Raw genomic sequence first — 57,671 nt, forward strand, 5'->3', positions numbered from 1 at the left:
CTCAGAAAAACGGAAATTTATATGTAACAGTAAAAAATGGTGGAGATAAAATAGTAACACAATATGGAACACCTCTATTAGATGAAAATCAATTAAACCCAGAGCGCCTTTCTGTAAAAGTACCTCGCGATTATGTAGCAAAAGTAGGAGATACTTTCACTGGAGATATAACAGGGGTAGTCGGATATGATTACGGTTCGTTCCGCATTTCGCCAATAACAGAACTGCCAGCTGTAGTGGATGGTGGATTTAAGCAAGTAGGGGCAAATATTCAGCCTCGTCTTGATAAGTTAACGGTTGCTACATATAACATTGAAAACTTCTCGGCGAATAAAAAAGAAACAACAGATGAAAAGGTAAAAGCGTTAGCGTATTCTATTAAATACAATTTAAAAATGCCAGATATTATCGGTGTAGAGGAAATGCAAGATAATAACGGATCAATTAATGACGGTACAACAGATGCGTCATTAAGCGCAAAACGTATCATTGATGCAGTTCTAGAAATTCGCGGGCCAAAGTATGAGTATGTAGAAATCGCTCCAAACAATAATCAAGACGGAGGAGCACCAGGAGCGAATATTCGCGTCGGTTTCTTCTATAATCCATCACGCGTGAAATTAGCGACGGTACCGAAGTTACTTGATAAAAATGTCGTTCGTATTGGAGACGAAAATCCATTATTTGAAAGTACACGTAAACCGTTAGCGGCAGAATTTACGTTCCAAGGACAAAACATTGTTGTCGTTGCAAATCACTTAAACTCAAAAATAGGAGATGCAACGCCATTTGGAAAAGTGCAGCCGCTCGTATTAAAAAGTGAAGACAAACGAATTCAGTTAGCGCAAGAAGTAAATCATTTCGTACAAGGAATTCAGAAAAAGAATACGAATGCACCAGTTGTCGTGTTAGGTGATATGAACGATTTCGAATTCTCTAAACCACTAAAAACACTAGAGGGAACAATCTTAAAAGATATGTTAAACACAGTACCGAAAGAGAATCGTTACACGTACATTCACGAAGGAAATGCGCAAGTGTTAGATCATATTTTAGTAACAAACAACATCGCACCGCACACAATTGTAGATCCAGTGCACTTAAACTCAAACATAATGAAAGAGCACGGACGTGTAAGTGACCACGACCCAGTACTTGCTCAAATTGATTTGAAGAAGGCTTCTTAAAGTGGGGAACGCTTAGGTGACTAAGCGTTCTTTTTTTGCATCGTTATAGAATAGTATAAAGAGATGATTCCTTTTTTTGTAATCTAATGATAAAATTGATTGAATATTTAGTTTTTAACGAGGGGGACAACAATGCAGTTACAAATAAATGGAAAGGTAATGAATCAGTTTGCAATTTTTTTTAGTACGATCATCATGCTTCAGTTTGTAGCTGATATAACAGGACTTACAAGCAATCTAGATATTACGTATAACTTAATACATACAGCAGCTTCTTATATAACATTTAGTTTGGCGGTTATTTTCACTTTAATAGGTGCAAGAAGAGAATTAAGTAAATATGCAATTGTTTCATTATGTTTAGTTGTAGGTATTAAAGCGATTTATTTTGTAGCGGTCGTTATTTTATGGGGGTTGGCTGGTACACCGTAAGTGAATAGTAAATAAACCCTAATTTCCAATATAGTAAGGAAATTAGGGTTTTATTATACTTGAAACGCTTTTCTACACCGCTCTCTTTTTTGCAGTCTTCTTTTATATTTTTTTCTATCCCGCTTTACTCCTTGTATATACATAAGTAAGCTAACGAAAAGGAAGAAAGCACATTGCGTCATTAAAATATATGGTGACATGCCTTGCAATGGTTGTTTCGGATCATATAAATGAAAAGGTGCTCCGCCTATTGAAGGAAGTATTGTATTTAGCAGGACGTACGGAATGGAGGCGGCTGCAAATGGAAAGAGAATTGCCATATAGTCTTTTTGTGACCATACAGATGCAGCAAGTCCTAAAAGGGCCATTAAACCTGCAAATAAAAAATTAATTCCGATATATACAGTAATGTAAGTGAGAGGCGCATCAAAATATAGGTTTGCGAACATTCCATCAGCATTTATGATGCCTGACCCAACCGTAGGTGTTCCGTCTGGAATGGTTAATTTGCAAAATAATAACGATAAGATGAATGGAAGTATATAAAGAAATCCTCCGCAAAAAAACGTAACGATATATTTCGCTACGGAATAAGGAAATATAGAAATCCCCTTACTCACAAACGGTTTAAAACCATCGGACTTATCCGAATTGTAACTTGTACTAAAGGGGAAACTCGCAATAACTGGCATTAATAATAAATAAACATCCATTTCATTGTCGCGAAATCCAATCCATTTTAAATCTGTTGATATAGGACCATTTGCTGCGTCTCCTAAATAACGAATTACATAATAATAGTGATAAATGCAAATAAGAACGAATCCACTAAGCATCATAATGAAAGAAATACGACTACAAAAAGCTTGCTTTATATTTAAACGAAGTGCACGCATCATGAATGAAAAAGCCTCCACTGTTTTGATAAACTTTTCTATTTTCTATATTACTATTAATTGTAAAGATTTTCTTGTTTTTTTATTTGATTATTTAAAAAAGAGGAATTTTGTTGTTGTGAAGTAAGGTTAGCTGGAATTAATTTTTTCTAAAATATGGTTGACAATTAAGTATTACATTTGTAATCTTAATTGTAGATTACGAATGTAATACTTAGGAGTGAAACATACGATGACAAATCAATTACCTAAAATATCTGAAGCAGAATTAGAAATTATGAAAGTACTTTGGTCGAATTCTCCACAAACAGCGAATGAAATTATAGAAGAACTGGAAGATACAATGGACTGGAAACCAAAAACAATCCGCACATTAATTAATCGATTAGTACAAAAGGAAGCCGTTTCTTACCATCAAGATAAAGGGCGAATGTATGCTTATTATCCGTTAGTATCACAAGATAATTATTTGCAAGTGGAAACGAAATCTTTACTAAAGCGTTTTTGCGGTGCAGCGTTTAAACCATTACTTGTTAATTTCTTAAAAGAGGAGAAATTATCTTCAGAAGATATTAATGAATTAAAACGCATTTTAGATGAGAAGACAGAGGAGAATAAGAGGAAGGATCGATAAAAATGATAAACACGCTTATAAATGTATACCTTCCTCATTTTTTTGATTGGCTTATAGAAACGTCACTTATGGCTAGCATATTAGTTGGATTTATTTTATGTATAAAAGTTCTATTTAGAAATAAATTAACCCCCCGGTGGCAATATATGCTGTGGATCGTATTAATGATAAGACTCCTTTTACCGTGGTCGCCAGATAGCTCTTATAGCATTTACTCATTACTTTCCTATCGTTCTAGTGTATCGGAAGTGATTCCAAAAAATATGCCGGCTACTGAGAATATAGTGAACATAGAAAGCGACCGTAAAGTGGAATTGGAATCAAATCCTAAAATGGTGACAAAAACTAGCGAACCGGAAGTAGAAGTCAGTTTGGAAAAACAGACTACATTTTCTTTATACAAACTTGCTTTGTATGTTTGGCTAGCTGGGGTAATCATATTAGCAACCATCACGTTTCTTACAAATAGACGGTTATATTCGTACATAAAGAAACAACCCGATATTACAGATGAACAGGCCATTACAGTGTTTAATCGCTGTAAGCAGTCTATGAAAATGAAGAAGGCAGTTTCGTTACGTCTAGCGGGAAAGATTGCGAGCCCAACTGTGTTTAGTTTCTTTCGTCCGAAAGTATTACTATCAAAAAAACATATGAAAGTATTAAATGAGCAACAATTACAATATGTCTTTTACCATGAGTTAGCTCATATTAAGAGAAACGATGTAGCTGTAAATTGGATTATGTACAGTTTAATCCTATTAAATTGGTTCAATCCGATTCTTTGGTACGCCTATTTTTGTATGCGAGAAGATCAAGAATTAGCCTGTGATGCATATGCACTTACTTTTATAGATAAAGAGGAACAAATTGCATACGGTCATACAATTATTACCCTTTTAGAACACTATTCCTATCAAGTACCAAGCCTAGCAAATTTAAGTAGAAATAAACGAACACTAAAAAGGAGAATCATTATGATTAAAAAATTCCAAAAGAAATCGTATCGTCTTTCTTTACTTGGGATTATTGCTATAGCAACTATAGCAGGCGGATTTTTATTAAATGCAAGGATAACTGAGGGAGATGAAAGACAGAAAGAAAAAGTTGTAGAAAAAAAGCAATCTAAAGCGGCATTTGAAAAAGCGATAGAAACAGTATTAGGTACACCAGAGAATGCAAGTAGAGAATGGGGGATGTCAATAACGTCATATAAAAAGAATACAGATTTTTTGTATTTGGCAGAAAAGAATTTTACAAAAGAAGAATTTGAGCAGTATGTTCGATTATTTAAGGAAGCGCAAGAAATTCATAAAAAAGCAATGGTTAAGAAAAATGTGCCTGAGAATTATGATGGAGATACAAAGGAATATAAACCTGAACGCTTGAAGAAAGCTGATCAAGAAAGATTAGCTACTATTGAGAAGACATTAAAGCCGCTTGGAGATAAGCTGGAGAAGTCTTTAACATATACTATAGAAGAAGCAAAAGAACATGTACCGTATCAAATTAAGCAGCCGACTTATATACCAGAAGGTTATGAGCTAAAGAGAGAATGGGCTGACTCATATTTTGGAAGAGATGTAGAATTAGTTATTAAATCAGAATATACAAAAGGGAAATATGGTTTTACGATTTATCAGTCAAGGATGTATATGGATGGTAATGTTAATGGTGGTAAGGATCCACTACACTATATGATGCCTGGAGAAGAGAATTTAGAAAGTTATAGTTTAGACGGGAAAGGAATGGTCTATAATAAATCTTCTCATGGAGAGGGGAAGTTAAGAGGCCTTAAAATGTTTGTACCAGCACAAGGTAAGAATAGTGATTATCAAATTGTCATAGTGAATGATATTTTTACAAGAGATACAAAGATATACGAAGAGATAATCGATGATGAGCTAACTAAGAAAGAAATGGAGAAAATATTACTTTCTATGTCAAAATAATAGACAGTGTTCTTAAACCGTTGGTTTTAAGAACACTGTCTATTTTATTAAATTTCTAGTGGGATCTAGTCAGCAATTATTTACGAATATATTCTAGCTTTCCATACAAGTATACTTTTTGATAAACTATGGACAGTATGATATAACTTGACTGGAATTTTTTTATATTGGAAATAATAAAAAGAGAACTTGTATAGAATGTAAGCGTGTGGTAATATCAAAGATGTACCAATTGACTATATTATCCAATTGGTCATTTTTGGAGGTGATGATGTGGCAATAGATCGAAAACGTTCTATTATTGAGGCTGCAACAAAGTCTTTTTCAGCGTTCGGTTATAAAGCAACAACGATGGATCAAGTAGCGAAGTTAGCGAATGTAGGAAAAGGAACGATTTATACTTTTTTCAAAAATAAAGAAGAGCTATTTGGTGAAATTATTTCTAATTTAATTACAGAAATGAAGCAAGTTGCAGAAAGTGCAATTCGTTCAGATGTTTCATTTTTTGAAAATGTACATAGAGCATTATATAGCATCTTGGAATTTAGAAAAGAACATCAGCTCATGATTAAATTAATTCAAGAAGAGCGCGATATGGGAACGAAAGAAGTACAAGAAGTTATGCAACAAGTTGATGTGGAAATCGTTTCTGTTATTCAATCGTATTTAAAGATTGCGATTGAAAAAGGTGAAATTAGCAAATGTGATCCAGAAATTACAGCATTTATTATGCTTCGTCTATACGTATCGCTTATTTTTGATTGGGAAAAAAATCACGAACCGCTAGAAAAAGGAAAAATTGCAGAATTATTTGAACTTTATTTATTAAAAGGATTGTCAAATTAAGATAATCCTTTTATTATTATAAAATATGACTAAATGAACAAAACGGTCATATATTTAATTTAAGGAGGGAAAATAATTTCATATTGAGTAAAAGTTGCATAGTATAAATTCGGGGATAAGGCATATGTATGAATAAATATAGCCTTTTTATTTGGGTAAAAATGACTAAATGAACATTTTAGTCATTTGAAAGAGGGGGAGTAAAGATGAAATGGAATCAGTTACTTCGGAAAGAGTTTACTGAAATTATAAAAAGTAAAAAAATATTAATTCCAATTATCGCGGTTTTATTCGTACCAATTTTATATGCAGGTATGTTTTTATGGGCTTTTTGGGATCCATATAAACAGTTAGATGATTTACCAGTTGCGGTAGTCAATTTAGATAAAGGTGCAGTATTTGATGGGAAACCAATTGAGGTCGGAAAAGGGCTCGTTGATAACTTAAAAGATAATACAAGTTTCAAATGGGAATTTGTAAGTGAAAAAGAAGCGAAAAAAGGAATGGAAGGTAGAAAGTATTACATATTAGTGCGCATTCCAGATGACTTCTCAAGTAACGCTACAACATTATTAAAAGATGATCCAAAACCATTAAACTTAGAATACATTCCAAACGAAAGTTTAAACTTCCTATCTTCACAAATTGGCGGAACAGCCATTGAAAAAATTAAAGGTGAAGTATCAAGCACGTTAACGAAAACATATGCAGAGAAAATGTTTGATTCCATTAAAGACGTCTCAAAAGGACTAGCAGATGGGGCGGAAGGAGCAAGTAAACTACATGACGGATCAAGTGAACTGCATGATGGTTCGAATAAAGTGACGGATGGCCTTCATACACTTCAAGGGAAATCTGGGGAGATGAAGGATGGAGTTGGGAAACTAGCAGATGGGTCAGGAAAAGTAACAAGTGGTTTAAATACGCTAAATAGCAAAACAGGTGAAATGCAGATAGGTATAAGGAAATTAGTAGACGGATCCGGAAAAGTAACAGACGGTTTACATGTATTAAATAGCAATGCAGGTATCGGAAAATTAATAGATGGATCCGGAAAAGTAACGAACGGTTTAAATACGTTAAATAGTAAAACAAGTGAGATGCAAACAGGTGTTGGAAAATTAGTAGATGGGTCCGGAAAAGTAACAGACGGTTTAAATACGTTAAATAACAAAACGGGTGAAATGCAAAAAGGAATTGATGAATTGCGTGATGGATCTGAGAAAGTGACCGGTGGTTTGAACAAACTAGTAAGTAAATCCGATGAATTGAAAACAGGAACAACGGATCTATCAAATGGTATGGAACAACTGGTTGGGGGACAAACCCAATTAGAGGGAGCTTCTCAAAAAATTGAAAAGGGTTTGGAAGATTTAGATCGTGCAGTAAAAAATTCTGCTGAAGGTTTAAAGGAAATGCAGTCGAAAGGCCCTTCTATATTGAATACAGTAAATGAGAAAATAAATGGAGCTGGGGCGAATGTAAAGCAGTTAAATGAACTTACGCAATCAACAGCGGGAGATGCAAAAAATGCAGCACAAGATGTAGCGAATTTACAAAAGCAAATCGAGAGTTTACCAAAAGAATATCAAGAGCAGTTACAACCATTCATAACAAGTGCTATAACAAGTACAGCGACAGTTCAGCAAAAAGCTGCTGGAGTAGCAGGTGGAACAAATAAATTAAATGAAGAAGTAAAACAATTAAAAAGCGAAATAAATCAAAAAACAGGTGATTCACAAAACAAGCTTTCGAATACAGAAAAATTGGACTCTTTAACAGATAGTATTGAGAAATTAGTCGGTGTACAAAAGGTGTTTATTGGGAATTTTCACGAGTTTGGTAAGAAATTAAATGGAGCAAAAGAAGGCGCAAATAAATTTAAAAACGAATCCGGTCAATTAATTGATGCGATAAATCAATTAGCAGATGGCTCCGGTAAAGTAACAGGTGGCCTAGACACATTATCTGCAGGAGCAAATCAAATGGCAGGTGGTGTCAATCAATTAGCAGATGGCTCAAGGCAAGTAACAGGTGGTTTAGGTACATTATCTGCAGGAGCGAACCAAATGGCAGGTGGTGTCAATCAATTAGCAGATGGCTCAAGGCAAGTAACAGGCGGTTTAGGTACACTATCTGTAGGCGTAACGAAATTAGCGGACGGCTCAAGCCAAGTAACAGGTGGTTTAGGTACATTATCTGCAGGAGCGGGCCAAATGTCAGGCGGAATAACGCAATTAGCTAATGGCTCCGGTAAAGTAACAACAGGCTTAGGCACATTATCAACCGGCTCAACACAGCTAATCGACGGAGTAAATAAACTAGCAGATGGATCAGGAAAAGTAACGGATGGCCTCGTGAAAGTAAACGATGGTTCAGGCGAACTTGCTGAGAAACTTGGCGAAGGAGCAGAGAAAACTGGTGAAGTAAAAGGAACAGATAAAACGTATGATATGTTTGCGAGTCCTGTAAAAGTGAAGACGGAGAAAATGGCGGAAGTTCCTAACTACGGAACTGGATTTACACCGTATTTCTTATCACTCGGTTTATTTGTTGGGGCACTACTATTATCTATCGTATATCCATTACGTGATACAGTTGGTGTTCCGAAATCAGGATTTAGTTGGTTTATTAGTAAATTCGGCGTGTTACTATCAGTTGGCATTATTCAAGCGGTAGTAGCAGATATTATATTGCTATTTGGATTAGGTGTAGAAGTACAAAGTATTCCGTATTTCATACTCTTTAGCATCGTTACAAGTTTAGCGTTTATCGCATTAATTCAATGTTTAGTAACAGCATTTGGTGATGCAGGCCGTTTCATTGCCATCATCACATTAATTATTCAGCTTACAACAAGTGCTGGAACATTCCCACTAGAATTGATTCCGAAGCTTTTACAACCATTCAATGCTTGGTTACCAATGACATACTCTGTATCAGGATTAAAAGCAGTCGTATCAAGCGGAGACTTTAACTTCATGTGGCAAAACATAGGAATACTCATGATCTTTATCGTTGTGTTATCAATTGGAACAATCGCTTCATTAACGTGGATGCATAAACGACAGTTTAAAAATATTGCTGAAAATCAATCGGTTGAAGCATAGAAAAAAGCACCTTTTCGGTGCTTTTTTATTTTAATAGAGGGCATCTTTTCCTTAGTTCATCTATAAATCTTTCTAAAAGCTATAGAAACAAAAGAAAAGGAATTACAACAATTTACAGAGAAACATAGGGTAGAGGAGTTGATATGATGAAAGGTAATCTTACTTATTATTTTATCGTAAATCCGCTAATAATCTTTCTTGTTTATGCCCTTTCACCTATATTGTTTGATAAAGAAGTATATACAAGTATGAAAGATGCATTTGGAATACTTACGTTCTACTATGTGTTAATGGGTGGATATTACTTTATTGATATTTTAAGTGAAAAGATAAAGAAAAAAAGTGATGGAGGATAAAAAATGACTGAAAGTGAAATGAAATTCTGTGATACGACCATTCGTAACTTTTTCGATAAAGAGGATCGTTTAAAATCGATTCCAGGTCAAAAGAAGAAAAAACTAGTATTGTTAGAGCATTTAATTAGCAAGTTAAATGCTGAAAATCAATATACAGAAAAAGAAATTAATACATTTATAAAACAATATCATGATGATTTTTGTACAATTAGACGTGAATTTATTGTACAGGGGTTTATGGATAGAGAGGATAATATGTACCGTATAAACGGGAGAGAAGTTTGGACGAAGTGGGAGGAGTTAAAATAATGAATCAGCGAGGGGATCCCCGCTGATTATAAGCCTGTGCTAGTCTTGCTGTTTCTTTGTAGTAAGTCTATGAACGCTTCAACATTCGAACTTGTAATGTATCCAAGCGTTATATATTCATCTTCATAGTAAAATATTATTTTTTTGTCAAAGATTCTTCTCTTCGTTTCTATGGATAGAATTTTTTCATAATCAAATTCGGCAATGAATGTGTTTTTATATTGGCTAAAAAAGAGAAGTCTTTGATTAGTAGCAAGTAACATGCCAGGATACGGGACTTTATGCGTAATCATATAGCCAGTAAGTGAACATTTTAAAGTAGATAAAACCTTTTCTTCTTTATGTAATAGTTGTTTTGCAGCTGTTAAGATTGGATTCATTGCATACATTCCTTTTATTTTGATGTATGAATATTGTATCAAGAGTAAAAAGATTCTCAATATGCAATATTGCATATTGGACGTTTTATAGTTTTAATATTATTTTTAAAAAGAAAAAGTACGAGGTGATTCAATGATACGGTTAGTAAAAGAGACTGATGCAGAAGCAATTATGGATATTAGAAAAGAAATCATATTATCGGAAACTACTACAAAATTTTTTATAGTATCTCCAAAGAAATTACAAAATGATACGAATGCAGAAAGAGAAAAGATACGGAAAATTAATGAGAAAGGCAATCTTTACATAGTTTATGAAGTAGATAAAAAAGTGGTTGGCTTTTTACTTTTCAATCGATATGAATTAGACCGCTTACGACATGCAGGTACAATGGGAATGGGAATTAAAGAGGCGTACTGTAATCAAGGCATTGGTACGAAGTTAATTGAATTTCTTATTCGTTGGGCTAAAGAGCAGAAAGGTTTAGAGAAAATTTGCTTAGGCGTAGTTTCTATTAATGATAGGGCGATTAAGGTGTATAAACGTATGGGATTTGTAGAGGAAGGCAGACAAAGAAAGCAAATAAAGTATGAAGATGGATCATATGGAGATGACGTATTGATGGGGTTTTATATTGAATAAAGGATATATGGTATTAAGAAAAGGAATGTACCTAACGTAAATTTCTAAAAGCAGTATATTGCTCCTGCATTAACAGACTTTTTCCTATGTATAATATTAATATAGTAAAATCATAACAACCGATATTGCAGTTTCCAATAATATACTATATAATCAATTTAAGAAAACGTTTTCATTCAAAGGGGGAGAATTTCGTGTCGACTATAGAGGACGTGGCGAAATTAGCGGGGTTATCAAGGACAACGGTTTCTAGGGTGATTAATAATCATCCATATGTTTCAGATGAGAAGAAAAAAAGGGTTCAATTAGCAATGAAGCATTTAGGCTTCGTTCCTAATTCTGCGGCGAGAAGGCTTCGTAAACAAAAAACGGAAACAATTGCGGTGCTAGTTCCAAGGATTACAAATCCTTTCTTCAGTAGATTTATTGAAGCAATCGAGATTGCTGCTTCTGAACATAAATATAAACTGATTATTTGTCAAACAAGATATTTACCGGAAAAAGAGATGGAGTATTTACAATTATTATCTACGAAACAAGTAGATGGGATTATTCTATGTTCACTAGAAAATCCGTGGGAAGATGTAGAGCCATACTTACAGCACGGTCCAATCGTGTTGTGTAATGAATATATTGAGGAAGCAAATATTCCAACAGTGAAGTTTGATCATGCGCAAGGAGCATACATAGCTGCGAAGCATGTGTTAGATCAAGGATATCGTAATCTTATTTTTTGCCGTGGTAACGAAACCAAAGTCGTTAGCCAGCAGCGAAAAATGGGCTTTTTACGTGCAATAACTGAGAAGAGCCGCCAAGTAGAAGCGATTGACTTTCTTGAAAACGCTTTCTCTTGGGAAGATGGAAAACGAATATTCCATGAAGTATTAAAGGACAAAAAAAATCCTACCGCGATTTTGGCAGGAGGCGATGAGGTAGCGGCTGGAATTATCTCAGAGGCGAAACGCCATAACTGGAGCATTCCAGATGATCTTGCTGTTATCGGTTTTGATAATCAAATATTATCGCAGATTACAGAACCAGGTATTACGACAATTGAACAGCCAATTGATGAAATGGCCCGAAAAGTTGTCGACCTAATGATGGATAAAATCCATACGAAAAATTATCGAAAAAAAGAATTGTATGAGTTTGAACTGGAGCTCTTGGTGAAAGGTTCAACGATGAAGGATAAGATGTTATTAGCCTAGTAGACTATGTCTGCTAGGTTTTTTTATGTTCACAAACTACTATTCTTCGTGAACGCAATCGTCACATTTGTTATGGTATGCTTCGTGCTGCTCATCAATTTCTTTCCCGCAGTGTGCGCAAGTTTTCGTCGGTAAATTTCTGAAAAACTCCATTGGTTGATCGATCATGTCAATCCCTCCATTTCCATTTCTTACTATCATTGTATTAGTACAAAAAATAAAAGTCAACAACTGTTTTATAACAAAATTGAAAATTAATGAAAAAGTTTAGGAAATGGATTATAGTTAACAATGTAGGATGTAAGTAAAACATGCATTTCTACTCGGTTTTAGAAAGGATGGATACATATGAAAATGACTGTTGTCGGCTTTTGGGGCGGCTTTCCAGAAGCGGGAGAAGCAACGTCGGGGTATTTGTTTGAACACGATGGTTTTCGTTTACTTGTAGACTGTGGTAGTGGTGTACTAGCACAGCTTCAAAAATATATAACACCATCTCATATAGATGCAGTTGTACTGTCACACTATCATCATGATCATGTTGCGGATATCGGGGTATTGCAATATGCGAGATTAATTATGAGCGGGGCGAAGGGGCAACTACCGGAATTACCAATATACGGCCATACCTTTGACGAGAATGGATTCCATTCTTTAACGCATGAACCACATACGAAAGGAATCGCGTACAATCCAGAAGAAACACTTCAAGTTGGACCGTTCTCGATTTCATTCTTAAAAACTGTTCATCCTGTTACATGCTTTGCGATGCGTATTACAGCTGGAGATGATGCTGTAGTATACAGCGCTGATTCAAGTTATATTCCTGAATTCATTCCATTCACGAAAGATGCTGATCTTTTCATTTGTGAGTGTAATATGTATGCACATCAAGAGGCTGCAAAAGCAGGGCATATGAATAGTACAGAAGTAGCAAGTATTGCGAAAGATGCAAATGTAAAAGAACTTTTATTAACGCACTTACCGCATACAGGCAACCCAGCTGATTTAGTAACAGAAGCAAAACAAATTTTCAGTGGCCATATTACGCTAGCGCATAGTGGCTACGTATGGAACTCATGAGGTGATACGATGTTATTTATTGATAATAAAGGAATTACAGACCCTAGAATAAACTTAGCAATTGAAGAATATTGTGTGAAGAATTTAGATATTAACGAAACATATTTACTGTTTTACATTAATGAGCCTTCGATAATCATTGGTAAAAACCAAAACACAGTAGAAGAAATTAATGCAGATTACGTAAAAGAAAAAGGTATTCATGTCGTTCGTCGTCTATCAGGTGGAGGCGCAGTATATCATGATTTAGGAAACTTAAACTTCAGTTTTATTACGAAAGATGATGGAGACAGTTTCAGCAACTTCAAAAAATTCACAGAGCCTGTAACGAAAGCGCTTAGTAAATTAGGTGTAAATGCAGAACTAAGTGGTCGTAACGACATTTTAGCTGAAGGTAGAAAAATTTCAGGTAACGCGCAGTTCTCAACGAAAGGTCGTATGTTCAGTCACGGTACGTTACTATTTGACTCTGAAATCGATCACGTCGTATCAGCATTAAAAGTAAAAATGGATAAGATTCAATCAAAAGGTATTAAATCAATCCGTAGCCGCGTTGCGAACATTACAGAGTTCCTAAACGAAGAAATGACGACAGAAGAGTTTAGACAACTTCTTCTAGAAACAATTTTCGAAGGAGAAACAGAAATCCCAACGTATGAATTAACAGAAGAGGATTGGAAAGAGATCCACAAACTTTCTGAAGAACGCTACCAAAATTGGGATTGGAACTACGGAAAATCACCGAAGTTCAACTTACAACATTCACACCGCTTCCCAGTTGGACAAGTTGACGTTCGTCTTGAGGTGAAAAAAGGAACAGTAACAGAATGCAAAATTTACGGTGACTTCTTCGGTTCACTAGATGTGCATGATATCGAAGAGCGTCTAACAGGCGTTCAATTCGATAAAGATGCATTCACTGTAGCTTTAGAAGGCGTAGATATCGCACGCTACTTCGGTAACATTACAACAGAAGATTTCTTACATTTATTCTTCTAAAAATGAGGGAGGCTGCCATAATGGGTAGCCTCTTTCTTTTTGTGTAGATTGTCAGATTTTGTCGGTAAGTCGATATAACTGGAAAATCGCTGATATAAATGGAGTTGCGCTGATATATTTGAAAAATCGCCGATATAAATGGAGTTGCGCTGATATATTTGAAAAATCGCCGATATAAATCGAGCTGCACTGATATAACTGAAAAATTGCTCATATAATTTCATTTACCACAAAACATAAAATCACAGGACATTTGCCTCTTATAAAGGAATATATATATTCAAAAGGAGGAGAATCGAAATGAAAAGGGTAATGTACGTTGTATTATTACTCAGCTTCGTCGTCGGAATGACAGCGTGTTGCAGTGGATTGCCCTCAAGTCGTACAATTTTGTCTATCGGAAAACCAGCGGAGGATAATGTTATATATTTTACGCATACAGATAACAAACGAAAGATACATGATATACAAGACATGTTTCAAAATAAGAAGTGGAAAAGAAATGAAACATTCAGCACTGTTAATAAAACACCAGATGTCGTCTTATCAATAGATGAAGACAACAAAGGGTTACCGGCATTATATGTTACCGTGTATTTTCATGAAAATGGAGCGGACGTTTTGAATTTGTATGGGGAGTATACGAGCTTAAATAAAGAGGAACTTGAAAATCTTAGAAAAAAGATGAGTGCATATTATCCTAAAATGATTTTTGGTCTAGTGTTATAAATTACTTGTAAATAAAATCCCCTTATTTTTCCAAAGTAAACTAAGAGAAGGTGATCTGTCTATATGCAGTTAATAGAATATCACTTGCCACTTTAATTTTCTTTTAATATAATTAATTTAGAATTTTTAAATATTCTAAATTTTATAAAGGTGGGGTTTTTATGAATCTCGTTCAATCTTTGGCTGAAACGGCAATAAAGAAGGGGGAAAAACCGGCTTATATATTTATGGATCAGTCGGTCTCATATGACCAATTAAACAAAATGGTCACAAGGTTTTCTAGCAATTTAGCAGAAATGGGCATTGGAAAAGGGGACAATGTCGCATTAGTTGTCGGGAACTCACCACATTTTTTGGTCGGTTTATACGGAACAATGAAAGCCGGAGCAACTGTTATTCCAGTTAATCCAATTTATACAGCAGACGAAATGCATTATATTTTACAAAATGGAGATGTAAAAACAATCATCGTACTCGACGTCCTTCTACCTGTTATACAATCTCTTACAACAAGACTTCCTTCATTAGAAAACATCATCATATGTGAAACCTCATCAGATTTTAACCATACAGAAACCGAAAAAATGAAAACGTTTACTAGTTTTGTGGGGACTGGAGATACAACTTACGAAGGTCCTGAACTAGATGAAGAAGATGTAGCGGTTATTCTATACACTTCGGGCACAACTGGAAAACCGAAAGGCGCTATGTTAACACATAAAAATTTATATAGTAATGCGAACGATGTGGCGTCGTATTTACAATATACGGCTGATGACCGCGTTGTTGCGGCACTGCCTATGTTCCATGTATTCTGTTTAACAGTTGCGGTAAATGCACCGATTGTGAACGGGGCAACGATTTTAATGTTACCGAAATTTAGTCCGAAAGAAGTATTCCGTATTTGTCGCACGTACGAACCAACGATCTTTGCTGGCGTACCGACGATGTACAATTATTTATATTTATTTGAAGAAGCAAGTGCAGAAGATGTGAAGACGCTTCGCCTTTGTATTTCCGGTGGTGCATCGATGCCTGTTGCTCTTCTGCAAAACTTTGAAAAACGTTTTAACGTTATTGTTTCAGAAGGATACGGTTTATCAGAAGCATCACCAGTTACTTGTTTCAATCCGCTAGATCGTCCTCGTAAACCAGGATCAATTGGCACAAATATTTGGCATGTAGAAAATAAAATTGTAAATGAACTTGGGGAAGAAGTACCTGTCGGCGCAGTCGGCGAATTAATCGTTCGCGGACCTAACGTTATGAAAGGATACTATAATGCACCAGAAGATACAGCTGCGACATTGAAAGACGGCTGGCTATATACAGGTGACTTGGCGAAAATGGATGAAGAAGGTTACTTCTATATCGTGGATCGTAAAAAAGATATCGTCTTAGTTGGCGGTTATAACGTATACCCTCGTGAAGTAGAAGAAGTATTATATACGCACGAATCAGTAGCGGAAGTTGTCGTAATCGGTGTTCCTGATGAAAACTTAGGAGAAGCTGTGCGAGCGTACGTCGTTTTGAAGCAAGCAAACGTAACAGAAGAAGAGCTAATGCATTACTGCACGTTACATTTAGCGAAATATAAAGTGCCGAAAAGCATTGAGTTTTTAATAGAATTACCGAAGAATACGACGGGTAAGTTGTTAAGAAGAGCATTGAGAGAGAAAGCGATGCAAGTGTAATGAAGAAAAGGTCTCCTAAAAGATATTTTAGGAGACCTTTTCTTTGTTTATCGTAATAACTTTTTCTCATATGAAATGTAGTAGGAAATTTGTATATATAATAGCGGAGCGTGTTCAACTATTTGATATGAGTAGTAATGAAGATATTCTTCCTACTTTCTTACATAAAATTTTTAATTTTGGATATTTGTATCATATGTTTCTGCAACAAACACAAAGTCTACATGCTCTTTATCAATAAAAATACTTGTTTTAGATGGAAGACCTGTTATGGTAGAAACAATATCAACCTCAACAAGGTCAAATCCTACACGATAAGCATCTTCAATTTCAATTCCACCAGTTAGAAAATGCAATCCATCCCCAAATGACTTAAATACAAATACATTTTCTTTCAAACTTTTATTATCCATTTCAATCCATTCTTCGTTAATATAAATCTTAAATGTCGTGCACTTTGGAACACACTCGATGTGATGTATCCCTTTATAACTATTAAGCGAAAACATATAGGTATGAGTTTCTTTAAAGTTAATATCTATCCCGTATTTAAAAGCAAAGGTTTTATATACCATTTCATAAAACAATGGCATTACAATATCATCCCATGCGTCATAGGCAAAAGCATAAATTGGTATTAGATGAGGATATAAACTTACAATCGCTTTTTGAAAATTAAGTAAGATGGTTGTATCTGTAATTTCTTTTAAAGAATCATCTATTTCATGATCATAATCTTTCGAAATTCTGTTATCAATCATATGAAAAACTCCTTACATAGTCTTCTATATACTACGTTTTTCCGCATCATCAGTTTGTGCCTTCTTCAACTAAATTGCAAGTTTAACCGATGATTCCAAAAAAGCCCTTGTCTTATTTTATCAATTGTTAAATGTGTTTATCTTTAAACTTCAATACGAAGATTAAACATGAAGGTGCGGGCGGAAAAGTAACAGAAACAAACTTTGTATACGACCCGATTAACCAATTATTAAATGAAGCACTACCAAACGGAACAAGTAAATCTTATACATATGATGGATTTGGAAACCGTACAAGTGTGAAAGTTGTAGAGAATGGAAAAGAAACAAAGTCTATAGCGGCAACGTTTAATGAAGGAAATCAACTTGTCAAATTCGGAAACGAATCGTTAACGTATGATGCGAATGGAAATCGTACATCTGATGGAAAGTACAAGTATACATGGAATGAAAATGACCAACTTGTAGCGATTACAAAACAAGGTGAGAGCAATGCATTCGCAACGTATAAATATGATGAAAATAATCGTCGTATTGAAAAGAGTGTAAATGGTCAAGTAACACGCTACTTCTATGATGGAGACAGCATTAACCCATTATATGAGACAGATGGTAGTGGAAATGTTCTTCGTCAATATGTATATTCCACAAGTGGTACACGCTTAGCTATAAAATCAAAAGGGCAAACGTTATACTACTACTACAATCCTCGTGGTGATGTTATTGCGATGACAGATCAAAGTAGAGAAGTTGTAGCAACGTATGAAGATGCGTGGGTAATGTTTTGAAAAGTGATACGAAAGGTATTTTAATAAATATTATATCGCTATATTAATAATATATAATACGATTCCTTTATTACAAAGAACAGAGAATTAGGCACATAAAAAAATCTTTTCCATAACATGAAAAGAACGAAAGAATTTTGTTATTTAAATAAAAACCGAGCCACCCTCTAAATGGCGGTTCGGTTTTCTTTATCTATTTTTTCTCTACCAATTTCTTATTCTTCCAATCTAGTGTGAACAATTTATTAAATGTTTTTTGATCAACGTCTTTTACGTTGTTTCCAACCCAGTTTGCAGTTCCGAATGTGTAGCCTGGACGAAGTTGGTAGTCGTCGGCGTGTTTTGTATAAGCGACCTGTAAGTTAGATTGATCTGTATTTTTTTCAGAGATAACAACAGCGATCATACCAGGAGAGAAACCGCTATTTGTTAATGCTGGAAGTTGCTCCATCGGTATTAAATTACCTTTTGCATCAGATTCATATAGGTATGTGCGAGAGTACATGAACAGTTGGTTTCCATATAAAGAATGATAAGAATCACGTGTGTAAATACCCCAGTTTTGATTGTTATATCCGTTAAAGAATACGTTCCACTTTACGTTTTTGTTCGTTTGGTCAATTAAATTTGTTTTATAACTAGTTTGTTTATAGCTTACAGAGTCAGACCAAGTGACTTGACCAGTTGCACCAGCTTCACCACTAGGGCCATTAGGCGTTACAGAAGCTTTAACAGAGCCACCAAGTTGATAAGATACGCTAGATGTTACAGTCGTTTCTTCTACAGCATTTGTAGGTGCTACGTTAAAGAAACGAGCGCTGTTATCTTGAAGGTTAAATGCAACATCATATTGTGAAGGATAACGTAATGTTGCACTAGCGCCAGGGATTGGGTAGTTATCAATAGGTGCATCACTTATAGTAGGATTTGCTTTTAGAAAACTACCAGTTGTATTAATAACGGCAATCTGTTTATCAGCGCTTGGGTCATCGATAAAAGTTACCTTTAAAGACATTGTCATATTATCAGCTTGATCATTATTAAATGTATTATAGCTCGTATGTGTTTTTGCATTTTGCCCGATATCTGTTACAACTTGTGACGTCGTTTGAGCGTAAGTAGCAGGTGTTGAAAGAGTTAAAGCGCCACTAGCAAAAACAGCGGATAATGCTAAACATTTTAAGGATGTTTTAGAACGTTTCATACAATCACTTCCTTTTATCTTTGTCGATATATGTCGTATTACATTTATATCGTAACATGAAAATAAAACGGAATGGATGGTTATGCATAATTGCATAGATGAGTTTTGAAGGATAAAGATAATAGAATTTCATCCAACACTTAAGACTCCAAAATGCCCATTACAGCCGTTCTTAAAAATTTTAAGACGATATGTTTATCAATGTTTTTATTGTGAAGATTGAAGTGCTTAATATTTACGTTATAAGTGCATAACAAGTTATAATAGAAGAAATCAATAAGGAGGCTGGCTGTGAAGAATCTTCGTTATCTCAATATATTTACCATATTAATTATATACACACTACTTATGTTTTACATCGGCTGGAACGGATGGGTTTGGCTTCATGCGGTATTTGGCTGGGAATCTTGGGGGTATTATGCTTTCATAGTTGCATTTATTTCATATGCGTACATTCTCGTGCAAGTGTTTAAGTTTTTGCCATTTCTGCGAACGATAGGTTCGATTTGGTTTGCGGTTATACAATATGCGCTTATGCTGTTGCCATTAGCTAATATTATGGTCTTTCTTTTACAGTTTTCAGTAGAGAAAGAAGCGGCAATTATTTGGACAGGGGCGGCTGTGATAGCTGCATTTATCTTTATCTTTGCGTATGGAGTATTTAATGCGTATAGCCCGGTGGTAAGAAAGTACGAGGTGCACATACCGAAAAAGGTAGAGGGGCGTAAAAGTTTACGCATTGCGATGGCTTCTGATATGCATTTCGGTAAACTGTCTGGCGTTTCGCATTTAAAAAGACTTGTTCGTCATGTAAATGAAATGGAGCCCGATATTATTTTGCTACCAGGTGATATTATCGATGATCATCCAGGTGTGTTCATTCAAAAGAATATGGGACCAATCATGAAACAAATGAAAGCACCATTAGGCGTATATGGCGTATTAGGAAACCATGAATACTACGGTAGAGCGGTTCCAGAGTTTTTACAAGAGATGGATAAGATTGATATTCGTATTCTTTTAGATGAAGTAATTACAATTGAAGATGACTTTTATCTCGTTGGAAGAAGAGATAAAACAGAGCGAGATCGTCAAAGCTTTGAACAATTAATGAGTACGGTAGATAAATCGATGCCTGTTATCGCAATGGATCACCAGCCATTTGAGTTGAAACAAGCAGCAGCGGCAGGTGTAGATTTATTATTATCCGGTCATACACACCGCGGACAAATGGCGCCCAATCATATTGTAACGAGAAGAATGTACGAGCTAGACTGGGGATACGCACAAAAAGGCGCGTTCCACGCAATTGTTTCTTCTGGATTTGGATTTTGGGGACCACCGCTTAGACTTGGAAGTAGGTCGGAGATTGTGCAGGTAGAAGTTACATTTGAATAGGGGTTATGAAATAGAGAGCTGATGGCTCTCTATTTTTTTAAATAAAAACAAATAACAATAAATATTTATGTTGGTGTTAATTTCATAAAAGAGATAAGATTATAAGACTCGATTAAAATAAAGGGGGATTGTAAGTGATCATATCAGATGTACTATACGGAGAATTTGAAGTGGATCAAGTAGTAGAAGAATTAATTTCAAGTAAGTCTATGCAAAGACTAAAGGGAATTCATCAAGCAGGCGCAAGTTACTTAATGAACGAGAAATGGAATGTAACGCGCTTTGATCATTCAGTTGGTGTTATGTTGTTAGTGAAAAAACTAGGTGGTTCAGTAGAAGAACAGATCGCTAGTTTACTGCATGACGTATCGCATACTGCTTTTTCCCACGTGATTGATTACGTTTTTCATAATGAAGATGAAAGTTACCATGAAGAGATATTTAGTTCTGTTGTGAAAAACTCAGAAATTCCAGCGATCCTTGCGAAGTATGGTTATAACTATGAAGATATTTTGTTAGATGATTCGAAGTGGACGTTACTGGAAAGGTCAGCGCCAGAATTATGCGCAGACAGAGTGGATTATACATTACGAGATATGTATACATATGGGTATGTTTCTTTAGAAGAAGTTCACATTTTTTTAGAAGATGTCATCGCTGTAGATGGGAAAATGGTTGTTCAAAGTGTCGAAATGGCAGAATGGTTTACAGAAACGTATTACAAAGAAGTAATTGATTTCTTTAGGAAACCAATGAATATTTACGGAAATGATATGTTAGCGAAAACGTTAAAGTTATCTCTTCATAAAAAGGTTATTCATGCAGATGATTTTCTTCTTGAAGATGATGAGCTTATTTCGAAATTGCAGCAATGTAATGATTCAGAAGTACATGCTTTATTAAGAAAAGTTCATCCGAATGTAAAAGTAAAAGAAGATAGAAACGATTATGATTTGTATCAGAAAAATAAAGTGCGTCTTATTGATCCACCGTTACTTCGTGAAGGGAAAATCGTTCAGTCGTCTGTTGTGTCAGAAAACATAAGACAGATGAGTGATATTGCTTATGAAAAAGCGGTGAGAGGGATGTATGTGAAAGTGATTTCGGATTAAAAAAGAAGTAGCGCATCGTTTTTAGAGCGCTACTTCTTTTTTATTAATAATCAAACCAATTCCAAATCTCAATATCTCCAAGAGTCGCATAACGTACGTGCGGGGAGTTTTGTAATTTTAATAACTCTTTCGATGGGCCAGTAATAACAACTCCGTATACTTTTACACCGTTATCCTTTACATATTGATAACGTTTATCTAAGTTTAGTTCGTTCTCAGAAAGCGCTGCTATTTTGCTTACCGTTTTTTTATGAATAGAAAGGACGCGCATCATTTCGGTTACTTTGTCTTCTTGCGTTTTCTGCCCGTCAGTTTCATTATCGAGGAATCTTACATGTTCTGGAAACCCTATAGCTTCTCCGCCATGTAGGATATAGTCATCTACATTTTTTCTTTCTTGTCCTGTATCTAAAGCGTACCATACAGGAGTTGGAGGGAGTTCTTGTGCCTCAAATATGCTATATAAAAGCGGTTCTAATTCTTTTAAAGTGTAAGCTTTATCAAAAGAAATTGCTACTTCTGCAACGGTTCCATCATGTACTTTTGCAAGTGTATCCCATACTTTTTTTGATGAATCCTTTAAATAATCACCCTGCTCTGTTTTTGGATGAACAAAGAAGAGTTTTGGTTGATAGAACGGATTCATCCAAGTTTGCTTCGTGATATCTACAGATGATAAGAAGCTTTTTGTTTCTATTGTACCAAGTGGCATTTCTTTTTTACCGACGGTTCTTACTAAATCAAATTGGCTATTTGTACGGAAAAAAGCTTCTACACTTGTTCCGCCTCCCATAACGCGGCTATTTGGGATAGTTGCTTCAAGTGCCAGCGAAGGAACCTCTCTAATTTCTTTTAGCCTTTTATCATTATTAGCTTGAAAATAAAAGGCTGATAATACCCCGCCGATTATATAGATAACGATGCAAATTGATAATATAAAACCAAACGTTTGTAAACGATGTTTCCACTTAATTCTCCAAAAAGGAATTTTAAGATCTTTTGGAGGTAACTTTTTCTTAATTGGTTCTGTTTTTGTTAACAGCTCATCTAAGTAAGCTTCACAAGCTTCACATGACTCAATATGATTTTCTAGCTGCTCTTGTTCATTACGGGTGAGTGTTCCTTGTTCATATTTCTCCCATAGTTTTTTAAATTCTGTACAACCCATCTGTATCACTCCTTTATGCTTTTTATTTCTTTTCGTCCCCTGTGTAATTCAATTTTCACTTTCGCTAATGAGAGACCAGTCATTTCTGCTATTTCCTTATAGGAGAATCCATAGTAATCTCGTAGTAGCAGGGCATTTCGTCTTTCGAGCGGAAGAACGGATAAACTTTCTAACCAACTAGCAATCTCAAACTTTACGAAATATGCATGTTCTGTACTTGGCACGTTTGGTAAATGGAATTCTGCAACTTCTGTTGTTTTATATTTCTTTTCTTTACGATACCAATCGATAAAGGCATTGTAGGCAATTGAAAATAACCACGGCCTAATTTCTTCTCCTTTATAATAGTCAATATGGACGAGCATTCGGTAAAAGGTTTCTTGCATGAGATCTTCCGCATAGTGGGAATCTCCGGTTAGGGAGAGAAGATAGCGAAATAAATCTTGCATATGCTCTGAGTAAATTTCTTCTAATGATTGTTTGCGTTTCACTACATTTCCCTCCCTTCATACATAACAACGAAATACATATAAAAAAGTTACAATTTTTTATGGAATTATAGTAAAAAACGTCAAGAATTGGATTGTGTTCTCTTTTATCATAATACATATAAGGCGGGTGAACAGAGATGGAAAGCTATGAAACACAAATTCAAAGGTCAATTGATTATATTGAGGAAGATGTAATGGAAAAACAGACGCTGCGTAATTTAGCACGTATTGCAGGTTTTTCTGAGTCGCATTTTCATCGTGTATTTCAGGCATTAGTAGGTGATACAGTAATGGAGTATGTTCGAAAGCGGAGGTTAGCCCGGGCAGCTTATCAACTTTCTCATACGGATGAAAAAGTTATTGATATCGCATTTGAGCATGGCTTTCAATCTCACGAAACGTTCACGAGAGCCTTTAAGAAATTATTTCAAATGACACCGAGTGAATATCGAAAACAAGAAATTGAAACACCGATGTATTACAGCGTGAATGTAAAGCAAAGAAAATTAAATCCGTATTTAGGAGGCATACAAATGGAATATCGTATTGTAAATAAACCAGAATTTTTAATGGCAGGTTATGAACTGAAGACGACAAGTAAAGAAGGGAAAAACCATCAAGACATCCCAGCATTTTGGCAAGAATATTTACAAAAAGATCTTGGAACAACGATTCCGAATCGTAAAGATACGAGCCAATGGGTAGAGCTTGGATTATGTACTGATTTTAATTTAGAAACAGGGGACTTCACTTATATTATTGGAATGGAAGTTACAGACTTTGAAAATGTACCAAATGAAATTGCAAAGCGTACTTTCCCTGCAGCAACATATGCAGTATTTACAACGCCGAAAGTTCCTTATGAAGAAATGGTATCGTCTATTCACCAAACTTGGAATGCAGTATTCTCAGAATGGTTCCCACATTCAGGATATGAACATTGCGGAGTTACAGAGTTTGAACTGTACGATGAGCGTTGCCACGAAGATAAGAGTGAGTTTGCACAAGTAGAGCTTTGGATACCGGTGAAGAAAAAATAATAGGGTAAGAGCGAATCATTGGGAGATGGTTCGCTTTTTCATAAAAGGGGAAATGGGAAAATGTTCAAAAAACTAGAATGTGTATCTATACATACGAAAGATATAGAAAGATCAGTTTCTTTCTATAAAGAAATGGGAATGAAGCAAAACTGGATGATAGAAAGAGAACTAGAAGAAGGGAGTATTTGGACGTTAATAGGATTGAAATTTCCAGATGAGAAAAGTTCGGAGTTAGTAATAAGCAATCATCCGGATATTAATTTTACGGAAGTTGAAGTATTAGTAGAAGATGTACAACAAACGTATGAGAGTTTAAAAGATAATAAAGATGTAAAGTGGATTCGCGAAGCATTTCCAACAGAATCAGGACATGTTGCAGTAATGGAAGCACCTGATGAGAATGTGTTTGTGTTAGTAGGGAAATAGTTGAAATATGGCGTGACCTTTCATAGTGAGTTATGAAGGGTTATTTTTACTTTGTATAGTAGGGAGGTAGGTTAGTATTGTCGGTTTTTGCCGGTAAGTCGATATATTTCGGAAATCGCTGATATAATTCGAGTTGCGCCGATATATTCAAAAAATCGCCGATATAATTTCATATACCGCTAAAACACCTCAAAAAAACGATCCACATAATTTCAATTACCATAAAATTCTCCCAGAAAAGAAAAAAGACGCCACATAGCGTCTTTCCTACGAACGAAACGGAAATACAAGAATAATCGTCGTTCCTTTTCCGAGTGCACTATCAACGGAAATTGTCCCGTTATGAGCATGAACGAGCTGTTTTGTAATGGCTAGGCCAAGTCCAGTTCCGATGTTGCTTTCTTCTGTGTTTGTTCCGCGGTAATATCGTTCAAATAGAAGTTCTTTCGTTTTTTCATCCATTCCTTTTCCATCATCTGAAATGGAGAGTGTAAAGGAATTAGCGTTTTGTGATAGTTTTACGATGACATTAGTCGTTTCGTTATTATGTTTTACAGCATTTACGAGTAAGTTTTCGATAATACGCTGAAACCATTTTTCTTCAATGAAATATTGAATTTTATTTGAGCTCGGTACGAATTCAATATTTTGATTTTGGAGTGTTGGATTGTTAATAAATTGCAATAATACTTTTTGAACGAACTGATTGATTTCAACGTTTACGTGCTGTGCAGGAAGGCTATTATTTTTTAATTGATACGTTAAGCTTAAATCATCAATTAATGTCGTCATATATTGAGATTTCTCTTTCATAACACTACCAAATTGCTGAATATCACGATCAGTCCAGTTATATTGATTCGATTCAAGTAATAATGCGTAGCCATATATAGAGCTAAGTGGTGTTTTTAAATCATGCGTTAGACCAGTAATCCATTCTTCTCGTGTTTGCTGGAGTACTTGCCTCATCGCATCATTTTTTTTGAGTGTAATAGAAAGGTGTTCTAGTGAACTTGTCACATCTCTAAACAAACGGAATGACCATTTTTCTTTACCAGATCGCCGGAACCTGACAGGTTTTCCTTTTTTACTAATAGGTTCTTCATACTTTCCACCAGCGATATTTTTAAGCCAGCGCATCGCATGTAATAACGGTTTCCCGAATTTATTACCGTACCAAATAGAAAGAATGACTAAATAAACAAATACGATAAGAAGGATTAATCCGCATCCGATGAGAAACTTCTTAGTAAATACATCTTCCATTTCATCATCTGGATAGTAGTGCTCATTTTTTGCAGTTACAACGAGAAGGTTGCCACTATTTGCATCGTAAAAGCTAGACGTGTTTTCTTTATGATTCCACGGTTCTGTTTCATTAAGGGCAATTTGTATTGCTGAAAATGTTTTTTTCTTTCCAGTTGGATAGGAAAAAACCTCTTCGCCATTTTGATTAAATATTTGAAGTGCTGCTTTTTCTTTAGACAGTAACTGTTTTTCTTGATCTGTTAATGTGAACGAATCCATCGTTAAAGAGGAATGATCCTTTTGAATTGCTGTCAGTAACGCATTGCTTTTTAACATACCACCATAAATAACAAGTACTTTCTTTTCTTCTAATTCAATTTCCCAATATGTAAATTTATAATTACTTTCGATATGATGTTGTATGTATGCGACTAAAGATGTCTTCGTATAAGCATTCGGAACATCATTTGGTGTATTAAAGTGGTAGAGGATTTTTCCGTTTTCATCTACAACTTGGAGCCAATCATTTTTCTCTTTTATTAAATCTTGCACTTCAGATTGTAATGAAATATGCCCATCTTCTGAAGAGATGTATCTTGAAATTGTAAAACTATCAGAATCTGGAATATTAGGTTCGTATAAAGTACTAGTAAGAAGAAAAATTAAATAAGTAAAAGCAGCAACTACAGCGATAAGTAATGTAACTAAAACAAAAACGTGTTGCATGATAAATTGAATAATAAGTCGTTTATTAAAATTCATATCGTCACCCTACTTTGTAACGAACTTATAACCAAGCCCGCGAACGGTTTTTATATATTCTGGTTTACTTGGATCGTGTTCAATTTTTTCACGTAGTTTTCGAATGTGGACCATAACAGTGTTGTCATCGCCATTATAGGCAGGTGCTCCCCAAACTTTTTCATATATTTCCTCTTTCGAAAATACGTAGTTTGGATTCTCGCAAAAGAAGAGTAGTAGTTGAAAGAGTTGAGCGGAACATTCGACAATATGCCCATCTACTGTTAGTTCTGCAGAGTGCTGATCAATTTCAAATCTTCCAAATGAAATCGAGTGTGATTTTTGCTCGTGTGGAACGGTTTGTTTCATATGTCTCCGAAGCTGTGCTTTCATGCGTGCTACTACTTCTAATGGATTAAAGGGCTTCGTAATATAATCATCCGCACCGTATGAAAATCCAGATATTTTATCTAAATCAGATGCTTTTGCTGATAGGAAGAAAATGGGACAATCTGTTTGTTGGCGAATGATTGGACAAATATCAAAACCAGATTGTCCAGGAAGCATTACATCTAAAATAATTAAATCGTAATTGTTTTCCTTAGTTAGAGATAAAGCTATTTCAGCTGATGTTGCAGTTGTAATATGAGAAAAACCTTCTTTTTCAAGAATGGTAGTTAGTAATTGTAAAATTGCAGTTTCATCATCAACGAGTAAAATATTTGCTTGGTACATAAACATCCCTCCTAATTTTCTCGAATATCATATCATCCTTTTGTAACTTATGGAATTTTTAAGGGAATTTTAAGGTTTTCTTTCGCAAAAAATTAAGAATCAAATGATATGATAAAAGTAACATAGGGGAGGAGATGAGTGTGAATCCGTTTCAAGTGATGCGAGCTAGATATTTTTTAATTGTATTTGCACTATTAATTTTAATAGCGAGAAGTAGTGGCGATTTGCTAACAAGTATATTTCATATACAAAATTCTTCTTTTATAAATACCCTTATATTCTATATCCTTCCGATGGTATGGATTTTTTATGAGTATAGAAAGCATCACATTTCATTTTCATTGTTTATTAATAAAAATGAAACATTTAACTTGGTGCAAGTTTTATACATTACGGTTATGTTATGCATGTTTAGTTACGGGTATCTTATTTTGTATATGTATAGTTTTGCATGGATTACACCGGACTTTATTATGAATGCCCTGCATGAACCGATTGTAGATAGTACTGGGGGATATGTATCTCAAGTCATTAGGGTCGTATTCATCGCACCAGTTATTGGGGAATTTGTTTTTCGCGGATTTTTACTTCAACGTTTTGCCACAAAATGGGGAACGAGCATAGCGACCATCGTTGTAGCAATATTGTTTGCGTTGTTACATGTTGATTTCCTCGGTGCAGCCATATTCAGCATCGTATTGTCGATTGTATATATTCGTACGAAAAGTTTACTCATGCCAATTGCAATACATATGTTAAACAATGCATTTGTAATAGGTGCGTCTTTTCTAATAAGTAGAGAAAAAATTATGAGTTTTGCCGATTTCTCAAATTATACGACATTCTTTCCTGGACTTATTATTTTTATAACAGGATTAAACTTAGTACTTATCTTTTTATTTGTTAATCGCAAGTATTGGAGTAAAGAAGTGCCAGTTATATATGCAGAGCAGGAAAAGAGCTTTTCAGATGTAGTCGGGAGTAAATAAGATGAAGAAGACGGTTGAAAAAATATTAAAAGATATTATAGATGCTACGTCTATCACAGATATGTGTGATAAAAGCTTTTGTCATTGGCTTCAACCTGTAGTAGATACGATTGTGTTTCCAGAGTATTACTTATTTTCTAGTACTCATTTAAAAGAAAATATTATTTCTCTTCTTGTTGTGTTCGGGGTTTTACTAATATTTGGTCTAATTGTAGAAGAAATGATGAAGCGCATCTTCAGAAAGAATGAAGAGAAGTATATGTGGATTCATAAAGTATTCGAGAAAGTAATGGTGGCTTTCCTTTTGTTTTATGGTATAAAAACAATCATTTACTTTATAGCTTTGAAACATCATTAATTCGAAATTTGAAAGGGATGTATAAAATCATATGAATGAAACGATATCATCAAATAAGTTTTTTTATTTGATTTTGCTTAGTCTAGTGTTAATAACGACAGTGAATGTTATTTTGCGCTGGGAGGAAGCTTACTTTTTCATGTATTTAGCGCTCCATTTGTTGGGGATTTTATGTATAAGTGGTGGAGTCGTTACTGAAAAAAAGAGTGAAGAAAGCGTTAACTATATGTGTGTGATCGGTCTTGTTTTACTTTTAGCTGTACAGGGTATTATGAAATATAGTTCTTTCTCTTTACAAGATTTTAGTTTATTAATAGATGTACTTCCTTAAAGAGGCTCTTTATGTTATCTAAACAGTAAGTAGGATACGTGTTGGTTTGTAAGTGTGATCCTTATTACGGATTGTGAACCGAAGAAAGTGTTTAAAGATAGGTAAAACTCTTCTTATGTAGAAGAGTTTTTTTATGTAAATAAAAAGATCCAGAGCAATTCACATAATAAGCTTGTTCTAATTTAGCGTGTACGAACTTACAATAATAATAGACAGGCAGCATAGAGGAGGGAATAGCGTGAGGAAGGTTATCGGTTGGTCGCTTTTTTTGTACGTTGGATTTGCGTTACTTATATATTGGTATTTATTTGGATGGAATCATGAACTTATTCCGGACATGTATAAAGGAACGAGTGCAGATCCAGAAACGTTTATGAGTGCTAGAGAGCTTACGCTAAGCCAAGATTATTCGCGCGTGAAAAATTTACTATACTTTTTAGCGACGCCTCTTGAATGGATTATTTTATTATTTGTACTTGTGCTAGGTATTTCAAGAAAGTTTGAGAAATGGTCGAGGGAAACGACTAAAATAAGTGTTTTGCAAGTTGCGATTTATTTCTTTTATTTATCATTATTGACAACAGTACTTGCCTTACCGATGCAATGGATTGGCCGGAAAGTGTCCGTTGATTACGGCATTTCAACACAAAGTACACAAAGCTGGATAAAAGATCATGTTATCGGTTTTTGGGAAAGTTATGCGACTATGTTAATCGTAGTTACCGTTCTATTATGGCTTATCCGTAAATTTTCGAAGAGATGGTGGCTAGCAGGATGGGCGCTCTCTGTTCCATTTACAATCTTTTTAACATTCATACAGCCTGTCGTTATTGATCCACTGTATAACGACTTCTCGACGCTGAAAAATAAAGAATTAGAAACGAAAATTTTAGCGATAGCAGACAAAGCGGACATTCCTGCTAAACACGTATATGAAGTAAATATGTCAGAAAAAACGAATGCATTAAATGCTTACGTAACAGGAATTGGCCCTAACGCCCGTATTGTAATGTGGGATACAACACTTAAGCAGTTAAAAGATAAAGAGATTTTATTTATAATGGCCCATGAAATGGGGCATTATGTTATGAAACATATATATTTTGGCGTTGCAAGTTATGTGTTGCTATCGTTTATAGGTATGTTTTTAATTAGTCGTATTATAAATATGTGTATTCGCAAATGGGGAGATACATTGCAAATTTCAAAAGTGGCATGTTTCTCCATTTTACCTTTATTTTTCTTAATTTCTTCTATACTCTCTTTTGCAGCACAACCAGCAACAAACTACGTTTCACGTATAGAAGAAAGAGCCGCAGATCAATATGCTTTAAATATGACGAAGGACGGGAAATCTGGTGTGAAAACTTTTCAATATTTATCAAAAACAAGTTTAAGCCAAGTAAATCCGCCTGCGTTAGTGAAATTTTTCTTATACACGCACCCACCAATTTTTGAAAGAATTCATACGTTTGAACAATATGAGAAACAAAGCAAAAAGGAGTAGCATGATAGCTACTTCTTTTTTTATAGAGATATAAGTTTCATATTGGGAATATTTATCATTGCTTTTTATTGTGATTTTGTAAATAATAAGCTATAAAATTCTAAAAATCTATATATAAAGGAATAAAGGTGAAAAAATGTATTTTTTACAAAATTTAAAAGTGAAATATAAATTATTGTCGCTTATTTCATTAGCAGTTTTAGGTATGGTAATTATAAGCAGTGTAGCAATTAGTTCTATTAATAAGATTAAGCATGATACAGAGGTTGTAGTAGATGATTATCAATATTCTGCAATTTTATTAGAAGGAATGCTTCGCACACAAAATTCACTAGAATATAATTTATTAGAATTAATTACGGCATCACAAAATGAAGTAGCAAATAAAGAGGGAATAATTAATAATATTGAAAAGGATCTTAAAAAATATGATTCTTTATTAAAAGAATATGATGATGGTTTTAATTTAAGTAAGCAAGAGGATGAACTGTTTCAGAAGATGAAGAAATCTTTACCAAGTTATAAAGATACATATAAAAAAATATTTGAAAAGGCGAAGGCAACAAACGAGCCACAAATGGTACATGAATTTCAGAAGGAATTAAAACCGAAGGGAATAGAGTTAGCTGGTTATGCAGTGGATCTAGAATCGTATGTTTCAAACTTAGCTGATCAAGTATTTAAAGATTCTCAAAAAATGATTGATCGATCCGTTATTACCTTTATCATTCTTGTAGTAGTTACTACAATCGTTATATGTATAGTAAGTTATATTATTAGCAAGCTTATAGTTGCTCCTTTACAAACGGTTAGTCGTATGATGGAAAAAGCGAAAGAAGGAGATTTAACCGTACATGGTGATTATACTGCTAAGGATGAATTAGGTGTATTAGTAAGTAATTTTAACGAGATGATTGCAGGGCTAAGAACAAATATGCAAGAAGTAGAGAATAATATTCAGCTTTTATTCCAACATGCAGACGGAGTAGTATCTGCATCAGAAGTATCTAGTAGTGCAGCGAAGAAAATCACTATGGATATTGAAGAAGTTGCAAATGGTGCAGAAAGTCAAATGCAAGCAATGGAACAAACTGCGGGTGCGATGGAAGAGTTGACACAAGGAATGCAGAGTATAGTCAATACATCATCCTCTGTAAATGAATTATCTGCTCAATCAGCATTAGATGCAGAGAGTGGTAACAAATTAATGAAACAAATGATTCAACAGATGGATACAATCCAAAATTCGGTACATAGCGGTGTGAAACAAGTAGAGACTATGAAAGAACAATCAGAAGAAATTGTTAAAATCATTGATGTTATGCAAGGTATTACCTCCCAGATTAACTTATTAGCATTAAACGCCGCAATTGAGGCTGCACGTGCTGGTGAAAGTGGTAGAGGATTTGCAATTGTGGCAGATGAAGTGCGGAAATTAGCAGAACAATCTAGTGATTCTGCAAAACAAATTGAGAATCTTATTACTCAAGTTATGGGAACAACGAACCATACGGTACATATGATGGGGAAAGTAGATAATGAGGTACAGGCAGGTACACAAGTAGTAATGCATACAGAAAAAGTATTTGGAACAATTACAGAAAAAGTACAGCAAGTATCTGAGCAAATTCAAACGGTATCTATGTCTACAGATGAAATTGCAGCGAGTAGTGAGGAAATCTCGGCTTCTGCAGAAGACATGGCTCAAATTTCCCAAAGATCATCTGACCGAACTGATAGGGTAAAAGAGTCTATTCAACAGCAAGAAAAATCTGTTCAAGAGATTTCGGTTTCAATTGAACATATGCATAACGCAGCAGGAAAATTAAAACAAATAGTTGCCCAATTTACTCTTCAAAAGTAGTAGCATATTTGAGTGTTAATAAAGATAAAAAAATCATCCTCTTTTAAGAAAAAAGGATGATTTTTTTATCCCGTTATTTGCTGGGCAGTAAGACCCCCACCTCAAAATTCAGCGAAAAATGCTACCCTTGAAATATAAACTATCAATATAGTAGCCTCCATTAGGTATCTCCTTTAGGTGCCAATAAAGGGAAGTTATAAAGTGAAAAGGAGTTTATAAAGAAATTGTAGAATGTTTTAGTATATAACACCTTAGATGTAACAACTTCCTTTTTGAAAAAGAAAGAAGGAGGCATAAAGCAGAAAGGTAGTGGAAATATTTCTTCTAGAAGATTTGCATTTTATCTTACATTCACCAAAAAATAGTACTCCTGAAACAATGAAGTTCATTTTATTTGAATGAAATAGGGAGAGAGGTTAATGAAGAAAAAAATATTGGGTGTAATGATGATTGCGACAATGGCAGTAGGTATATTTGCAGGGGCGAATGTGACACCTGTAAAAGCGGAAGAGTATCCACAAATGATTGTGTTTGAAGATGTTCCATACGGATTTTGGGCATATGATGCTATTATGGATTTAGCGTATCATAAAATTATATTAGGGTATGGAAACGGGAAGTATGGTGTTGGCGATCTTATAACACGTGAACAAGTAGCTGGGACTATTTACAGAACACTTGAGATAAAAGAAGAAGGGCCAGTAGCGAATCCATATAAAGATGTTTCTGATAGTACAACCACTTTTAAAAAGGAAATTTTAGCGTTAACAAAACGTGGGGTTTTTACAGGGGATGGCCAAGGGGATTTTAGGCCGAAAGCACCAATCTCTAGAGCGGAAATGGCTGTCATTTTAAAACGAGCATTTAATTTTGAAACGAAACAAAAACATACATTTAAAGATATTCCAAAAGGTCACTGGGCAGAAGATGCAATTAGTGCGTTACAATCTAATAATGTTGTGAGAGGAACTGGGAATGGCATGTATGAATTAAATCGCCCTGTACCTAGAGAACAATATGCTCAGTTTATTAATAATGCGATTATTAATTATCATTTGAAAGAGGATTGGAAGTAGAGTGAAATATGAAAGCACAAATAGAAATAGTTGTGCTTTTTTGTTTGTTTAAAAAGAATTATTATTCGTATTTATGTATTTTTATGGTTATACACAAGCTTTATAATCAACCCGATGAAAAAGACATGATGTGTAATATGATTCACAAAACCGTCACGAAATGTGTCGAAAAATATATTGTCTCTATACCATTTATTCTGTATATTTTTAAAAAAACATATGCATATTGGGGAGATAATTGGATGAGCAAAAAATTATTAAAAACAGCTACAGCATTAACAATTATGGGTGGGGTGTTATTCTCAGCAGAGAGTGATAGTGTAAAAGCGGAAAGTGCACCGTTGCAAAAAACAAATACAATTGTATTTCAAGATGTACCAAAAGGACATTGGGCATATGAGGCAATTCATGAATTAGCGGAGCAAGAAATCATTTTGGGATATGGTGATGGAATATTCGGTTTTGGGGATAATGTAACACGTGAGCAAGTTGCAGCTTTAATTTACCGTGTGTTTGATATGGAAGAACAAGATGAATATGAAAACCCATATGGAGATATCGATGAAAATTCAACAAGCTTTATCGAGGAGATATTGGCTTTAACGGAAATCGGAATTTTCCAGGGAGACGAGAATGGAAACTTTAGACCGAAGGCAACGTTATCGCGTGCGGAAATGGCACAAGTTCTTACGAATGCTTTTGACTTACAGGCAAAAGGATCTCATAACTTTAATGATGTTTCAGCAAATTCATGGGCAACGAATGCAATTAGTGCAGTACAAACAAATGGTATTACAATGGGAATCGGAGAAGGTAAATTCGGTCCGTCTATGAAGGTAACGAGAGAACAATACGCACAGTTTTTACATAGAGCAATATTGCATGATATGGAACAAGGGCAGTAATAAAGTTTAACTAGTCAAAGTGAAATTTAAAAATAATACAAAAAGGTCGTTGTTGTATAACAGCGGCCTTTTTTTTATAAAATAAAGCGCGAAAGAATGACGTTTTGAAAAAAAATGAAATGAATTTTCAAAAAAAACTTCCTTTTCTGAAGATTTGTTATATAATATAAAACATGAAATCAAATCTGTTATAAAACAGTTTAAGAAGGGGATGCTAATATGTCGACGCAAACTTCACGGGTTACACTCGTTGGAGAAATGTTACCAGCGTACAACGAAATATTGACACCTGAGGTGCTTAGTTTTTTGAAGGAACTACATGAGAATTTTAATGAGCGCCGCATAGAACTTTTACAAAAACGTGTAGAAAAACAAAAGAGAATTGATGCAGGGGAGTTTCCGAAGTTTCTAGAAGAAACAAAACACATACGTGAAGCGGATTGGACAATTGCCAAGCTGCCAAAAGACTTAGAGGATCGTCGCGTAGAGATTACTGGACCGGTAGATAGAAAGATGGTCATTAACGCTTTAAATTCAGGAGCGCATCTTTTTATGGCGGATTTTGAAGATTCGAATGCACCAACTTGGGAAAACGCAGTTGAAGGTCAAATCAATTTACGAGATGCAGTAAAGGGAACGATTTCACATGAAAATGATAAAGGGAAAGAATATAGATTAAATGAGAAAACAGCTGTACTCATTGTACGTCCAAGAGGATGGCATTTAGAGGAAAAGCATATGCAAGTTGATGGGAAAAATATGTCGGGTAGTTTAGTAGATTTCGGCTTGTACTTTTTCCATAATGCGAAAGCTCTTTTAGCGAAAGGGAGCGGCCCATACTTTTACTTACCGAAAATGGAAAGTTATTTAGAAGCGAGATTATGGAATGATGTATTCGTATTTGCTCAAAAATATATCGGCATTCCAAATGGAACGATTAAAGCAACTGTGTTACTGGAAACGATTCACGCTTCGTTTGAAATGGATGAAATTTTGTATGAGCTAAAAGATCATTCTGCTGGCTTAAACTGCGGAAGATGGGATTATATTTTTAGCTTTTTAAAGAGTTTCCGTAATCATAATAAATTCTTACTACCAGATAGAGCACAAGTCACGATGACGGCGCCATTTATGCGTTCGTATTCTTTGAAAGTAATTCAAACATGTCACCGCCGTAATGCACCAGCAATTGGAGGAATGGCGGCACAAATTCCGATTAAAAATAATCCAGAAGCAAATGAAGCAGCTTTTGAAAAAGTGCGTGCTGATAAGGAACGCGAAGCTTTAGACGGTCATGACGGGACTTGGGTTGCCCACCCTGGACTTGTACCGGTTGCAATGGAAGTGTTTAATCACATTATGAAAACACCAAATCAAATTTTTAGAAAACGTGAAGAAATATGTGTAACAGAAAACGATTTACTAGAGGTACCGGTGGGAACGATTACAGAAGAGGGCCTTCGCATGAATATTAGCGTAGGTATTCAATATATTGCATCTTGGTTAAGCGGACGGGGAGCAGCACCCATTTATAACTTAATGGAAGATGCGGCAACAGCTGAAATTTCAAGAGCACAAGTATGGCAATGGATTCGTCATGAAGGTGGAAAACTAAATGATGGTCGTAATATTACGCTTGAATTAATGGAAGAGTTAAAAGAAGAAGAATTAGCAAAAATAGAAAGAGAGATTGGTAAGGAAGCCTTTAAGAAAGGGAGATTCCAAGAGGCGACAACGTTGTTTACAAATCTCGTTCGGAATGATGAATTCGTACCATTTTTAACATTACCGGGTTATGAAATTTTATAAAAAATGAAAAGGGGATGGAACAAATGAAAAACGAAAGAATCGAGAAGTTACAAGAAAGCTGGGAATTAGATGAGCGTTGGAAAGGGATCACACGTCCATATTCGGCAGAAGATGTAATTCGCCTGCGCGGGTCAATTGATATTGAACATACATTAGCGCGTCGCGGTGCTGAGAAGCTTTGGACATCGCTTCATACAGAAGACTATATTAACGCACTTGGCGCATTAACAGGAAACCAAGCGATGCAACAAGTAAAAGCTGGGTTAAAAGCGATTTACTTAAGTGGTTGGCAAGTAGCAGCTGATGCAAACCTTTCTGGGCATATGTATCCAGACCAAAGTTTATATCCAGCGAACAGCGTACCTGCTGTAGTAAAACGAATTAATCAAACGCTTCAACGTGCGGATCAAATTCAGCATATGGAAGGAAGCGATGATACAGACTATTTCGTACCGATTGTAGCAGATGCAGAAGCTGGATTTGGTGGGCAATTAAATGTATTCGAACTGATGAAAGGTATGATTGAAGCAGGTGCATCAGGTGTGCATTTTGAAGATCAATTATCTTCAGAGAAAAAATGTGGCCATTTAGGCGGAAAAGTACTACTACCAACGCAAACAGCAGTACGCAATTTAATTTCTGCACGCCTTGCAGCAGATGTAATGGGAGTGCCGACAATTATCGTTGCAAGAACAGATGCGGATGCAGCTGATTTAATTATGAGCGATATCGATCCTGTTGATAAAGCATTTATTACAGGAGAAAGAACACCAGAAGGGTTTTACCGTACGAATGCAGGTCTTGATCAAGCAATTGCGCGCGGTTTAGCGTATGCACCGTATGCAGACCTCGTTTGGTGTGAAACGTCAGAACCAAATTTAGAAGATGCAAAACGATTTGCGGACGCAATTCATAAGGAGCATCCAGGGAAGCTACTTGCATATAACTGCTCACCTTCATTCAACTGGAAACAAAAACTAGATGAAAAAACAATCGCAAGCTTCCAAAAGGAAATCGCATCTTACGGTTACAAGTTCCAATTCGTAACACTTGCTGGATTCCATTCATTAAATTACGGTATGTTTGAACTAGCACGTGGCTATAAAGAGCGCGGCATGGCAGCATACTCTGAACTACAACAAGCAGAATTCGCAGCTGAAAAACATGGCTACTCTGCAACACGTCATCAACGCGAAGTAGGAACAGGTTACTTTGATGAAGTGGCACAAGTGATTACAGGCGGAACTTCATCAACGACAGCGTTAAAAGGATCTACGGAAGAAGCACAGTTTACGAAATAAAAGGAAGGGGCACCTTTTTGAAAGGTGCCCCTTGTTATTTTCTAAACGATTCGAAAAGAGAGATTGAGTTGTCGGCAAAAAACGATACTAACTTTTCTTTATTACTAAATCAACTCCACTCAGCCCTATGATCACGAATAAACTTCATATCTTTCTCATAATGCTCTAGATGTCCTTCATCGATCATTCTTTGGAAATTCAAGTCGCCTTCTTGAGCTTTTCGTTTCATATATGTACATAACCCTTCTAATCGAAGTAACACCATTCCTAAGTAATCTTCATCCATATTTTTATCATAGGACTGAACGAACAAATTCACTCTCTCTTTAATACGATCTGCATGTTGCGATGAGTCATAATGAACGGCTTCACCAGATTCTGTATAATACACTCTACTTAAAGGCACACAAGTATAGAGTGTATAAGCGATATCCCATAGTCTTGGACCAGGAGCAGCAACATCGAAATCAATAATCCCTACTGGCTTCTCATTATTAAAAATAATGTTATATATGGCAAAATCATTGTGACATAAAACCTCAATGTTATTTGGAGTGTGATCCATCGGTTTCCAATCATCTAATAACGGAAAATCACTTACGGCATCATGGTAAAGGCGGAGCATCTTTGCGATTTCTTTTAATACATCATTAGATCGCATATATTCTTTTAAAGGATAATTGCCAGCTTCTCCTTCAATAAAGGATAAAATCTCTCTATCTTTTTCATCTACACCTAAAAACTTTGGAGCATAATGAAATCCTTTGTTTTCTAAGTGTTGCAATAGCTTATGAATCTTTTCACTGCCTAGCTTTAACTCTCGCCGAACAGTATTTTCAGAACGATATACGTTTGAGACGTTTCCCCCTGTTAGTCTTTCTTCTTTAGCGTAGTTTGACATGTGAAAATTCCCCCCTGTGATTAAAAAATCCAATTCCAAATAGTGAATAGACCAACAATGGCAGAAAAGAGAAGGGAAGCAAGCAATGCTAGACAGCCAAAAGGAACTAGCTTATCTTGCCATGTTTCTTTATACTCATAAACTAAATTCTCTACTACTTCTTTCTGCACTGAAGATAAGGGCTTATCTTTATCCAAACCCTTTATATGGATAGAATCGCCTTTAAACTTTAAAGCACGTGCAATATGATGAGGACTATTTCCCATTGATTTTTCAAATAATAAACATGATTCATGCATAATATCTGTTTTATGCTCTTCTAGATACCAGTAACGTCCAGCCATTTCCGGATATTGTAATTTATAATAAATATCTCCGAGTTGTTTTCGAAGATGTAATTCATTTGGGTATGTAAAGATGAGGCCATGCAATCTATCTCTTGCTTTTCCAAGATTATTATTTTCAATATCCTCTTCAATTCTTTTTAATGTTTTTTTAGGAATTTTATTGGTCATAAACTCCTCCTTATTTAGAATAGAGATAATTATATTTTATAAGAAATACTAAAAATTAGGAATTCTATTTTCGAAAAAGATTGTATATTTTATTTTAATGTGCTATGATAATGTCAGTTGAATAGTTAAATTAAGCAATCCATATGTTATCAAGTGCTGAAAACGAACGAGAAAAAGTATGTGAGAACTAGTTTATGTTTCGTATTTGATAATGTGTGGATTCTTTTTTTAGACAGGAAGACTAAAAAATTTTAAATTTGTATTTTCTTAGGAGGAAATAATTATGGCAGTAACAGGACAAGTAAAATGGTTTAACAACGAAAAAGGCTTCGGTTTCATCGAAGTTCCAGGTGGAAACGACGTATTCGTACATTTCTCTGCAATCGAAACTGACGGTTTCAAATCTCTAGAAGAAGGTCAAAAAGTTAGCTTCGAAATCGAAGACGGTAACCGTGGACCTCAAGCTAAAAACGTAATCAAACTATAATTTTATAGTTGATGATGGAAAAAAGGATGGCTAATGCCATCCTTTTTTTAGGTTGTGGAGAAAATTTTTCCAGAGCCTGTTTTTATATGTAACTCTCTTTTTTTTATGTTAAAACTGGTAAAAAATTATCGGGAATGCGTATTAGTTTCTGTAGAAGAGTTAGTTCAGCAAGAGCATTTGCTGCGTATGATAGTAAATAACTATAAATTTGTTTTCTCTGTTGAAATGGGGAAATCTTTTCTAGATAGACCTTGAGTAACATCTTTTTTGTTAGCATTGTTGTTGGAATTTTGTACGTTTTGAGATGATGTTTCTAACAGTTGTTCTTGTTCCTTACTAGGGGTATTCAGAGCATCTGAGGGGATGCTATTAACCTACTGGCTTAATAGATCTTCTTTATCCATAAGTATACAGCTCCTTTTGGGAATTCGATAAAAAGTAATGTAATTATAACTAGCTACTTATATATTGTGTTTTTGAATGAAATTATATACAAAACTTATATTACAAAGTTAACTAATTAACGAATTGTTAGTGATGGATAAAGATGTACAAATTTTAATTTTTTAACAAAAATTAAAAGCGGGTAACAAGTACAAATACTCTTTCTCATGTTTTATATAAGGAGCATATTACAAATCAAAAAAGATGTAGAGAACCTTGGAAGAAAATATAGTTGTTTTTTTTAAGGGTTAAGAAGAATAAATAAAATGATACTACAAATGTAAAAAGGCATTCCATAAAGGAAGGCCTTTTATTGTTCTTGCCCTGATTTTTTCTTCTCACGTTTTTTACATTCTGTACATTTTGATTTACGAAACGGTTTGGCAAAGAATAGCAGAATGAAAAATAAACCGAATATAATACTAGCTGAGTTTTTCACGATAATGATGCTACTATTTTTCATTTGAATCGATGGTTGGATTTCTTTTTCTTCCATAGTGGCCCTCTATATATTGGATTTACATTTTAATTATAGCAAAGTTAATTGTTTTAATGATGTGAAAATAGGAAGGGATAATAAATATTTATAGGTAGTATAAATGTTGTTTTTATAACTTTAAAATTAAAAAATCACTATATTGTGATTTTATTATTTAACAAATGTTTGATAAATGATAAAAAACTGTAAAAAAGCGGAGCTTGTAAGCTATTTCCTTTTCATAGATGCTAAAATTATATATACAGCTGCTAATATAAATGGAAAAAAGGAGATAATGGAGTATGGAAAGTAAAGTGGAACGCTATGTCGAAAATTATGTTGTAACGAAAAATACGATGGCCTTACTTCCTGTTATTCTAAGTGAAAAGAAAATTGTTACGCGAGTCGTTGAAATGAATGATTCTTTTTTCGTATTTCAAAAACCTCTAGATATTATAGAAAGAAGTTGCCGCAAGCATGGCTCTAGTTTCTTAGGCAGAAAAGAAGGAACGAAAGAGTTAACTCATATTACACATAAAGCACCGATTGCGATTAGTCCAGCAGATCAACTTTATTTTTTCCCTACCTATTCTTACTCTAGAAAAGAGTGCGCTTGGTTGTCTCATTTTTATATTGAAAGTAACAAAGAATTAAAAGATGGAAATCTTATTATTAGATTTATAAATGGTTTTGCTGTGAAATTAGAAATATCAAAAACTAGTTTTGAAAATCAACAAAATCGTACAGCGAAATTACGTACTGAATATGAAGATCGTAGGAAAAAACAAGGGAGCCCTTGTTTTAAAGAGGTTGATAAAAAAGAGGAATCAACATTAAGACCCGCTTATGAGAGTGTGTATTTTGTGAAGGAAGGCGAAGTGTGAAAGGATGGGGGGAATCCCCATTCTTTTTTTGTTTATCCCGCTATTTGTGGGCAGTAAGACCCCCACCTCAAAATTCAGCGAAAGCAAAGAAGTTAAGCGGGGGATCAACAAAATCCCCACTGATTAAAGTTTCACTTTATCAGTCTTTGTAGATAAGGCGATATATTAGAGAAACCGAGTTGTAATTGATATATCTAGAAAATCACCAGTGTAATTTCATTTGCCGATAAAAAATCGAAAAACAATCTAAATAACAAAACGAACGACACGTCCTGTCGAATATTGATAGATTATCATAGCTAAATAATGAAGGAATTCTTATGAAAGATATGGAAACTTTAATAAATACATCTCCATATGTCGTATCTACCATTTCCTCTTTCATATAAGCAATGATACAGTAGGGATAGTATTTAGAGTAAAGGGGTAAAGTGTAGAATGGATTTTCAGACAATCAAAGAGTATTTTTCACCAGAAAATATGGATCATATTGTTGAGAGTTATAAAGCGTTCGGACCACTTCTTGGTATTGGTTTACCGATGATAGAGGCGTTGATTCCAGCATTACCGCTTATTGTATTTGTACTGGCAAATGCTGTTGCATTTGGCTTTTGGCTCGGTTTTCTTTATTCATGGCTTGGATCAGTAATGGGTGCATTACTTGTCTTTTTCATCATCCGCCATTTTGGTCGCAGTCGTTTCTTTTCGTTTGTAAATAAGCATGAGAGAGTACGAAAAGCAATGGGATGGATTGAAAGAAAAGGATTTGCACCGATTTTTGTTATATTTTGTTTTCCATTTACACCGTCAGCATTAATAAATGTTGTCGCTGGTTTATCCCGAATTAGTGTAAAACAGTTTGGGCTAGCGTTAGCATTCGGAAAACTTGTGATGATTTTTATTTTAACGTATATCGGTCATGATTTAATGTCATTTATTCATAATCCAGTGAAATCAGTCATTGTAGCGATTGGTATTTTTATTTTATGGTATGTCGGTAAGAAAATCGAAGTAAAGTTAGAACTGCATTAAGAATAGTCTTCTTTGTAAAGGAAAGCTTCAGTATTAAAGGATAAGGGGAGAAGCAGATGAAGAAAACTTTGAAAAAAGAAGGCATAGAGTGGATACGAACAATTTTAATTGGTGTATTATTAGCTGTATTTTTTCGAACGTTTTTCTTTTCGACGTACGTTGTAGAGGGGAAGTCAATGATGCCGACATTACAAGATGGCAATATGCTCGTTGTAAATAAGGTGAGTTATCAAGTTGGGGACTTGAACAGATTTGACGTTGTGGTGTTTCATGCGAATAAAAAAGAGGACTATGTAAAGCGGATTATCGGTTTACCTGGAGATCATATTGAATATAAGCATGATAAATTATATATAAACGGACAATTCGTGGATGAACCTTATTTAGAGAAATATAAGAAGGAGATAAATGGACGACAACTAACAGGTGACTTTACGCTAGAAGAGTTAACTAAGGAAAAAACGGTGCCACCTGGATATATTTTTGTAGTAGGTGATAACCGCCTCGGGAGCTGGGATAGTAGACACTTTGGATTTGTAAAAGCTGATACAGTTGTCGGTAAAGTTGATTTACGATATTGGCCAATTCAAGAGGTGCAAACGAATTTTTCAAAAGGTTGATATAATAGGTAGAAGTATAAAAAAAGGCAAACTACTCCGTTTGTCTTTTTTCGTGTCCTATAATACAATTATAGTAGCAAACTAACGTTCGTTATGTAAGTGAAAGGTGGGGTTACATGTCACTTCGATTTGTGATTGGTAGAGCGGGAAGTGGAAAAAGTACACTTTGTTTACACGAAGTGCAAGAAGAGTTAAAACAGCGCCCGAGAGGGGAAACAATATTATATCTTGTGCCAGAACAGATGACATTCCAGACGCAGCAGGCGTTAATTGGAAGTGAGGATGTAAGAGGTTCTATTCGGGCACAAGTTTTTAGTTTTTCACGATTAGCGTGGAAGGTACTACAAGAAGTTGGTGGAGCGAGTCGTCTTCATATTGATGAAGCGGGTGTACATATGTTACTTCGTAAAATTGTAGAGTCTCGTAAAGATGGGTTATCGGTGTTCCAAAAAGCAGCGGAGCAAAACGGTTTCTTTGAACATCTGGGCAGTATGATTGCAGAGTTTAAACGTTACAATGTAACGCCATCTAACGTATATGAAATGTGGCAACAATTAGATGCGCATAGTAGCAGTGCCGAGCAAAAGCTATTAGCGAATAAAGTGTATGATTTACAACTACTATATGATGATTTTGAACGTGCTTTAATCGGAAAATATTTAGATTCAGAAGACTACTTGCAATTGCTAGTGGAAAAGCTTCCGCAATCTGAATATGTAAATGGTGCGGAAATTTATATAGATGGATTTCATTCATTCTCCCCGCAAGAGTTAGAGATTGTAAGACAGCTTATGATTTGCGGAGCGAGAGTTACGATCACGTTAACGATAGATGAAAAAACGTTAGCGCAGCCAGTAAATGAACTCGATTTATTTTATGAAACGACGGTAACGTATGAAAAAATAAAACAAGTAGCGCGTGAAGAAAAAATAGAAATTGAAAAAACAATTCCACTTATGGAACAGCCGCGTTTTCATTCTCCAGCATTAGCGCATTTAGAAGCTCATTATGAAGCGCGTCCGAATGAAAAATTTAACGATGAAGCGAGTGTAACGATTAGTACAGCTGCGAATTTACGAGCGGAGGTAGAAGGTGTTGCTCGTGAAATTCGTAAACTTGTTGCGGATGAAAAATATCGTTACCGAGATATTGCAGTACTTCTTCGTAATGGGGAAAGTTATTACGATGTGATGCGAACGTTATTTACAGATTACAATATCCCGCACTTCATCGATGAAAAGCGCCCGATGTCACACCATCCATTAGTAGAATGTATTCGTTCTGCACTCGAGATTATTAGTGGGAATTGGCGTTATGATGCGGTGTTCCGCTGCGTGAAAACAGAGCTTTTATATCCATTAGACGTAAGAAAAGAAACGATGCGTGAAGAAATGGATGAATTTGAAAATTACTGTTTAGCGTACGGTGTACAAGGAAAGAGATGGACTTCAGAGGATCCATGGATGTATCGCCGTTATCGTTCTCTTGATGATACGAACGGGATGATCACAGACAGTGAACGTGAAATGGAAGAGAAAATAAATAGGCTACGTGACGTTGTAAGAACACCTGTTATTCGCATGCAAAAAAGGTTAAAGCGTGCAGGAACAGTTATGCAAATGTGTGAAGCAGTTTACTTATTTTTAGAAGAGCTGGATGTTCCAAAGAAACTAGAAGAATTACGTATACGTGCAGAAGAAAGTGGAGATTTCTTATTTGCGACAGATCATGAACAAGTATGGGAAGAGGTAATGAGCCTTCTTGATACGTTTGTAGAGATGCTTGGTGATGAGAAAATGTCTCTTTCTATGTTTACGGACGTTATGTCGACAGGTCTTGAGGCACTTCAATTTGCTAATATTCCGCCTTCATTAGACCAAGTATTAATTGCTAATATTGATCACTCCAGGTTATCTGACGTGAAAGCAACGTTTATTATAGGTGTAAATGAGGGGGTTATTCCAGCAGCACCTATGGATGAAGGTATGCTTTCTGATGAGGAAAGAGAAGTTCTTGGTGCGGCAGGAATTGAATTAGCGCCAACGACGAGACAAACTTTGTTAGAAGAACAGTTCGTTATGTATCAAATGGTAACGAGAGCATCTGAGAAGTTATACATTTCATGCCCGCTTGCAGATGAAGAAGGAAAGACGTTACTTGCGTCTAGCTTTATTAAGAAAATAAAAAGAATGTTCCCTAATGTGAAAGATTCATTTATTACGAATGACGTAAATGATTTATCACGTTCAGAACAAATTTCATACGTAGCAACGCCAGAAGTAACGTTATCTTACGTTATGCAGCAACTACAAACGTGGAAGCGATACGGATTTGAAGGGAATTTAGACTTTTGGTGGGACGTATACAACTTCTACGTAACTTCAGATGAATGGAAACAAAAAAGTAGCCGCGTCTTATCAAGTTTATTCTATCGAAATCGTGCGAAGAAACTAAGTACAGCAGTAAGTAGAGATTTATATGGAGATATAATTAAAGGAAGCGTCTCTCGTATGGAACTATTTAACCGTTGTGCATACGCTCATTTTGCGCAGCACGGTTTATCGCTTAGAGAGCGTGATATTTTCAAGCTTGATGCGCCAGATATCGGCGAATTATTCCATGCGGCATTAAAGAAAATTGCGGACAAGTTATTGCGTGAAAACCGTACTTGGGCGGATTTATCCATAAAAGAGTGTGAGCATCTTTCTGTTTTAGTAATAGAAGAAATCGCACCGTTATTACAACGACAAATTTTATTAAGTTCAAACCGTCATTTCTATTTAAAACAAAAACTACAACAAATCATTTTCCGTACGTCAATCATTCTTCGTGAACATGCGAAGTCGAGCGGATTCGTACCAGTTGATTTAGAAGTGCCGTTCGGTATGGGCGGTACAGGATCACTTCCGCCGATGGAATTCTCACTACCAAATGGTGTGAAGATGGAAGTAGTCGGCCGTATTGACCGTGTTGATAAGGCAGAAGATGAAAACGGGACGTTCTTACGTATTATTGATTATAAATCAAGTTCAAAAGCGTTAGATTTAACGGAAGTGTATTACGGATTAGCACTTCAAATGTTAACGTATTTAGATGTTGTTACTTCGAATGCACAGACCTGGATGAAAAAAGGTCACACAGCATCACCAGCTGGTGTATTGTATTTTCATATTCATAACCCAATCGTTGAGATGAAAGGTGACGCATCTGAAGCTGAAATTGAAAAAGAAATTTTAAAGAAATTTAAAATGAAAGGACTCGTATTAGGAGATGCTGACGTTGTTCGTTTAATGGATAACAAACTTTCAACAGGAAGTTCAGATATTATTTCTGCTGGCCTGAAAAAAGACGGTAGCTTTAGTGCGCGTTCAAGTATTGCAAGTGAGCAAGAGTTTAACGTACTGCAAAAATATGTACACCATACGTTTGAAAATATCGGAAAAGATATTACAGAAGGTGTTATCGATATTGCTCCTTATAAAATGGGAAATAAAGCAGCATGTACGTTCTGTAACTTCAAATCTGTTTGTCAATTTGATGAGTCACTTGAAGATAATCAGTTCCGATCGTTAAAAGATATGAAAGATAGCGAAGCGATGGAGAAAATAAGAGAGGAGGTTGGCGGAGAATGATAGAAAATTGGCCTAAAAAACCAGAAGGTAGTCAATGGACAGATGACCAGTGGAAAGCTGTTGTAGCGAACGGACGTGATATTTTAGTTGCGGCTGCAGCTGGATCAGGTAAAACAGCAGTATTAGTTGAACGTATTATTAAAAAGATTATTAATGAAGAGAATCCAGTCGATGTCGACCGCCTGCTCGTTGTAACATTTACGAATGCAGCGGCGCAAGAGATGAAAAACAGAATTGGGGAAGCGTTAGAAAAAGTATTAATTGATGAGCCAGGCTCTCAGCACATTAGAAAGCAGCTGAGCTTATTAAATAAAGCTTCTATTTCGACGATTCATTCCTTTTGTTTACAAGTAATTAGAGGATACTATTACATGCTTGATGTGGATCCTCGTTTCCGTATTGCGAATCAAACAGAAAATGAATTGTTAAAAGAAGAAGTGCTAGATGACATATTAGAAGAAGAGTACGGAATCGAAGATAATACAATCTTCTTTGAACTTGTTGATCGTTATACGAGTGACCGTAGTGATGATGACTTACAACGTATGATTTTAGCGCTTCATACAGAGTCAAGAGCGCATCCAAATCCGGAAAAATGGCTCGATAAATTAGTAGAAGCATATGACGTAGAAGGAAAGACAATTGAAGATTTAGTGTACGCTTCTTACTTATTAGAAGATGTGAAATTCCAGCTTGAAACAGCGGAACAGCATATTCGTAAAGCGACGGAGCTCGCAATGCTTCCTGACGGTCCAGCGCCTCGCGTTGAAACGTTGCAAGCAGATGCAGCTTTACTTGGAACGCTATCATCAGCTGCTCGTGAATCGTGGACAAGTTTGTATGAAGCGATGCAAAACGTATCGTGGCAAACGTTAAAGCGCATTAAGAAAAGTGATTATAACGAGGATATTGTAAAACAAGTAGACTCTCTTCGTAATAAAGCGAAAGATGAAGTGAAGAAATTACAAGAAGAGCTATTTAGCCGCAAACCTGAAAGTTTCTTACGAGATTTTCAAGATATGCACCCAGTATTAGAAAAGCTCGTTCAACTTGTAAAAGTATTTACAGAGCGTTTCCAAGCGATGAAGCGAGATAAAGGAATGGTCGATTTCACAGATTTAGAGCATTTCTGTTTACAAATTTTAAGTGAACCAAGTGAAAATGGTGAAATGAATCCGTCAGCAGTGGCGCTCCAATATCGTAATAAATTTGCTGAAGTATTAGTCGATGAATATCAAGATACGAATTTTGTACAGGAATCCATTATTAAATTCGTAACGAAAGATTCTGAGAGTGCAGGGAACTTGTTCATGGTTGGTGACGTAAAGCAGTCGATTTATCGTTTCCGACTAGCCGAACCAGGACTATTCCTAGGAAAATATAAACGCTTCACACAAGAAGGATTGGGTGGCGGAATGAAGATTGACTTAGCGAAAAACTTCCGTAGTCGTCATGAAGTACTAGCAGGTACGAATTTTATTTTCAAACAAATTATGGGCGAAGAAGTTGGGGAAATTGACTACGATGTTGACGCTGAACTAAAGCTAGGTGCTACCTATCCAGAAGGTGAAGATGTAGCGGCTGAACTACTATGCATTCAGCAAACAGAAGAAGAAGTAATAGACGGTGAAGAAGGTTCGGAAGTAGAAAAGGCACAGCTTGAAGCTCGCCTTATGGCGCAGCGCATTAAAGCGATGGTCGATTCAGGTTATGAAGTATATGATCGTAAAACGGATAGTATGCGCCCTGTACAATACCGCGACTTCGTTATTTTACTTCGCTCCATGCCGTGGGCCCCGCAAATTATGGAAGAGTTAAAATTACAAGGAATTCCAGTATATGCTGACCTCGCGACTGGTTACTTTGAAGCGACGGAAGTAAATATTATGATGAACGTATTCCGCGTTATTGATAATCCGATGCAAGATATCCCGCTTGCAGCTGTACTTCGTTCCCCGATCGTTGGATTAAACGATGAAGAACTTGCAATGCTTCGTGCTCATGGAAAGAAAGGCTCGTTTTATGAAGTAATGAGCTCATTCTTAAAAGGGGCACCGCTTGAAGAGGAGCAAGAACTTCATGATAAATTAGAGTGGTTTTATAACTTACTACAAGGATGGCGTGAATTTGCACGTCAACAATCACTTTCTGATTTAATTTGGAAAGTGTACGGTGAGACAGGTTATTACGACTTCGTTGGCGGTTTACCAGCTGGAAAGCAAAGGCAGGCAAACTTACGCGTACTATATGACCGCGCAAGACAATATGAAGCAACATCATTTAGAGGATTATTCCGCTTCTTACGTTTTATTGAACGTATTTTAGAACGCGGTGATGATATGGGGACGGCGAGGGCCCTCGGTGAACAAGAAGACGTTGTTCGCATTATGACGATTCATAAAAGTAAAGGGCTAGAGTTCCCAGTTGTATTTGTAGCTGGACTCGGTCGTCGTTTTAATACACAAGACTTAATGAAACGTTTCTTATTGCATAAAGATTTCGGTTTCGGTTCGCAATTTATCGATCCGCGCAAACGAATTAAATATACAACATTATCACAGCTTGCGATTAAGCGTAAAATGAAAATGGAATTAATTGCGGAAGAAATGCGCGTACTATACGTAGCATTGACGCGTGCGAAAGAGAAGTTAATTTTAATTGGAACAGTTAAGGATGCAAATAAGGAAATGGAAAAATGGCTTGATGCGAGGGAGCATAGTGAATGGTTATTACCAGATCATATACGTGCCGGAGCGTCTTGTTATTTAGACTGGATTGCACCTTCATTATATAGACACCGTGATAGTGAAATACTTCTTGAATTAGGACAAGGAAGTATTCCAGATGAAATTTACGGGTATGACACTAGCTGGAAAGTAGAAGTTGTGGACGGTAATACGCTACTTGCACCAGAGCCAGTTCAAGAAGAGAAACAAGAATTGTTAGAAGCGCTTCGTGAGAAAAAGGCTGTTCCCCTGCAAAGTGAACGGAAAGAAGAAGTGTACGACAGATTAATGTGGAAGTACGGATATGAGGATGCGACATCTCATCGCGCGAAGCAATCTGTTACAGAAATAAAGAGAAATTATCAATCTGAAGAAGGTAGCGATAACGCCTTTATTAAAAAACTACGTGCACCAATTAAAACACGCCCGCGCTTTATGGAGAAAAAAGGGTTAACGTACGCAGAGCGCGGAACAGCAGTCCATGCCGTTATGCAGCATGTTGATTTGAAGAAGCCGATTACGGTTGAAGTTCTTCAAGAGCAAATTGCTGGAATGGTAAATAAGGAATTATTAACATTCGAGCAGGCGGAAGAAATAGCCATTGAAAAAGTAATTTCATTCTTCGACAGTGACTTAGGTAAAAGGGTATTAGCGGCGAAAAGTGTTGAGCGTGAAGTACCATTTACGATGATGCTTGCAGCAGAAGAAGCATATCAAGATTGGCAAGGGAAGAGTGAAGAAACGATTCTTGTCCAAGGGGTTATCGACTGCATGATTGAAGAGGAAGACGGCATTACGTTAATCGACTTCAAAACAGATACGATTGAAGGGAAATTCCCAGGCGGATTTGAACAAGCAAAACCAATTTTAGAAGATCGATATAAAGTACAGCTTTCGTTATATGCAAAAGCACTGGAGAAAAGCTTACAACATCCTGTGAAAGAGAAATGCTTATACTTCTTTGATGGCAATCATATTGTAAAAATTGAAGAATAGAGGGACTTGAAAATGGCAACGGAAAAAACGTTAAGAACGTGTGAAAAAGGACATGAATACTACAAAAGTAGCGACTGTCCAACTTGCCCAACTTGCGAGAAAGAAAAGAAGCCGAAAACAGGATTTCTTTCACTTCTTTCATCACCAGCACGAAATGCGCTGCAACATCACGGAATTCAAACGATAGAAGAACTCTCAAAATATAGTGAAAAAGAAATTTTAAAAATGCATGGTATGGGACCAGCGTCTTTGCCGAAGCTTAGGAAGGCTTTGGAGGAGAGCGGGTTATCATTTAAATAAAATGAAATAGTGCTTCTTCACTACTTACTTGTTTATACCACTATTTGTGGACAGTAAAGCTCTTGCTTATTAAAATTTCATTTTAATAATTTTGAATTAGATAAAAGAAAAAAGTAGGAGAATATCTCCTACTTTTTTTACGCTGTTCCAATCTGATCTTGATCTGCCACATCAGAATCAAACGTATTTGTTGCACTAACACCGTTAAACGTATTCACGACAAACCCAACATTAGAAGCTCCAGATCCGTTATAGGCTTTCGTGTTTTCTTTCGGAGATACGTTATAAAAATCTCCTAAGTTGAAAGAGCCGTTACTGTTTTGCACGACGAGATTTCCTACAACCGAAGGCATACCATCCACCTACTTTACTAAGCTTTTTAATTACTATATGAATTATTGTGCGGAAGGTTCATCCGTAATATATTGGCGGATTTGCATAATACGAGAGTTATTAAAAGCATAATCAACATTCCCAATTTGAAAGCAACCAGAATTTAAAAGTGTCCGCAATTCAACGTTATTCACTTCAATAAAAGGACATTCATTTACAATATTTAATTTTACATCTGTCGTTCGTTTTGGAATTGTAATGTGTTCATCTGTAAAGATTTCAAAAGCATCAAAGCGACCTTCTCCCCGTATATAACAAGGAATTTCACGGTGGACGGCAATAGCTCTACTTTTTAATTCCATTTGGTTTGCATCTCCAACTTGAAATACGGCAGTAATCCCTAAAGAAATAATAGAAACATTTTGGACAATGGACACATGATGCAACATAATTTCTCAGTCTCCTTAACCTGGAGTAGGAGCGACATCTGTTACTAATGGTACAAATGGACCCTCTGTAACTGTTTCAAATGGTGTATCGAGAATAGAAGATAGAATGAGGAGATTTGCATCTCCAATTAAAAAGAGTGCGGACGACGATACACCGTTCATTTTAATCTGTCCGACTTTTAACTCACGGTTTACAACGTTAAGGTTCATACATAATTACTCCTTTCGGAAATTTCCTGGTATGTGCTGAATAAAGGAGAGAAAGGCTTTGTCAATATCTTGTTTCATTGCCTGAATAATGATATCTCGTAAATAATCTGGATCTGTTGAAATACCTTCATATGATTGCGCTTGTGATAAATAATAAGGGAGTCGATGCTCCATCTGTTTTTTTATGTCATCCACCATCATTTGTCGATACATTTCATCAAGCGGTGTTCTCTCTTCTTGTTCAAAATGGAGAATACGATTATATGCTTCTTCATCTAAGTATCGATGCATTTCTTGGAGGATACCTTGATAAAAGTCTGGGTTTGTTTCGGTTTCAGGGTTTACCTTTAATGTTTCTGTATCCACTTGAAAATCTTCAATTTGTTGTCCTTTTGCTGAAAATGGGTTTAAACCAATATTTAAAGTACCATTTAAATTTTCGACTTTTAATTGATCGAATTTGTATTCCACTTTTCCTACAGAAGAGGAGGGGCGATTTTTTAATTCGTTAAGCTCTTCTTGGAGTTGGCGCACTTGATCTTCTAAATTCAAGATGGCTGCTTGTTGTGTTTGAAGAGCTTGTTGAAGTTGGTGTAAGTAAGTATATATATCTTGATTCATTTGTGAAACCTCCTTTTCAATAGGGAGGGTAAAAATATTCCTACTATATATTTATGACAAGGATGTCTTAAGAAGAACTAGTTGATGGTTTGATAGAAATAATTTGTCCTTTCGCCTGTAATGGGCGAAGCGGCTCCGTAAATCCGCCCGTATTTGAAAATTTAGATAGGGCTTTAATACTTCCGGCAGTACCAATTTGGAACACAGAAGAGGTTGTAATGCTATCAATTTTAATACTGTTGATGACGATACTTTGGTTTACATAAAAGTTCAATATAATCGCCCCCTTTAAGTTGAACCAATTATCGCTTGATCGACGACATCTGAATCGTTGACAGTCGTTGCACTTTGATAATTGTAGACAGAAACGTTATCTCCAACGTTAAAAGAGCCGGCCCCGGCGAAAGCACGTGAGTAACTAATAGGCCTAATCGCAAATACATCTCCAATATGAAAAATACCACTTGATCCAATATTGACGATACGAATATGTCCGACCATAGCTGGCATACAAAACACCCTTCGTTTTTAAAATTTTCTTTTCTACTATTGTATGGGCGTTTCCAATAAAATGTGTATTTTTTTGAAATAAAAGAAACACACGCATTATTGCGTGTGTGTTTTGAACGTTTGATTAGGGTGTAAATCCGTAGGTACATGACAAATTACATTTAAGAGCCTGTCCAGTTCTTGGCTACAATCCACTGTTTTTTGAGAAGTCATTCCATAGCGTTCAGCAAAATAAATCATTTTTTCACGTTTTTTTTCAATCGCTTGCTCAAACATTGAAATCGGCTCCATCTCTAAATGAAATTTTTAGTATATATGTAGTACATATTATACAAAAACTTCATAAAAAAGAAATGCATTCGCTAAAAAAAGTAAAATTTCTACATTTTATGCCAAATGATAAAGGAGTAACGAATCGGATATGAGAAGAATATTGTAAAAATTAGCGTGCATGAGAAGGTTTTTTTCTTGCGGATGCGAATACAATTAAAGTGTATGAGTTGTAGGATGGAGAGTGGAAATATTGCGTTTTGTAACGGCGAAAAAAGAAGAAAAGGTATTTGTAGGTATTGTGGATGAAGAAGAAGAAAAGGTATTACACTTAAGAGAAGCGCAAAGACAAAAAGGGGAAAAGGTTACAATCCCTATTACAATGCTAGAGTGTATTGAAAGAGGGACTGAATGCTTTGAGAAAGTATGTGAAATTGTAAATTGGGCAAAAGAGAACGGGGAAGCGGCGTATTATCCGTTAACAGAGGTGAAAATATTAGCACCGATTCCAAGGCCAAGAAAGAATATTTTGTGCGTTGGAAAAAACTATCGTGAGCATGCGGTAGAAATGGGCGGAGTAGAGTCTATTCCAGAAAATATAATGATCTTTACGAAAGCACCAACAACAGTTATTGGCATAAATGAGCAAATTAATGGTCACCCTCATGCAACGGACGAACTAGATTACGAAGGAGAATTAGCTATCATTATTGGTAAGCGAGGGAAACAAATTAAAAAAGAAAAAGCGCTTGAGCATGTTTTTGGTTATACGATTATCAATGATGTAACAGCTCGAGACATTCAAAGAAAACATAAACAGTTTTTCCTTGGGAAAAGCTTCGATACATTTTGTCCGATGGGACCGTATTTAATTCATAAATCGGTGGTTAATGCGCCGAATTCATTACACATTGAAACGGTAGTAAATGGAGAAGTAAGGCAAACTTCCAACACAAATAAAATGATTTTTCCAATAGAAGAAATTATTTCAACGATAAGTAAAGGAATGACTTTAGAACCAGGCGATATTATCGCAACAGGAACCCCGGCTGGTGTCGGAAAAGGTTTCACGCCACCAAAGTTTTTACATGCTGGTGATGAAGTGGTTATTACAGTAGAAGGAATTGGTACTTTGCGAAATGTAGTGAAGTGAAGAAAAGAGCTATCTTGTTAAAAGATAGCTCTTTTTTATGGCCTTGGGTTATAGAGGTAATCGATAACGGAAAAAGTGTAAAGACCAATGAATGCAAGTGTACAAATGCCAAATAGTATAACCGTAAGTGCGCTTTTTTCTCGTCCAAAACCAATGATAGTAAGAATAACAGCAGTCCAAAATGATGCTTTCAGTAGTGTGAATGTAGTAGAAGTTGAGTAGTGAGTAAGCCATGTTGTGGAAAGTAGGAAGCCAAAGAATGTAACTAAAATAAAAGATGTAGCTAAATAGTTAATATGTTTACCATATCTTAATAGCATATCGCACCTCCTTTACAATTTTAAAATACAGAAAATTACAATTTTATCTTAATATAAATGAATATAAAAAGAAAGAGGTTGTCCCAATATGTCGGACAACCTCTCTATCATTACGATAATACAGCTTTAATTTTTTGGAATGCCCACTCTAAATCTTCTTCAGAGATTACTAGAGGTGGTGCGATACGAATTACGTTTTCATGTGTTTCTTTACATAGTAGACCAGCTGCTTTTAGTTGTTCACAGTAAGGACGAGCTGGTTCGTTTAATTCGATACCGATGAATAAACCTTTACCGCGAACTTCAGTGATCATTGGGTTATCAATTTCTTTTAATTGCCCAACTAATTTTTCTCCTAATTGAAGAGAACGCTCTGTTAATTTTTCTTCTTCTAACACTTCAAGAGCTGCGATAGACACAGCACATGCAAGTGGATTACCACCGAATGTAGAACCGTGAGAACCTGGCTCAAATACACCTAAAATGTCACGGTTTGCTGCAACGCAAGAGATCGGGAACACGCCGCCGCCAAGCGCTTTGCCAAGTATGTACATGTCAGGAGTTACATCGTCCCAGTCACAAGCGAATACTTTACCAGTACGGCCTAAGCCAGTTTGGATTTCATCTGCTACGAATAAAACGTTTTCTTTTTTACATACTTCAAAAGCTTCTTTTAAGTAACCAGCTGGTGGGATGTTAATTCCTGCTTCACCTTGAATTGGCTCTAAAATGAATGCTGCTGTGTTTGGTGTAATTGCAGCTTTTAACGCTTCTAAATCACCGTAAGGAATTACAACGATGCCAGGAAGCATTGGACCGAATCCACGCTTGTATTCTTCATTTGAAGACATAGAAACAGAACCCATTGTACGTCCGTGGAAGTTATCTTCACAAACGATGATTTCAGCACGGTTTGCTTCTACTTTCTTCACATCATAAGCCCAGCGACGAACTGTTTTAATTGCAGTTTCAACAGCTTCAGCACCTGTATTCATTGGAAGTACCATTTCTTTATTAGTTAGTTTCGCAACTTTTTCGTACCAAGGACCTAATTGATCGCTATGGAAAGCACGAGAAGTTAACGTAACACGATTAGCTTGGTCAATTAAAGCGTTAATAATTTTCGGGTGACGATGACCTTGGTTTACTGCAGAATATGCACTTAATAAGTCCATATAGCGGTTTCCTTCAGGATCTTCTACCCAAACACCTTCTGCTTTAGAAATAACGATTGGAAGTGGGTGATAGTTATTTGCTCCGTATGTGTCTGTAAGTTCGATAATATCCTTAGTTTGAATCATGATTGTTCCCCCTTTTGTTATTACAAGAAGTTTGTAAATACTCTAAATATTATATCATTTAAATGTAAAAAAGCGAAACATTTCCTGAAAATAAATGAACATGTTATCATATAGAGTGAAAAAGTGTGAAAAGAGGAGGTAAGGGATACGATGGTACATATGCATATTACAGCATGGGCGTTAGGTTTAATTTTATTCTTCGTTGCGTATTCACTTTATTCAGCAGGAAGAAAAGGTAAAGGTGTACATATGGGGCTTCGCCTAATGTATATTATCATTATTGTGACAGGTTTCATGTTGTACATGGGTATTATGAAGACTGCAACAAGTAACATGCACATGTGGTATGGTTTAAAAATGATAGCTGGTATTTTAGTTATCGGTGGAATGGAAATGGTTCTTGTGAAAATGAGCAAGAACAAAGCAACAGGGGCAGTTTGGGGGCTATTTATTGTTGCACTAGTAGCAGTATTTTACCTTGGACTGAAATTACCGATTGGCTGGCAAGTATTCTAATAAAAAATAAAACCACCTTATAATCTCAAAGACTTGGGAGATAAGGTGGTTTTTTACGTTATCCCGTAAACACCAGATTGGTGAAGGTTAATAATTAGTGGGGGTTGCCCCACTAATTAAAGTTTTACTTTATGTCGCATCAATATGCAACTCTTCTCCGTTTACTTTTGTAAAACGGAACATATTTTTATTTGATGTAGTGTGACGAACGAAATGATGCTGCAGTGTACAAATCATTTCTTCGTTATCAAACAAAAGAATATTTACTCCTTCGCGTGACTCCTCTTTCGGTAAGAAAGATAAATAATTATGACAATACATGCAATCATATAAAGAGTAGTGAAGTGATTGCAATGATTCCGTTAATAATGTGAAGACAGAGTCAGGTAATTCCTCCAGCCATTCATTATAGCTAAGAAGTAACTTTTTTCGAATACGTATCATTTCACCGTTTTGCAAATGGTGTTGCTCGTTGGCGATTTGTAATACATCTTGTTCATAGAAACGGGCTGGTAGCCAATTGTTATTATACAAAATTTCAAACCCATCTTCGGCAATATCTTCTAATAAAAACGCTTCATCATTTTCATCATCAAAGAATACCCACTCATTGTTTATATATTCTACATTACCGACTGTATGAGCACGGGGTTGATTATATAAAATATGTTTACGTTGTATCATACACGATTTCTCCTTTATGAAAAGTAGTTATTTCTGTTATAGACAGTTCGTGCATTCTTTATAACTAGGCACATCTAGACATAGGTGGGCATACAATAAAACACGTTTTACTGAGTGAAAATGCTATTCCATATGTGGATAGTAGGTTATCGTCAAGTTTTTCATTTTTTAATCCGCACTCTTAGGGTGGGGATTACTGCACGTTCAAGAAAAGAAATAAGATGGAAGGATGATTTATATGTGCGGGATTACAGGATGGGTGGATTATAAACGCTCATTAGAAGGAGAGCGGGACGTCGTTACGAAAATGGCTGAGACGTTAGCGAAGCGGGGGCCGGATGATAATAAAGTTTGGATTAAAGGCAATGTCGCATTTGGGCATAAACGTTTAATCGTTGTGGACCCTGAGGGCGGTAAACAACCGATGACTTGTTTAAAAGATGAAACGAATTACGCCATTTGCTATAACGGTGAACTTTATAACACAGAAGACATTCGAAAGGAATTATTAAGAAGAGGATATACGTTCAAAGGTCATTCTGATACAGAAGTATTATTAGCTTCTTATATTGAATGGAA

The 57,671-nt window shown here is 35.7% G+C and carries 59 protein-coding genes and 3 pseudogenes (2 of these 62 running past the window's edge); 39 read left to right on the plus strand and 23 right to left on the minus strand.

Going from position 1 to position 57,671, the window contains the following annotated elements:
- Both BAQ53_RS05305 and BAQ53_RS05310 read left to right on the plus strand, forming a co-directional pair.
- On the plus strand, positions 1-1,187 hold the 3' portion of the coding sequence (locus BAQ53_RS05305; protein WP_208906572.1) for a DUF6359 domain-containing protein. Its footprint begins 1,180 nt before the window's first position; 1,187 of the gene's 2,367 nt are visible here — the last part of the coding sequence; its start codon lies beyond the left edge, outside the window; it ends in the stop codon at positions 1,185-1,187.
- 132 nt (positions 1,188-1,319) lie between these two features.
- A complete protein-coding gene (locus BAQ53_RS05310; protein ID WP_001176844.1) occupies positions 1,320-1,619 on the plus strand; it encodes a hypothetical protein in 300 nt (99 codons plus the stop codon).
- Positions 1,620-1,672: 53 nt separating this feature from the next.
- Here the strand turns inward: BAQ53_RS05310 and BAQ53_RS05315 are convergent, their stop codons facing one another.
- Positions 1,673-2,518: a hypothetical protein gene (locus BAQ53_RS05315; protein ID WP_208906573.1), complete on the minus strand. Its 846-nt coding sequence runs from the start codon at positions 2,516-2,518 to the stop codon at positions 1,673-1,675.
- Positions 2,519-2,747: 229 nt separating this feature from the next.
- Here BAQ53_RS05315 and BAQ53_RS05320 point away from each other — a divergent pair, with 229 nt between their 5' ends.
- The 6 genes from BAQ53_RS05320 to BAQ53_RS05345 all read left to right on the plus strand — a co-directional run bounded on the left by BAQ53_RS05320 (position 2,748) and on the right by BAQ53_RS05345 (position 9,722).
- Positions 2,748-3,149 carry a BlaI/MecI/CopY family transcriptional regulator gene (locus BAQ53_RS05320; RefSeq protein WP_000184507.1) on the plus strand — a complete coding sequence of 134 codons (402 nt, stop codon included), beginning with the start codon at positions 2,748-2,750 and terminating at the stop codon, positions 3,147-3,149.
- Positions 3,150-3,151: 2 nt separating this feature from the next.
- The gene (locus BAQ53_RS05325; protein WP_208906574.1) at positions 3,152-5,101 is read left to right on the plus strand and encodes a M56 family metallopeptidase; all 1,950 of its coding nucleotides are present in this window, start codon (positions 3,152-3,154) and stop codon (positions 5,099-5,101) included.
- Positions 5,102-5,374: 273 nt separating this feature from the next.
- Positions 5,375-5,947 carry a TetR/AcrR family transcriptional regulator gene (locus BAQ53_RS05330; protein WP_000963382.1) on the plus strand — a complete coding sequence of 191 codons (573 nt, stop codon included), beginning with the start codon at positions 5,375-5,377 and terminating at the stop codon, positions 5,945-5,947.
- Between the two features lie 206 nt (positions 5,948-6,153).
- Positions 6,154-9,057 (plus strand): YhgE/Pip family protein, encoded by a 2,904-nt coding sequence (locus BAQ53_RS05335; RefSeq protein WP_208906575.1) that lies wholly within the window; start codon positions 6,154-6,156, stop codon positions 9,055-9,057.
- Between the two features lie 143 nt (positions 9,058-9,200).
- Entirely contained in the window at positions 9,201-9,413 is a 213-nt protein-coding gene (locus tag BAQ53_RS05340; RefSeq protein WP_001986098.1) for a hypothetical protein, read from the plus strand.
- Between the two features lie 3 nt (positions 9,414-9,416).
- Positions 9,417-9,722, plus strand: coding sequence for a DUF2087 domain-containing protein (locus BAQ53_RS05345; protein WP_208906576.1), 306 nt, complete (start codon positions 9,417-9,419; stop codon positions 9,720-9,722).
- 26 nt (positions 9,723-9,748) lie between these two features.
- Here BAQ53_RS05345 and BAQ53_RS05350 read toward each other — a convergent pair whose 3' ends face one another.
- Positions 9,749-10,102 carry a PH domain-containing protein gene (locus BAQ53_RS05350; RefSeq protein ID WP_001068226.1) on the minus strand — a complete coding sequence of 118 codons (354 nt, stop codon included), beginning with the start codon at positions 10,100-10,102 and terminating at the stop codon, positions 9,749-9,751.
- A gap of 133 nt (positions 10,103-10,235) precedes the next feature.
- Between BAQ53_RS05350 and BAQ53_RS05355 the strand changes: the two genes are divergently transcribed.
- Together BAQ53_RS05355 and BAQ53_RS05360 are read left to right on the plus strand one after the other, a co-directional pair.
- Positions 10,236-10,745, plus strand: coding sequence for a GNAT family N-acetyltransferase (locus BAQ53_RS05355; protein WP_000620464.1), 510 nt, complete (start codon positions 10,236-10,238; stop codon positions 10,743-10,745).
- Between the two features lie 194 nt (positions 10,746-10,939).
- Positions 10,940-11,953 (plus strand): LacI family DNA-binding transcriptional regulator, encoded by a 1,014-nt coding sequence (locus BAQ53_RS05360; protein ID WP_000103715.1) that lies wholly within the window; start codon positions 10,940-10,942, stop codon positions 11,951-11,953.
- Positions 11,954-11,992: 39 nt separating this feature from the next.
- On the opposite strand, the gene yhfH is transcribed toward BAQ53_RS05360, so the two are convergent.
- Entirely contained in the window at positions 11,993-12,121 is a 129-nt protein-coding gene (gene yhfH / locus BAQ53_RS05365) for a protein YhfH (RefSeq protein WP_000567010.1), read from the minus strand.
- A 180-nt stretch (positions 12,122-12,301) separates the two neighbouring features.
- Here yhfH and BAQ53_RS05370 point away from each other — a divergent pair, with 180 nt between their 5' ends.
- The 4 genes from BAQ53_RS05370 (at position 12,302) to BAQ53_RS05385 (ending at position 16,458) form a co-directional block, all read left to right on the plus strand.
- Positions 12,302-13,036, plus strand: coding sequence for an MBL fold metallo-hydrolase (locus BAQ53_RS05370; RefSeq protein WP_000784679.1), 735 nt, complete (start codon positions 12,302-12,304; stop codon positions 13,034-13,036).
- 9 nt (positions 13,037-13,045) lie between these two features.
- On the plus strand, positions 13,046-14,035 hold the full coding sequence (lplA, locus tag BAQ53_RS05375; RefSeq protein ID WP_000897281.1) for a lipoate--protein ligase: 990 nt from the start codon (positions 13,046-13,048) through the stop codon (positions 14,033-14,035).
- A 300-nt stretch (positions 14,036-14,335) separates the two neighbouring features.
- Entirely contained in the window at positions 14,336-14,764 is a 429-nt protein-coding gene (locus tag BAQ53_RS05380) for a hypothetical protein (RefSeq protein ID WP_208906577.1), read from the plus strand.
- A 161-nt stretch (positions 14,765-14,925) separates the two neighbouring features.
- Positions 14,926-16,458 (plus strand): fatty acid--CoA ligase family protein, encoded by a 1,533-nt coding sequence (locus BAQ53_RS05385; protein WP_208906578.1) that lies wholly within the window; start codon positions 14,926-14,928, stop codon positions 16,456-16,458.
- A gap of 173 nt (positions 16,459-16,631) precedes the next feature.
- Here BAQ53_RS05385 and BAQ53_RS05390 read toward each other — a convergent pair whose 3' ends face one another.
- Complete coding sequence (locus BAQ53_RS05390) at positions 16,632-17,219, minus strand: hypothetical protein (RefSeq protein WP_208906579.1); 588 nt, start codon at positions 17,217-17,219, stop codon at positions 16,632-16,634.
- A 155-nt stretch (positions 17,220-17,374) separates the two neighbouring features.
- On the opposite strand from BAQ53_RS05390, the pseudogene BAQ53_RS05395 reads away from it, so the two are divergent.
- Positions 17,375-18,027 (plus strand): annotated as a pseudogene (locus tag BAQ53_RS05395) (hypothetical protein); the annotation flags it as partial.
- Positions 18,028-18,200: 173 nt separating this feature from the next.
- Here BAQ53_RS05395 and cytK2 read toward each other — a convergent pair.
- The gene (cytK2, locus tag BAQ53_RS05400) at positions 18,201-19,211 is read right to left on the minus strand and encodes a beta-channel forming cytolysin CytK2 (protein WP_208906580.1); all 1,011 of its coding nucleotides are present in this window, start codon (positions 19,209-19,211) and stop codon (positions 18,201-18,203) included.
- A 143-nt stretch (positions 19,212-19,354) separates the two neighbouring features.
- A pseudogene (locus tag BAQ53_RS26430) lies at positions 19,355-19,468 on the minus strand (TetR family transcriptional regulator); the annotation flags it as partial.
- 34 nt (positions 19,469-19,502) lie between these two features.
- Between BAQ53_RS26430 and BAQ53_RS05410 the strand changes: the two are divergent.
- Positions 19,503-20,609, plus strand: coding sequence for a metallophosphoesterase (locus tag BAQ53_RS05410; RefSeq protein ID WP_000793735.1), 1,107 nt, complete (start codon positions 19,503-19,505; stop codon positions 20,607-20,609).
- A 134-nt stretch (positions 20,610-20,743) separates the two neighbouring features.
- On the plus strand, positions 20,744-21,721 hold the full coding sequence (locus BAQ53_RS05415) for an HD domain-containing protein (RefSeq protein WP_208906581.1): 978 nt from the start codon (positions 20,744-20,746) through the stop codon (positions 21,719-21,721).
- 43 nt (positions 21,722-21,764) lie between these two features.
- Here BAQ53_RS05415 and BAQ53_RS05420 read toward each other — a convergent pair whose 3' ends face one another.
- A complete protein-coding gene (locus tag BAQ53_RS05420; protein WP_208906582.1) occupies positions 21,765-22,889 on the minus strand; it encodes an anti-sigma factor in 1,125 nt (374 codons plus the stop codon).
- Positions 22,890-22,894: 5 nt separating this feature from the next.
- Positions 22,895-23,380: an RNA polymerase sigma factor gene (locus tag BAQ53_RS05425; RefSeq protein WP_208906583.1), complete on the minus strand. Its 486-nt coding sequence runs from the start codon at positions 23,378-23,380 to the stop codon at positions 22,895-22,897.
- A gap of 137 nt (positions 23,381-23,517) precedes the next feature.
- Between BAQ53_RS05425 and BAQ53_RS05430 the strand changes: the two genes are divergently transcribed.
- Both BAQ53_RS05430 and BAQ53_RS05435 read left to right on the plus strand, forming a co-directional pair.
- Positions 23,518-24,420, plus strand: coding sequence for an AraC family transcriptional regulator (locus tag BAQ53_RS05430; protein ID WP_208906584.1), 903 nt, complete (start codon positions 23,518-23,520; stop codon positions 24,418-24,420).
- A 60-nt stretch (positions 24,421-24,480) separates the two neighbouring features.
- Positions 24,481-24,846, plus strand: a complete 366-nt coding sequence (locus BAQ53_RS05435) for a VOC family protein (RefSeq protein ID WP_208906585.1) — start codon at positions 24,481-24,483, stop codon at positions 24,844-24,846.
- A gap of 267 nt (positions 24,847-25,113) precedes the next feature.
- Here the strand turns inward: BAQ53_RS05435 and BAQ53_RS05440 are convergent, their stop codons facing one another.
- Both BAQ53_RS05440 and BAQ53_RS05445 read right to left on the minus strand, forming a co-directional pair.
- On the minus strand, positions 25,114-26,856 hold the full coding sequence (locus tag BAQ53_RS05440; RefSeq protein ID WP_001010452.1) for a sensor histidine kinase: 1,743 nt from the start codon (positions 26,854-26,856) through the stop codon (positions 25,114-25,116).
- A gap of 9 nt (positions 26,857-26,865) precedes the next feature.
- Positions 26,866-27,570 carry a response regulator transcription factor gene (locus BAQ53_RS05445; RefSeq protein WP_000283860.1) on the minus strand — a complete coding sequence of 235 codons (705 nt, stop codon included), beginning with the start codon at positions 27,568-27,570 and terminating at the stop codon, positions 26,866-26,868.
- A gap of 140 nt (positions 27,571-27,710) precedes the next feature.
- Between BAQ53_RS05445 and BAQ53_RS05450 the strand changes: the two genes are divergently transcribed.
- The 10 genes and pseudogenes from BAQ53_RS05450 to aceA all read left to right on the plus strand — a co-directional run bounded on the left by BAQ53_RS05450 (position 27,711) and on the right by aceA (position 37,710).
- Positions 27,711-28,559, plus strand: a complete 849-nt coding sequence (locus BAQ53_RS05450) for a CPBP family intramembrane glutamic endopeptidase (protein ID WP_001067990.1) — start codon at positions 27,711-27,713, stop codon at positions 28,557-28,559.
- A 1-nt stretch (position 28,560) separates the two neighbouring features.
- The gene (locus tag BAQ53_RS05455; protein WP_208906586.1) at positions 28,561-28,917 is read left to right on the plus strand and encodes a hypothetical protein; all 357 of its coding nucleotides are present in this window, start codon (positions 28,561-28,563) and stop codon (positions 28,915-28,917) included.
- Between the two features lie 31 nt (positions 28,918-28,948).
- The gene (locus tag BAQ53_RS05460; protein ID WP_002163887.1) at positions 28,949-29,248 is read left to right on the plus strand and encodes a DUF2101 family protein; all 300 of its coding nucleotides are present in this window, start codon (positions 28,949-28,951) and stop codon (positions 29,246-29,248) included.
- A 238-nt stretch (positions 29,249-29,486) separates the two neighbouring features.
- A complete protein-coding gene (locus tag BAQ53_RS05465; protein WP_208906587.1) occupies positions 29,487-30,755 on the plus strand; it encodes a M48 family metallopeptidase in 1,269 nt (422 codons plus the stop codon).
- 136 nt (positions 30,756-30,891) lie between these two features.
- Positions 30,892-31,671 (plus strand): annotated as a pseudogene (locus tag BAQ53_RS26570) (MCP four helix bundle domain-containing protein); the annotation flags it as partial.
- A gap of 156 nt (positions 31,672-31,827) precedes the next feature.
- Entirely contained in the window at positions 31,828-32,619 is a 792-nt protein-coding gene (locus tag BAQ53_RS26575) for a methyl-accepting chemotaxis protein (protein WP_404978265.1), read from the plus strand.
- A 419-nt stretch (positions 32,620-33,038) separates the two neighbouring features.
- Complete coding sequence (locus tag BAQ53_RS05475; RefSeq protein WP_000727106.1) at positions 33,039-33,695, plus strand: S-layer homology domain-containing protein; 657 nt, start codon at positions 33,039-33,041, stop codon at positions 33,693-33,695.
- 137 nt (positions 33,696-33,832) lie between these two features.
- Entirely contained in the window at positions 33,833-34,600 is a 768-nt protein-coding gene (locus tag BAQ53_RS05480) for an S-layer homology domain-containing protein (protein ID WP_116777462.1), read from the plus strand.
- Between the two features lie 219 nt (positions 34,601-34,819).
- Positions 34,820-36,409 (plus strand): malate synthase A, encoded by a 1,590-nt coding sequence (gene aceB / locus BAQ53_RS05485; protein WP_000107337.1) that lies wholly within the window; start codon positions 34,820-34,822, stop codon positions 36,407-36,409.
- A gap of 23 nt (positions 36,410-36,432) precedes the next feature.
- The gene (gene aceA, locus BAQ53_RS05490; RefSeq protein WP_208906589.1) at positions 36,433-37,710 is read left to right on the plus strand and encodes an isocitrate lyase; all 1,278 of its coding nucleotides are present in this window, start codon (positions 36,433-36,435) and stop codon (positions 37,708-37,710) included.
- A 109-nt stretch (positions 37,711-37,819) separates the two neighbouring features.
- On the opposite strand, the gene BAQ53_RS05495 is transcribed toward aceA, so the two are convergent.
- Both BAQ53_RS05495 and BAQ53_RS05500 read right to left on the minus strand, forming a co-directional pair.
- A complete protein-coding gene (locus tag BAQ53_RS05495) occupies positions 37,820-38,611 on the minus strand; it encodes a phosphotransferase (protein ID WP_046945920.1) in 792 nt (263 codons plus the stop codon).
- A 20-nt stretch (positions 38,612-38,631) separates the two neighbouring features.
- Complete coding sequence (locus tag BAQ53_RS05500; protein WP_000182384.1) at positions 38,632-39,126, minus strand: DUF6584 family protein; 495 nt, start codon at positions 39,124-39,126, stop codon at positions 38,632-38,634.
- 283 nt (positions 39,127-39,409) lie between these two features.
- On the opposite strand from BAQ53_RS05500, the gene cspA reads away from it, so the two are divergent.
- On the plus strand, positions 39,410-39,613 hold the full coding sequence (gene cspA, locus BAQ53_RS05505) for an RNA chaperone/antiterminator CspA (protein WP_000301523.1): 204 nt from the start codon (positions 39,410-39,412) through the stop codon (positions 39,611-39,613).
- A 754-nt stretch (positions 39,614-40,367) separates the two neighbouring features.
- On the opposite strand, the gene BAQ53_RS05515 is transcribed toward cspA, so the two are convergent.
- Positions 40,368-40,553 (minus strand): hypothetical protein, encoded by a 186-nt coding sequence (locus tag BAQ53_RS05515; RefSeq protein WP_000391367.1) that lies wholly within the window; start codon positions 40,551-40,553, stop codon positions 40,368-40,370.
- Positions 40,554-40,837: 284 nt separating this feature from the next.
- On the opposite strand from BAQ53_RS05515, the gene BAQ53_RS05520 reads away from it, so the two are divergent.
- The 6 genes from BAQ53_RS05520 to BAQ53_RS05545 all read left to right on the plus strand — a co-directional run bounded on the left by BAQ53_RS05520 (position 40,838) and on the right by BAQ53_RS05545 (position 50,725).
- Positions 40,838-41,419, plus strand: a complete 582-nt coding sequence (locus BAQ53_RS05520) for a competence protein ComK (RefSeq protein WP_000444444.1) — start codon at positions 40,838-40,840, stop codon at positions 41,417-41,419.
- Between the two features lie 438 nt (positions 41,420-41,857).
- Positions 41,858-42,451: a TVP38/TMEM64 family protein gene (locus BAQ53_RS05525; protein WP_000347517.1), complete on the plus strand. Its 594-nt coding sequence runs from the start codon at positions 41,858-41,860 to the stop codon at positions 42,449-42,451.
- Between the two features lie 56 nt (positions 42,452-42,507).
- Entirely contained in the window at positions 42,508-43,071 is a 564-nt protein-coding gene (gene lepB / locus BAQ53_RS05530) for a signal peptidase I (protein WP_000751900.1), read from the plus strand.
- Between the two features lie 116 nt (positions 43,072-43,187).
- The gene (gene addB, locus BAQ53_RS05535) at positions 43,188-46,703 is read left to right on the plus strand and encodes a helicase-exonuclease AddAB subunit AddB (protein WP_000058568.1); all 3,516 of its coding nucleotides are present in this window, start codon (positions 43,188-43,190) and stop codon (positions 46,701-46,703) included.
- Positions 46,700-50,425, plus strand: coding sequence for a helicase-exonuclease AddAB subunit AddA (gene addA / locus BAQ53_RS05540; RefSeq protein ID WP_151522429.1), 3,726 nt, complete (start codon positions 46,700-46,702; stop codon positions 50,423-50,425). Before addB ends, addA begins: the two co-directional genes overlap by 4 nt.
- A gap of 12 nt (positions 50,426-50,437) precedes the next feature.
- Positions 50,438-50,725 (plus strand): RNA polymerase alpha subunit C-terminal domain-containing protein, encoded by a 288-nt coding sequence (locus BAQ53_RS05545; RefSeq protein WP_074594665.1) that lies wholly within the window; start codon positions 50,438-50,440, stop codon positions 50,723-50,725.
- A 137-nt stretch (positions 50,726-50,862) separates the two neighbouring features.
- Here BAQ53_RS05545 and gerPF read toward each other — a convergent pair whose 3' ends face one another.
- The 7 genes from gerPF to BAQ53_RS05580 form a co-directional block, all read right to left on the minus strand.
- Positions 50,863-51,078, minus strand: coding sequence for a spore germination protein GerPF (gene gerPF / locus BAQ53_RS05550; protein WP_001141566.1), 216 nt, complete (start codon positions 51,076-51,078; stop codon positions 50,863-50,865).
- Positions 51,079-51,120: 42 nt separating this feature from the next.
- Positions 51,121-51,507: a spore germination protein GerPE gene (locus BAQ53_RS05555; protein ID WP_000902323.1), complete on the minus strand. Its 387-nt coding sequence runs from the start codon at positions 51,505-51,507 to the stop codon at positions 51,121-51,123.
- 15 nt (positions 51,508-51,522) lie between these two features.
- Positions 51,523-51,717, minus strand: coding sequence for a spore germination protein GerPD (gene gerPD, locus BAQ53_RS05560; protein ID WP_001052806.1), 195 nt, complete (start codon positions 51,715-51,717; stop codon positions 51,523-51,525).
- A 6-nt stretch (positions 51,718-51,723) separates the two neighbouring features.
- On the minus strand, positions 51,724-52,338 hold the full coding sequence (gene gerPC, locus BAQ53_RS05565; RefSeq protein ID WP_001070760.1) for a spore germination protein GerPC: 615 nt from the start codon (positions 52,336-52,338) through the stop codon (positions 51,724-51,726).
- A gap of 67 nt (positions 52,339-52,405) precedes the next feature.
- Complete coding sequence (gerPB, locus tag BAQ53_RS05570) at positions 52,406-52,612, minus strand: spore germination protein GerPB (protein ID WP_001012516.1); 207 nt, start codon at positions 52,610-52,612, stop codon at positions 52,406-52,408.
- 14 nt (positions 52,613-52,626) lie between these two features.
- The gene (gene gerPA, locus BAQ53_RS05575; RefSeq protein ID WP_001111188.1) at positions 52,627-52,848 is read right to left on the minus strand and encodes a spore germination protein GerPA; all 222 of its coding nucleotides are present in this window, start codon (positions 52,846-52,848) and stop codon (positions 52,627-52,629) included.
- Between the two features lie 96 nt (positions 52,849-52,944).
- The gene (locus BAQ53_RS05580; protein ID WP_089149403.1) at positions 52,945-53,124 is read right to left on the minus strand and encodes an aspartyl-phosphate phosphatase Spo0E family protein; all 180 of its coding nucleotides are present in this window, start codon (positions 53,122-53,124) and stop codon (positions 52,945-52,947) included.
- 247 nt (positions 53,125-53,371) lie between these two features.
- Between BAQ53_RS05580 and BAQ53_RS05585 the strand changes: the two genes are divergently transcribed.
- The gene (locus BAQ53_RS05585) at positions 53,372-54,271 is read left to right on the plus strand and encodes a fumarylacetoacetate hydrolase family protein (protein WP_001213073.1); all 900 of its coding nucleotides are present in this window, start codon (positions 53,372-53,374) and stop codon (positions 54,269-54,271) included.
- Positions 54,272-54,306: 35 nt separating this feature from the next.
- On the opposite strand, the gene BAQ53_RS05590 is transcribed toward BAQ53_RS05585, so the two are convergent.
- Both BAQ53_RS05590 and rocD read right to left on the minus strand, forming a co-directional pair.
- The gene (locus BAQ53_RS05590; RefSeq protein ID WP_000926865.1) at positions 54,307-54,591 is read right to left on the minus strand and encodes a hypothetical protein; all 285 of its coding nucleotides are present in this window, start codon (positions 54,589-54,591) and stop codon (positions 54,307-54,309) included.
- Between the two features lie 110 nt (positions 54,592-54,701).
- Positions 54,702-55,892 carry an ornithine aminotransferase gene (rocD, locus tag BAQ53_RS05595; protein WP_000616657.1) on the minus strand — a complete coding sequence of 397 codons (1,191 nt, stop codon included), beginning with the start codon at positions 55,890-55,892 and terminating at the stop codon, positions 54,702-54,704.
- A gap of 150 nt (positions 55,893-56,042) precedes the next feature.
- Here rocD and BAQ53_RS05600 point away from each other — a divergent pair, with 150 nt between their 5' ends.
- Entirely contained in the window at positions 56,043-56,408 is a 366-nt protein-coding gene (locus BAQ53_RS05600) for a YisL family protein (RefSeq protein WP_000233490.1), read from the plus strand.
- A 129-nt stretch (positions 56,409-56,537) separates the two neighbouring features.
- On the opposite strand, the gene BAQ53_RS05605 is transcribed toward BAQ53_RS05600, so the two are convergent.
- Complete coding sequence (locus tag BAQ53_RS05605) at positions 56,538-57,092, minus strand: DUF2777 domain-containing protein (protein WP_000616044.1); 555 nt, start codon at positions 57,090-57,092, stop codon at positions 56,538-56,540.
- 238 nt (positions 57,093-57,330) lie between these two features.
- Between BAQ53_RS05605 and asnB the strand changes: the two genes are divergently transcribed.
- Positions 57,331-57,671, plus strand: partial view of an asparagine synthase (glutamine-hydrolyzing) gene (asnB, locus tag BAQ53_RS05610; protein WP_000334009.1) — the 5' end (the start) only. Its footprint extends 1,507 nt past the window's final position; the window shows 341 of its 1,848 coding nt (coding positions 1-341); the start codon lies at positions 57,331-57,333; the stop codon falls past the right edge of the window.

Source organism: Bacillus sp. B25(2016b) (assembly GCF_001679765.1).
Lineage (GTDB): Bacteria > Bacillota > Bacilli > Bacillales > Bacillaceae_G > Bacillus_A > Bacillus_A thuringiensis_K.

Excerpts from the sequence above, each read along its gene's own strand:
- BAQ53_RS05310 (WP_001176844.1), top strand. The coding sequence starts at position 1,320 with ATGCAGTTACAAATAAATGGAAAGGTAATGAATCAGTTTGCAATTTTT.
- BAQ53_RS05315 (WP_208906573.1), bottom strand. The coding sequence starts at position 2,518 with ATGATGCGTGCACTTCGTTTAAATATAAAGCAAGCTTTTTGTAGTCGT.
- BAQ53_RS05320 (WP_000184507.1), top strand. The coding sequence starts at position 2,748 with ATGACAAATCAATTACCTAAAATATCTGAAGCAGAATTAGAAATTATG.
- BAQ53_RS05325 (WP_208906574.1), top strand. The coding sequence starts at position 3,152 with ATGATAAACACGCTTATAAATGTATACCTTCCTCATTTTTTTGATTGG.
- BAQ53_RS05335 (WP_208906575.1), top strand. The coding sequence starts at position 6,154 with ATGAAATGGAATCAGTTACTTCGGAAAGAGTTTACTGAAATTATAAAA.
- BAQ53_RS05340 (WP_001986098.1), top strand. The coding sequence starts at position 9,201 with ATGATGAAAGGTAATCTTACTTATTATTTTATCGTAAATCCGCTAATA.
- BAQ53_RS05345 (WP_208906576.1), top strand. The coding sequence starts at position 9,417 with ATGACTGAAAGTGAAATGAAATTCTGTGATACGACCATTCGTAACTTT.
- BAQ53_RS05350 (WP_001068226.1), bottom strand. The coding sequence starts at position 10,102 with ATGAATCCAATCTTAACAGCTGCAAAACAACTATTACATAAAGAAGAA.
- BAQ53_RS05355 (WP_000620464.1), top strand. The coding sequence starts at position 10,236 with ATGATACGGTTAGTAAAAGAGACTGATGCAGAAGCAATTATGGATATT.
- yhfH (WP_000567010.1), bottom strand. The coding sequence starts at position 12,121 with ATGATCGATCAACCAATGGAGTTTTTCAGAAATTTACCGACGAAAACT.
- BAQ53_RS05370 (WP_000784679.1), top strand. The coding sequence starts at position 12,302 with ATGAAAATGACTGTTGTCGGCTTTTGGGGCGGCTTTCCAGAAGCGGGA.
- lplA (WP_000897281.1), top strand. The coding sequence starts at position 13,046 with ATGTTATTTATTGATAATAAAGGAATTACAGACCCTAGAATAAACTTA.
- BAQ53_RS05380 (WP_208906577.1), top strand. The coding sequence starts at position 14,336 with ATGAAAAGGGTAATGTACGTTGTATTATTACTCAGCTTCGTCGTCGGA.
- BAQ53_RS05385 (WP_208906578.1), top strand. The coding sequence starts at position 14,926 with ATGAATCTCGTTCAATCTTTGGCTGAAACGGCAATAAAGAAGGGGGAA.
- BAQ53_RS05390 (WP_208906579.1), bottom strand. The coding sequence starts at position 17,219 with ATGATTGATAACAGAATTTCGAAAGATTATGATCATGAAATAGATGAT.
- cytK2 (WP_208906580.1), bottom strand. The coding sequence starts at position 19,211 with ATGAAACGTTCTAAAACATCCTTAAAATGTTTAGCATTATCCGCTGTT.
- BAQ53_RS05420 (WP_208906582.1), bottom strand. The coding sequence starts at position 22,889 with ATGGGTTGTACAGAATTTAAAAAACTATGGGAGAAATATGAACAAGGA.
- BAQ53_RS05430 (WP_208906584.1), top strand. The coding sequence starts at position 23,518 with ATGGAAAGCTATGAAACACAAATTCAAAGGTCAATTGATTATATTGAG.
- BAQ53_RS05435 (WP_208906585.1), top strand. The coding sequence starts at position 24,481 with ATGTTCAAAAAACTAGAATGTGTATCTATACATACGAAAGATATAGAA.
- BAQ53_RS05440 (WP_001010452.1), bottom strand. The coding sequence starts at position 26,856 with ATGAATTTTAATAAACGACTTATTATTCAATTTATCATGCAACACGTT.
- BAQ53_RS05445 (WP_000283860.1), bottom strand. The coding sequence starts at position 27,570 with ATGTACCAAGCAAATATTTTACTCGTTGATGATGAAACTGCAATTTTA.
- BAQ53_RS05455 (WP_208906586.1), top strand. The coding sequence starts at position 28,561 with ATGAAGAAGACGGTTGAAAAAATATTAAAAGATATTATAGATGCTACG.
- BAQ53_RS05460 (WP_002163887.1), top strand. The coding sequence starts at position 28,949 with ATGAATGAAACGATATCATCAAATAAGTTTTTTTATTTGATTTTGCTT.
- BAQ53_RS26575 (WP_404978265.1), top strand. The coding sequence starts at position 31,828 with ATGCAAGCAATGGAACAAACTGCGGGTGCGATGGAAGAGTTGACACAA.
- BAQ53_RS05475 (WP_000727106.1), top strand. The coding sequence starts at position 33,039 with ATGAAGAAAAAAATATTGGGTGTAATGATGATTGCGACAATGGCAGTA.
- BAQ53_RS05480 (WP_116777462.1), top strand. The coding sequence starts at position 33,833 with ATGATTCACAAAACCGTCACGAAATGTGTCGAAAAATATATTGTCTCT.
- aceB (WP_000107337.1), top strand. The coding sequence starts at position 34,820 with ATGTCGACGCAAACTTCACGGGTTACACTCGTTGGAGAAATGTTACCA.
- aceA (WP_208906589.1), top strand. The coding sequence starts at position 36,433 with ATGAAAAACGAAAGAATCGAGAAGTTACAAGAAAGCTGGGAATTAGAT.
- BAQ53_RS05495 (WP_046945920.1), bottom strand. The coding sequence starts at position 38,611 with ATGTCAAACTACGCTAAAGAAGAAAGACTAACAGGGGGAAACGTCTCA.
- BAQ53_RS05500 (WP_000182384.1), bottom strand. The coding sequence starts at position 39,126 with ATGACCAATAAAATTCCTAAAAAAACATTAAAAAGAATTGAAGAGGAT.
- cspA (WP_000301523.1), top strand. The coding sequence starts at position 39,410 with ATGGCAGTAACAGGACAAGTAAAATGGTTTAACAACGAAAAAGGCTTC.
- BAQ53_RS05515 (WP_000391367.1), bottom strand. The coding sequence starts at position 40,553 with ATGGAAGAAAAAGAAATCCAACCATCGATTCAAATGAAAAATAGTAGC.
- BAQ53_RS05520 (WP_000444444.1), top strand. The coding sequence starts at position 40,838 with ATGGAAAGTAAAGTGGAACGCTATGTCGAAAATTATGTTGTAACGAAA.
- BAQ53_RS05525 (WP_000347517.1), top strand. The coding sequence starts at position 41,858 with ATGGATTTTCAGACAATCAAAGAGTATTTTTCACCAGAAAATATGGAT.
- lepB (WP_000751900.1), top strand. The coding sequence starts at position 42,508 with ATGAAGAAAACTTTGAAAAAAGAAGGCATAGAGTGGATACGAACAATT.
- addB (WP_000058568.1), top strand. The coding sequence starts at position 43,188 with ATGTCACTTCGATTTGTGATTGGTAGAGCGGGAAGTGGAAAAAGTACA.
- addA (WP_151522429.1), top strand. The coding sequence starts at position 46,700 with ATGATAGAAAATTGGCCTAAAAAACCAGAAGGTAGTCAATGGACAGAT.
- BAQ53_RS05545 (WP_074594665.1), top strand. The coding sequence starts at position 50,438 with ATGGCAACGGAAAAAACGTTAAGAACGTGTGAAAAAGGACATGAATAC.
- gerPF (WP_001141566.1), bottom strand. The coding sequence starts at position 51,078 with ATGCCTTCGGTTGTAGGAAATCTCGTCGTGCAAAACAGTAACGGCTCT.
- BAQ53_RS05555 (WP_000902323.1), bottom strand. The coding sequence starts at position 51,507 with ATGTTGCATCATGTGTCCATTGTCCAAAATGTTTCTATTATTTCTTTA.
- gerPD (WP_001052806.1), bottom strand. The coding sequence starts at position 51,717 with ATGAACCTTAACGTTGTAAACCGTGAGTTAAAAGTCGGACAGATTAAA.
- gerPC (WP_001070760.1), bottom strand. The coding sequence starts at position 52,338 with ATGAATCAAGATATATATACTTACTTACACCAACTTCAACAAGCTCTT.
- gerPA (WP_001111188.1), bottom strand. The coding sequence starts at position 52,848 with ATGCCAGCTATGGTCGGACATATTCGTATCGTCAATATTGGATCAAGT.
- BAQ53_RS05580 (WP_089149403.1), bottom strand. The coding sequence starts at position 53,124 with ATGTTTGAGCAAGCGATTGAAAAAAAACGTGAAAAAATGATTTATTTT.
- BAQ53_RS05590 (WP_000926865.1), bottom strand. The coding sequence starts at position 54,591 with ATGCTATTAAGATATGGTAAACATATTAACTATTTAGCTACATCTTTT.
- rocD (WP_000616657.1), bottom strand. The coding sequence starts at position 55,892 with ATGATTCAAACTAAGGATATTATCGAACTTACAGACACATACGGAGCA.
- BAQ53_RS05600 (WP_000233490.1), top strand. The coding sequence starts at position 56,043 with ATGGTACATATGCATATTACAGCATGGGCGTTAGGTTTAATTTTATTC.
- BAQ53_RS05605 (WP_000616044.1), bottom strand. The coding sequence starts at position 57,092 with ATGATACAACGTAAACATATTTTATATAATCAACCCCGTGCTCATACA.